At 58.8% G+C, this 56,583-nt stretch carries 54 protein-coding genes and 1 pseudogene; 31 read left to right on the forward strand and 24 right to left on the reverse strand.

Translation table 11 applies throughout. The features are described 5' to 3' along the window. The first annotated feature begins 199 nt into the window (after nucleotides 1–199). From JAO82_RS12680 to JAO82_RS14480, 11 genes and pseudogenes are all read left to right on the forward strand, one after another. Nucleotides 200–1,120 (forward strand): glycosyltransferase family 2 protein, encoded by a 921-nt coding sequence (locus JAO82_RS12680; RefSeq protein ID WP_198686764.1) that lies wholly within the window; start codon nucleotides 200–202, stop codon nucleotides 1,118–1,120. A 303-nt stretch (nucleotides 1,121–1,423) separates the two neighbouring features. Further along, the gene (locus JAO82_RS12685; protein WP_198686765.1) at nucleotides 1,424–2,185 is read left to right on the forward strand and encodes a glycosyltransferase family 2 protein; all 762 of its coding nucleotides are present in this window, start codon (nucleotides 1,424–1,426) and stop codon (nucleotides 2,183–2,185) included. Beyond that, nucleotides 2,182–3,300, forward strand: coding sequence for a GDP-mannose 4,6-dehydratase (gene gmd / locus JAO82_RS12690; RefSeq protein WP_198686766.1), 1,119 nt, complete (start codon nucleotides 2,182–2,184; stop codon nucleotides 3,298–3,300). The genes JAO82_RS12685 and gmd overlap by 4 nt, the downstream gene beginning before the upstream one ends. Nucleotides 3,301–3,304: 4 nt before the next feature. Then, nucleotides 3,305–4,273, forward strand: coding sequence for a GDP-L-fucose synthase (gene fcl, locus JAO82_RS12695; RefSeq protein WP_198686767.1), 969 nt, complete (start codon nucleotides 3,305–3,307; stop codon nucleotides 4,271–4,273). 677 nt (nucleotides 4,274–4,950) lie between these two features. Then, a pseudogene (locus JAO82_RS12700) lies at nucleotides 4,951–5,109 on the forward strand (addiction module antitoxin); the annotation flags it as partial. A gap of 4 nt (nucleotides 5,110–5,113) precedes the next feature. Then, the gene (locus tag JAO82_RS12705; RefSeq protein ID WP_232897389.1) at nucleotides 5,114–5,629 is read left to right on the forward strand and encodes an MbcA/ParS/Xre antitoxin family protein; all 516 of its coding nucleotides are present in this window, start codon (nucleotides 5,114–5,116) and stop codon (nucleotides 5,627–5,629) included. Beyond that, on the forward strand, nucleotides 5,626–6,312 hold the full coding sequence (locus JAO82_RS12710) for an RES family NAD+ phosphorylase (RefSeq protein WP_198686768.1): 687 nt from the start codon (nucleotides 5,626–5,628) through the stop codon (nucleotides 6,310–6,312). The genes JAO82_RS12705 and JAO82_RS12710 overlap by 4 nt, the downstream gene beginning before the upstream one ends. A gap of 146 nt (nucleotides 6,313–6,458) precedes the next feature. Continuing rightward, nucleotides 6,459–6,659 carry an addiction module antitoxin gene (locus JAO82_RS12715; RefSeq protein ID WP_332872529.1) on the forward strand — a complete coding sequence of 67 codons (201 nt, stop codon included), beginning with the start codon at nucleotides 6,459–6,461 and terminating at the stop codon, nucleotides 6,657–6,659. Nucleotides 6,660–7,127: 468 nt separating this feature from the next. Further along, nucleotides 7,128–8,234 (forward strand): Fic family protein, encoded by a 1,107-nt coding sequence (locus JAO82_RS12720; protein WP_198686769.1) that lies wholly within the window; start codon nucleotides 7,128–7,130, stop codon nucleotides 8,232–8,234. 472 nt (nucleotides 8,235–8,706) lie between these two features. Beyond that, a complete protein-coding gene (locus JAO82_RS12725; protein ID WP_198686770.1) occupies nucleotides 8,707–9,306 on the forward strand; it encodes an RNA polymerase sigma factor in 600 nt (199 codons plus the stop codon). 108 nt (nucleotides 9,307–9,414) lie between these two features. Further along, nucleotides 9,415–9,657: a zf-HC2 domain-containing protein gene (locus JAO82_RS14480; protein WP_198686771.1), complete on the forward strand. Its 243-nt coding sequence runs from the start codon at nucleotides 9,415–9,417 to the stop codon at nucleotides 9,655–9,657. Nucleotides 9,658–10,209: 552 nt separating this feature from the next. Here the strand turns inward: JAO82_RS14480 and JAO82_RS12735 are convergent. The 7 genes from JAO82_RS12735 to JAO82_RS12765 form a co-directional block, all read right to left on the reverse strand. After that, nucleotides 10,210–10,884 carry a hypothetical protein gene (locus tag JAO82_RS12735; RefSeq protein ID WP_198686772.1) on the reverse strand — a complete coding sequence of 225 codons (675 nt, stop codon included), beginning with the start codon at nucleotides 10,882–10,884 and terminating at the stop codon, nucleotides 10,210–10,212. A 141-nt stretch (nucleotides 10,885–11,025) separates the two neighbouring features. Next, complete coding sequence (locus tag JAO82_RS12740; RefSeq protein WP_198686773.1) at nucleotides 11,026–11,994, reverse strand: DUF3179 domain-containing protein; 969 nt, start codon at nucleotides 11,992–11,994, stop codon at nucleotides 11,026–11,028. Then, the gene (locus JAO82_RS12745; protein WP_198686774.1) at nucleotides 11,991–12,461 is read right to left on the reverse strand and encodes a DoxX family protein; all 471 of its coding nucleotides are present in this window, start codon (nucleotides 12,459–12,461) and stop codon (nucleotides 11,991–11,993) included. Before JAO82_RS12745 ends, JAO82_RS12740 begins: the two co-directional genes overlap by 4 nt. Then, complete coding sequence (locus JAO82_RS12750; RefSeq protein ID WP_198686775.1) at nucleotides 12,458–13,222, reverse strand: HvfC/BufC N-terminal domain-containing protein; 765 nt, start codon at nucleotides 13,220–13,222, stop codon at nucleotides 12,458–12,460. The genes JAO82_RS12745 and JAO82_RS12750 overlap by 4 nt, the downstream gene beginning before the upstream one ends. Continuing rightward, entirely contained in the window at nucleotides 13,206–14,057 is an 852-nt protein-coding gene (gene bufB, locus JAO82_RS12755; protein ID WP_198686776.1) for an MNIO family bufferin maturase, read from the reverse strand. The genes JAO82_RS12750 and bufB overlap by 17 nt, the downstream gene beginning before the upstream one ends. Nucleotides 14,058–14,133: 76 nt before the next feature. After that, nucleotides 14,134–14,433, reverse strand: a complete 300-nt coding sequence (locus JAO82_RS12760; RefSeq protein WP_456299549.1) for a BufA1 family periplasmic bufferin-type metallophore — start codon at nucleotides 14,431–14,433, stop codon at nucleotides 14,134–14,136. A gap of 227 nt (nucleotides 14,434–14,660) precedes the next feature. Further along, nucleotides 14,661–15,581, reverse strand: a complete 921-nt coding sequence (locus JAO82_RS12765) for a tyrosine-type recombinase/integrase (protein ID WP_198686778.1) — start codon at nucleotides 15,579–15,581, stop codon at nucleotides 14,661–14,663. Nucleotides 15,582–15,741: 160 nt separating this feature from the next. On the opposite strand from JAO82_RS12765, the gene JAO82_RS14385 reads away from it, so the two are divergent. The 4 genes from JAO82_RS14385 (at nucleotide 15,742) to JAO82_RS12780 (ending at nucleotide 17,580) form a co-directional block, all read left to right on the forward strand. After that, on the forward strand, nucleotides 15,742–15,864 hold the full coding sequence (locus tag JAO82_RS14385) for a hypothetical protein (RefSeq protein ID WP_269812835.1): 123 nt from the start codon (nucleotides 15,742–15,744) through the stop codon (nucleotides 15,862–15,864). Nucleotides 15,865–15,868: 4 nt separating this feature from the next. Continuing rightward, the gene (locus JAO82_RS12770) at nucleotides 15,869–16,267 is read left to right on the forward strand and encodes a VanZ family protein (RefSeq protein ID WP_198686779.1); all 399 of its coding nucleotides are present in this window, start codon (nucleotides 15,869–15,871) and stop codon (nucleotides 16,265–16,267) included. Between the two features lie 162 nt (nucleotides 16,268–16,429). After that, nucleotides 16,430–17,008, forward strand: a complete 579-nt coding sequence (locus JAO82_RS12775) for a hypothetical protein (protein ID WP_198686780.1) — start codon at nucleotides 16,430–16,432, stop codon at nucleotides 17,006–17,008. After that, on the forward strand, nucleotides 17,005–17,580 hold the full coding sequence (locus JAO82_RS12780) for a hypothetical protein (protein ID WP_198686781.1): 576 nt from the start codon (nucleotides 17,005–17,007) through the stop codon (nucleotides 17,578–17,580). Before JAO82_RS12775 ends, JAO82_RS12780 begins: the two co-directional genes overlap by 4 nt. Nucleotides 17,581–17,794: 214 nt before the next feature. Here the strand turns inward: JAO82_RS12780 and JAO82_RS12785 are convergent, their stop codons facing one another. Continuing rightward, entirely contained in the window at nucleotides 17,795–17,998 is a 204-nt protein-coding gene (locus tag JAO82_RS12785) for a hypothetical protein (RefSeq protein WP_198686782.1), read from the reverse strand. Nucleotides 17,999–18,171: 173 nt separating this feature from the next. Between JAO82_RS12785 and JAO82_RS12790 the strand changes: the two genes are divergently transcribed. Together JAO82_RS12790 and JAO82_RS12795 are read left to right on the forward strand one after the other, a co-directional pair. Continuing rightward, nucleotides 18,172–18,426: a ribbon-helix-helix domain-containing protein gene (locus tag JAO82_RS12790; protein ID WP_198686783.1), complete on the forward strand. Its 255-nt coding sequence runs from the start codon at nucleotides 18,172–18,174 to the stop codon at nucleotides 18,424–18,426. Between the two features lie 4 nt (nucleotides 18,427–18,430). Further along, nucleotides 18,431–18,748 (forward strand): type II toxin-antitoxin system RelE/ParE family toxin, encoded by a 318-nt coding sequence (locus tag JAO82_RS12795; RefSeq protein ID WP_198686784.1) that lies wholly within the window; start codon nucleotides 18,431–18,433, stop codon nucleotides 18,746–18,748. A gap of 356 nt (nucleotides 18,749–19,104) precedes the next feature. Here the strand turns inward: JAO82_RS12795 and JAO82_RS12800 are convergent, their stop codons facing one another. Next, nucleotides 19,105–20,559: an MFS transporter gene (locus JAO82_RS12800; RefSeq protein ID WP_198686785.1), complete on the reverse strand. Its 1,455-nt coding sequence runs from the start codon at nucleotides 20,557–20,559 to the stop codon at nucleotides 19,105–19,107. 396 nt (nucleotides 20,560–20,955) lie between these two features. Between JAO82_RS12800 and JAO82_RS12805 the strand changes: the two genes are divergently transcribed. The 5 genes from JAO82_RS12805 to JAO82_RS12825 all read left to right on the forward strand — a co-directional run bounded on the left by JAO82_RS12805 (nucleotide 20,956) and on the right by JAO82_RS12825 (nucleotide 31,371). Beyond that, nucleotides 20,956–21,321: a hypothetical protein gene (locus JAO82_RS12805; protein ID WP_198686822.1), complete on the forward strand. Its 366-nt coding sequence runs from the start codon at nucleotides 20,956–20,958 to the stop codon at nucleotides 21,319–21,321. Nucleotides 21,322–21,679: 358 nt separating this feature from the next. Beyond that, the gene (locus JAO82_RS12810; RefSeq protein WP_198686786.1) at nucleotides 21,680–22,225 is read left to right on the forward strand and encodes a hypothetical protein; all 546 of its coding nucleotides are present in this window, start codon (nucleotides 21,680–21,682) and stop codon (nucleotides 22,223–22,225) included. A gap of 95 nt (nucleotides 22,226–22,320) precedes the next feature. Next, the gene (locus JAO82_RS12815; protein WP_198686787.1) at nucleotides 22,321–26,046 is read left to right on the forward strand and encodes an Ig-like domain-containing protein; all 3,726 of its coding nucleotides are present in this window, start codon (nucleotides 22,321–22,323) and stop codon (nucleotides 26,044–26,046) included. A gap of 864 nt (nucleotides 26,047–26,910) precedes the next feature. Next, nucleotides 26,911–28,887 (forward strand): autotransporter domain-containing protein, encoded by a 1,977-nt coding sequence (locus tag JAO82_RS12820; protein ID WP_198686788.1) that lies wholly within the window; start codon nucleotides 26,911–26,913, stop codon nucleotides 28,885–28,887. Between the two features lie 444 nt (nucleotides 28,888–29,331). Then, complete coding sequence (locus JAO82_RS12825) at nucleotides 29,332–31,371, forward strand: hypothetical protein (RefSeq protein ID WP_198686789.1); 2,040 nt, start codon at nucleotides 29,332–29,334, stop codon at nucleotides 31,369–31,371. Between the two features lie 636 nt (nucleotides 31,372–32,007). Here the strand turns inward: JAO82_RS12825 and JAO82_RS12830 are convergent. From JAO82_RS12830 to JAO82_RS12845, 4 genes are all read right to left on the reverse strand, one after another. After that, the gene (locus JAO82_RS12830) at nucleotides 32,008–34,185 is read right to left on the reverse strand and encodes a polysaccharide biosynthesis tyrosine autokinase (RefSeq protein WP_198686790.1); all 2,178 of its coding nucleotides are present in this window, start codon (nucleotides 34,183–34,185) and stop codon (nucleotides 32,008–32,010) included. After that, entirely contained in the window at nucleotides 34,182–34,625 is a 444-nt protein-coding gene (locus tag JAO82_RS12835; protein WP_198686791.1) for an arsenate reductase/protein-tyrosine-phosphatase family protein, read from the reverse strand. Before JAO82_RS12835 ends, JAO82_RS12830 begins: the two co-directional genes overlap by 4 nt. Before the next feature lie 7 nt (nucleotides 34,626–34,632). Further along, nucleotides 34,633–35,694, reverse strand: coding sequence for a polysaccharide biosynthesis/export family protein (locus JAO82_RS12840; protein ID WP_198686792.1), 1,062 nt, complete (start codon nucleotides 35,692–35,694; stop codon nucleotides 34,633–34,635). Nucleotides 35,695–35,854: 160 nt separating this feature from the next. Continuing rightward, nucleotides 35,855–36,988, reverse strand: coding sequence for a glycosyltransferase family 4 protein (locus JAO82_RS12845; protein ID WP_198686793.1), 1,134 nt, complete (start codon nucleotides 36,986–36,988; stop codon nucleotides 35,855–35,857). 325 nt (nucleotides 36,989–37,313) lie between these two features. Here JAO82_RS12845 and JAO82_RS12855 point away from each other — a divergent pair, with 325 nt between their 5' ends. Next, nucleotides 37,314–37,568, forward strand: coding sequence for a type II toxin-antitoxin system CcdA family antitoxin (locus tag JAO82_RS12855; RefSeq protein ID WP_198686794.1), 255 nt, complete (start codon nucleotides 37,314–37,316; stop codon nucleotides 37,566–37,568). A 240-nt stretch (nucleotides 37,569–37,808) separates the two neighbouring features. Then, a complete protein-coding gene (locus JAO82_RS12860; RefSeq protein ID WP_232897391.1) occupies nucleotides 37,809–38,897 on the forward strand; it encodes an alpha-hydroxy acid oxidase in 1,089 nt (362 codons plus the stop codon). Here JAO82_RS12860 and JAO82_RS12865 read toward each other — a convergent pair. The 8 genes from JAO82_RS12865 to JAO82_RS12900 form a co-directional block, all read right to left on the reverse strand. Further along, nucleotides 38,882–39,727, reverse strand: coding sequence for an energy transducer TonB (locus tag JAO82_RS12865; RefSeq protein ID WP_198686795.1), 846 nt, complete (start codon nucleotides 39,725–39,727; stop codon nucleotides 38,882–38,884). The two genes, JAO82_RS12860 and JAO82_RS12865, sit on opposite strands and share 16 nt — an antisense overlap. Continuing rightward, on the reverse strand, nucleotides 39,727–40,191 hold the full coding sequence (locus JAO82_RS12870) for a biopolymer transporter ExbD (RefSeq protein WP_198686796.1): 465 nt from the start codon (nucleotides 40,189–40,191) through the stop codon (nucleotides 39,727–39,729). Before JAO82_RS12870 ends, JAO82_RS12865 begins: the two co-directional genes overlap by 1 nt. A 5-nt stretch (nucleotides 40,192–40,196) precedes the next feature. Beyond that, on the reverse strand, nucleotides 40,197–41,033 hold the full coding sequence (exbB, locus tag JAO82_RS12875) for a tonB-system energizer ExbB (protein ID WP_198686797.1): 837 nt from the start codon (nucleotides 41,031–41,033) through the stop codon (nucleotides 40,197–40,199). Nucleotides 41,034–41,036: 3 nt separating this feature from the next. Further along, complete coding sequence (locus tag JAO82_RS12880) at nucleotides 41,037–41,720, reverse strand: Fe2+-dependent dioxygenase (protein ID WP_198686798.1); 684 nt, start codon at nucleotides 41,718–41,720, stop codon at nucleotides 41,037–41,039. Nucleotides 41,721–41,778: 58 nt separating this feature from the next. After that, nucleotides 41,779–44,193 carry a TonB-dependent receptor gene (locus tag JAO82_RS12885; RefSeq protein WP_198686799.1) on the reverse strand — a complete coding sequence of 805 codons (2,415 nt, stop codon included), beginning with the start codon at nucleotides 44,191–44,193 and terminating at the stop codon, nucleotides 41,779–41,781. 510 nt (nucleotides 44,194–44,703) lie between these two features. Further along, nucleotides 44,704–45,201, reverse strand: coding sequence for a hypothetical protein (locus JAO82_RS12890; RefSeq protein ID WP_198686800.1), 498 nt, complete (start codon nucleotides 45,199–45,201; stop codon nucleotides 44,704–44,706). Further along, nucleotides 45,198–45,374, reverse strand: a complete 177-nt coding sequence (gene hemP / locus JAO82_RS12895) for a hemin uptake protein HemP (RefSeq protein WP_232897392.1) — start codon at nucleotides 45,372–45,374, stop codon at nucleotides 45,198–45,200. The genes JAO82_RS12890 and hemP overlap by 4 nt, the downstream gene beginning before the upstream one ends. Then, complete coding sequence (locus JAO82_RS12900; protein ID WP_198686801.1) at nucleotides 45,371–45,547, reverse strand: hypothetical protein; 177 nt, start codon at nucleotides 45,545–45,547, stop codon at nucleotides 45,371–45,373. The genes hemP and JAO82_RS12900 overlap by 4 nt, the downstream gene beginning before the upstream one ends. A 284-nt stretch (nucleotides 45,548–45,831) precedes the next feature. On the opposite strand from JAO82_RS12900, the gene JAO82_RS12905 reads away from it, so the two are divergent. After that, entirely contained in the window at nucleotides 45,832–45,945 is a 114-nt protein-coding gene (locus JAO82_RS12905) for a transposase domain-containing protein (protein WP_198686802.1), read from the forward strand. 112 nt (nucleotides 45,946–46,057) lie between these two features. On the opposite strand, the gene JAO82_RS12910 is transcribed toward JAO82_RS12905, so the two are convergent. Together JAO82_RS12910 and JAO82_RS12915 are read right to left on the reverse strand one after the other, a co-directional pair. Further along, nucleotides 46,058–47,443 carry an ATP-binding protein gene (locus JAO82_RS12910; RefSeq protein ID WP_198686803.1) on the reverse strand — a complete coding sequence of 462 codons (1,386 nt, stop codon included), beginning with the start codon at nucleotides 47,441–47,443 and terminating at the stop codon, nucleotides 46,058–46,060. Then, nucleotides 47,440–48,159 carry a response regulator gene (locus JAO82_RS12915; protein ID WP_198686804.1) on the reverse strand — a complete coding sequence of 240 codons (720 nt, stop codon included), beginning with the start codon at nucleotides 48,157–48,159 and terminating at the stop codon, nucleotides 47,440–47,442. The genes JAO82_RS12910 and JAO82_RS12915 overlap by 4 nt, the downstream gene beginning before the upstream one ends. Nucleotides 48,160–48,401: 242 nt before the next feature. On the opposite strand from JAO82_RS12915, the gene JAO82_RS12920 reads away from it, so the two are divergent. The 6 genes from JAO82_RS12920 to JAO82_RS12945 all read left to right on the forward strand — a co-directional run bounded on the left by JAO82_RS12920 (nucleotide 48,402) and on the right by JAO82_RS12945 (nucleotide 55,079). Then, the gene (locus JAO82_RS12920; protein ID WP_198686805.1) at nucleotides 48,402–48,956 is read left to right on the forward strand and encodes an EF-hand domain-containing protein; all 555 of its coding nucleotides are present in this window, start codon (nucleotides 48,402–48,404) and stop codon (nucleotides 48,954–48,956) included. Further along, nucleotides 48,925–49,221 (forward strand): hypothetical protein, encoded by a 297-nt coding sequence (locus JAO82_RS12925; RefSeq protein ID WP_198686806.1) that lies wholly within the window; start codon nucleotides 48,925–48,927, stop codon nucleotides 49,219–49,221. Before JAO82_RS12920 ends, JAO82_RS12925 begins: the two co-directional genes overlap by 32 nt. Then, complete coding sequence (locus JAO82_RS12930) at nucleotides 49,214–50,434, forward strand: efflux RND transporter periplasmic adaptor subunit (RefSeq protein ID WP_198686807.1); 1,221 nt, start codon at nucleotides 49,214–49,216, stop codon at nucleotides 50,432–50,434. Before JAO82_RS12925 ends, JAO82_RS12930 begins: the two co-directional genes overlap by 8 nt. After that, nucleotides 50,431–53,544 carry an efflux RND transporter permease subunit gene (locus JAO82_RS12935; protein ID WP_198686808.1) on the forward strand — a complete coding sequence of 1,038 codons (3,114 nt, stop codon included), beginning with the start codon at nucleotides 50,431–50,433 and terminating at the stop codon, nucleotides 53,542–53,544. The genes JAO82_RS12930 and JAO82_RS12935 overlap by 4 nt, the downstream gene beginning before the upstream one ends. Before the next feature lie 453 nt (nucleotides 53,545–53,997). After that, a complete protein-coding gene (locus tag JAO82_RS12940; protein ID WP_198686809.1) occupies nucleotides 53,998–54,498 on the forward strand; it encodes a twin-arginine translocation pathway signal in 501 nt (166 codons plus the stop codon). Further along, entirely contained in the window at nucleotides 54,498–55,079 is a 582-nt protein-coding gene (locus JAO82_RS12945; protein WP_198686810.1) for a ferric reductase-like transmembrane domain-containing protein, read from the forward strand. The genes JAO82_RS12940 and JAO82_RS12945 overlap by 1 nt, the downstream gene beginning before the upstream one ends. A gap of 697 nt (nucleotides 55,080–55,776) precedes the next feature. Here JAO82_RS12945 and JAO82_RS12950 read toward each other — a convergent pair. Next, nucleotides 55,777–56,118: a zinc ribbon domain-containing protein YjdM gene (locus JAO82_RS12950; protein ID WP_198686811.1), complete on the reverse strand. Its 342-nt coding sequence runs from the start codon at nucleotides 56,116–56,118 to the stop codon at nucleotides 55,777–55,779. Nucleotides 56,119–56,583: the final 465 nt, after the last annotated feature.

Raw genomic sequence — 56,583 nt, forward strand, 5'->3', positions numbered from 1 at the left:
AGCTGTGCTCTACTGGCAGCGAATTGAAACATCCAACCCCGATCAGCAGGTGCAAAGAGTAGCTTAAATTATGCCAAATACTGCCCAACAAATGGAGAGTAGCTCAACTTGGGTGAAATGGGTAGTAGAATGAGCTTCCTTCTAACACCGATAGCATCACTTCCCATTTCGATTTTTCTAATTGATCAAAGAGCATTCCTTGACCCTCACCGTCGTCATCCTCACCAAGAACGAAGAACGCCATATTGAGCGGGCGCTCGCCTGCGTGGCGCCCATCGCCGATCGCTGCGTGGTCGTGGACAGCGGATCGACGGATCGAACCGTGGAGATAGCTCTTTCTAAAGGCGCCCGCGTGCTTACGCACCCTTTCATCACGCAAGCCCAGCAGTTAAACTGGGCGCTTGACCAACTCCCACGCGACACCGAATGGGTGCTGCGCTTGGATGCAGATGAGTTTTTGACACAGGCTTTGGTAGCAGAAATTCGAGAGGGTATCACTGCCCTACCCGCTGAAACGCAGGGCGTCTTTGTATCTCGGCGCATGCACTTCCTGCGGCGTCGCATGCAATGGGGTGGGGTCTTTCCTGTGCGTGTGTTGCGGCTCTTCCGTCACGGTCGCGGGCACTGTGAAAACCGTTGGATGGATGAGCACATTATTGTGGACGGGCAGACTGCTGAGTTCTCTGGTGAGATTATCGATGACAATCTCAATTCACTGACATGGTGGACAGAAAAGCATAATTCCTACGCAAGCAGAGAGGTGGTCGATATACTCAATCAGGAATACAGATTTATGCCTCTGGAAACAGTCGCCAGCTTGCGCAGTGGTCAACAGGCAGGCATCAAGCGTTGGATCAAAGAGAATGTGTATGTGCGCCTTCCCGGCGGGTTCCGTGCTTTCGCGTATTTTTCTTATCGTTATTTTGTCCGACTGGGTTTTCTCGACGGAAAAGAGGGAACCGCGTTCCACGTCCTACAAGGCTTTTGGTATCGCTACCTCGTCGACATAAAATTACATGAGGTCAAGACGTACATGAAGCACAATCACGTGGATGCCGTTACCGCCATCCGAAAAGTTCTCGAAATCGATGTCCAGAGACAAAGATCGTTTGACGGCTGAGACTTGCCCGTTATCCACCCTTTGGCGGCGTGATCCGCGGCACCAAACGACACTCAGCACAATCCTTCAAAATCTCCGCCCGGGCCGACAGCGCGCTATGAGAGGGCGCCGAGGTGGGTCTCTGGCCGAACAAGCTCGCAGTTTGGCGCAGCGCGGGATCGGGGCGGCGTGAACCCCTGCCCTCTTGTTATCCGAGACAATATAGGCTTGATCGGCCAAAGGCCCGGCCCCTTTCGGTTTGGCTCGGCGCAGGCTATGGAACAGAAGATTTGCCAATTTAAGTTAGGGGTAGCGAGGCGGCGGATGCGGATTTCAGTGATCACCGCGGTGTTTAACCGCGCAGCGACCATCGGCGCCGCTATCCAGAGCGTGCAATCCCAGAGCTATGGGGACATCGAACATGTGATCCAGGACGGCGGCTCAGAGGATGGCACCGGCGAGATCGTCAAACGCCTGGCAAATGACAAAACCCGCCTCGTCAGTGCGCCAGATCGCGGCATCTATGACGCGATCAACCGTGGCATCGCGCGGGCCAGCGGCGAAGTCATCGGGTTGATGCATTCGGATGATGTCTATGCCTCGGATGAGGTTCTGCAAAAGGTCGCGCAAGCGCTCAAGCAGCCCGAGATTGACGGGGTTTATGGCGACCTGATCTATGTCTCGGCCTCCGAGCCGCAAAAGGTGATCCGGCGCTGGGTCTCTGGCACTTACCACCCGGCGCGGCTCAAACGCGGCTGGATGCCGCCCCATCCCACGCTTTATTTGCGCCGCGCGGTTTTTGAAAAATTTGGGCTCTATGACGCCTCTTTTGAGATCGCTGCCGATTATGACGCCATGTTGCGCTATCTCGGCACCGGGCAGATCAAGCTCGCCTATATCCCCGAAGTTCTTGTGAAGATGCGCGTGGGCGGTGAAAGCAATCGATCTTTGGGCCGGATTATTCAGAAAAGCCGGGAAGATTATCGTGCATTGCGGCGCAACAAGGTGGGTGGCGCCGGCACGCTGTTCATGAAAAACGCATCAAAGTTTACACAGTTTATTGATCGAAACGGAGCCATTAAATGAAAAAAGCCCTGATCACCGGCATCACTGGACAGGACGGGTCCTATCTTGCGGAGCTTTTGTTGCAGAAGGGCTATGAGGTCCACGGGATCAAGCGCCGGGCGTCGAGCTTCAATACCCAGCGCATCGACCATATCTATGAGGATCCCCATGAGCCCGATCCCAGCCTCAAGCTTCATTATGGCGATCTGACCGACAGCTCCAGCCTCAAACGCATCATGTCGGAGGTGCAGCCCGACGAAGTTTATAACCTCGGCGCCCAGTCCCATGTGGCGGTGAGCTTCCAGGCCCCCGAATATACCGCCGATGTCGATGCGATCGGCACCTTGCGGCTTCTGGAGGCAATCCGTTTTCTCGGGCTGGAAAAGTCGGTCCGGTTCTATCAGGCCTCGACCTCGGAGCTCTACGGCCAGGTTCAGGAGATCCCGCAAACCGAAACCACCCCGTTCCATCCGCGCAGCCCCTATGCCGTCGCGAAAATGTATGCTTACTGGATCACGGTGAATTACCGCGAAGCCTATGGGCTTTACGCCTGCAATGGCATTCTCTTTAATCATGAATCCCCGCGCCGAGGCGAGACCTTTGTGACCCGTAAAATCACCCGCGGTCTGGCCAATATTGCCCAAGGCCTGGAGACCTGTCTCTATATGGGCAATATCGACGCGCTGCGCGACTGGGGCCATGCCAAGGATTATGTGCGCATGCAGTGGATGATGCTGCAGCAGGAGGAACCGGAGGATTTCGTGATCGCCACCGGTGTGCAACATTCGGTCCGCGATTTCATCATCTGGTCCGCAGAAGAGCTTGGCATCAGCTTGCGCTTTGAGGGCAGCGGCTTGGACGAGCAGGCAATTGTGACCGGGATCACGGGCAAGAACGCCCCGGCGCTGAAGCTCGGGGATGTGATCATGCGGATCCACCCGCAATATTTCCGCCCCGCTGAAGTCGAAACCCTGCTTGGCTCACCCGCCAAGGCCAAGGCCAAGCTCGGCTGGGAGCCACAGATCACCGCACGGCAAATGTGCGCCGAGATGGTGGCGGAAGATCTCAAAACCGCGCGGCGCCACTCGCTGCTCAAAGACCACGGTCTGGAACTGCCGATGGCGCTGGAAGCATAAAGCGATGACACGAATCTATATCGCCGGGCACCGCGGCATGGTCGGCAGCGCCATCCTGCGCCAGCTGCAAGCGCGAAAAGACGCGGGCGCAGCGCTCGAGCTGATCACCCGCACCCACGCGGAACTCGATTTGACCGATCAAAGCGCGGTGCGCGCGTTCATGCAGGATCAAAAGCCTGACGTAGTGATCCTTGCAGCCGCAAAGGTCGGCGGCATCCATGCCAACGACACCTATCCGGCCGAGTTCATCTATGAAAACCTGATGATCGAATGCAATGTGATCCATCAGGCCTTCGCCGCCGGGGTCACGCGGCTGCTGCAATTGGGCTCCTCCTGCATTTATCCGCGAGACGCGACGCAGCCGATGCGCGAAGACGCGCTGCTGACCGGAACCTTGGAACCTACCAATGAGCCCTATGCAATCGCCAAGATCGCCGGGATCAAGCTCTGTGAGAGCTATAACCGTCAGCACGGTGTCGATTATCGCTCGGTGATGCCAACCAATCTTTATGGGCCGGGTGATAACTTCCACCCAGAAAACTCGCATGTTTTACCCGCTTTGATCCGGCGCTTCCACAAAGCCACCGAAAGCGGCGCAGAGGACGTGGTGATCTGGGGCAGTGGCACACCGCGCCGTGAATTCCTCCATGTTGACGATATGGCTGAGGCCTCGCTCTTCGTGCTGGATCTCGATCCGCAGAGCTATGCCGCCAACACCCAGCCAATGCTGAGCCATATCAATGTCGGCTCCGGCAGCGACATCTCGATTCTGGAACTGGCACAGATGGTGGCACGAATAACCGGCTTTAAAGGCAGGATCGTGACCGACCCGAGCAAGCCCGACGGCACACCGCGCAAGTTGATGGATGTCAGCCGGTTGCGTGATATGGGCTGGCAGGCGCGCATCTCCTTGGAGACTGGGCTGCGCGAGACCTACGCTTGGTTCATTAAGCAAGACAGCATCCGAGGCTAATCCGAACATTTAAGCAAGTCCAGTTTATATGACACCTCCCGTTCTCCTCTGCGCCGGATCAGAATACGCAATGGGCCATCTCAGCGAAACGCGATATCGTCGAGCGTGAGGCCGATCAACTCGGACCGACGGGTGAGAAGATCATAGCCCAGTAAGAGCATGGCTTTGTTTCTCACGCCCCAGGAAGGATCGGGTTGCTCGGCAAAGGCCCGATAACGCCCGTCACCGGACCCGGGCGCGCCTGCGAACCCAGTCGCCCCGTCGCGGGAAGGGTGCCATCGCGGGCCGACCCGCGCCCTTTACGCCCAAACGTGATCGTCGGCGTTTTCTAGATAGCGCAAGAGCACGCTGGTCGTCTTTTAGCCGCCGGCCCGCATTATGGCGAGGGTAATCGTGGCCAGCTTTTTGTAAGTTGCGGGGCGGGCCGACATAAATCGAAAAATTCGCGAGACTCCTCTAGCAGGCCACTTCTGTGCTTGCCGCCCGTAAAGCAAGAAATTTCCAACCCTGTTTACCTGTGATCGAGTGCGGTCTTCTGTCAGGCTCTGATATGCGGCACGTTCAGAAGCCGCGGGCCGGTTCTCTGATTGCGGCTCTGTCAAGCGGGAAAGCAGACCGTCCGTCCAAGGTCATGGTTCTCTCCGAGGTCGCAAGTGTTGCGCCTCATCAAGGTATTCACCGAATATATCCGCGACTTGATCCGGCGTGACAGGGAGCGGGTGGAGCAAGAGGCCTTAACCCGCCTGAAAGCCGAGTTGACTCATGCCCGCGCTGCCCCTGAGCAGAGGTACAAACCGCTGACGGCGGCAGAGGTGATCGCGCCGAACCAAGGTTAACCCGATGACCGCGGACCCGATCTTACCGTTCGGTGGCGAGCGAGTGCCGTGCCGGTGGGGTGAGTGTTTAATATCGGGACAAAACTTGACAGTTGCACAGTTTATAAACAGATTGGTGCTGGAGGTGCCGATCATGCCAGCAACGACGACTGTAAAGGCCACCAGCCGTAAGGATCTGACTGGGCCCGCCTTGCGCACATTCTTTAGGATTGCACAAGCTTGGAAACTGCAGGAGCAGGAGCAAATGCGGTTGCTCGGCCTGGAGAGCAGGTCAACATTTCAGTCTTGGAAGCGGGGTAGTGTGTCCACGATCCCTAAGGACGCGCTGGAGCGGATCTCGTATATTTTTGGAATCTATAAGGGCCTTCACATCTTACTTCCGAAATCGGCTGATGAATGGGTGCGCAAGCCTAATGCAGCCAAAACCTTCAATGGGCGTTCAGCATTGGACCGGATGATGTCTGGTAACGTCGCGGACCTCTTTGTCGTTCGGCAATATATTGACGCGCAACGCGGGTGACCGACGAAATTCAAACTATGGCGGTTGAGTGGCAGCCGTGCTTTCGCATTGTGCCAAGCCGCTTCCCTCCGATTAGCCTGTTTGAGGCTGTCGCAAATCCCGAAGACCTTGAGGCTGTTTTTGAAATCGAGGCGATGACCAATGATAGGCTTCGTGAAGAAGTAGGAGACATCGCATTGGTGGCACCGGAAGACCGGGTCTCTGGTCCGGGTACGTCGCCGATCATGGCCGCTTTCACCCATCTCAACCCCGAAGGTGATCGCTTCACAAACGGCACCTACGGAGTTTTTTATGCAGGCAAGTCGATCAAGACTGCGATTGCTGAAACAAAGCATCACCGCATCAAATTTCTGCAATCAACCAATGAGCCGGAGCAGGAGCTTGATATGCGCGTCTATGCCGTCGATCTGAAGGCCGATCTGCATGATATCCGAGGACTGCAGGCCAGCCATCCTGCGTACTATCACTCAACCAACTACGGAATGTCGCAAGAGTTGGCGTTGCAGCTTCGCGAAAGTGGATCCGACGGGATCGTCTACATGAGTGTAAGAGACGCAGGTGGCGAATGTGTTGCCGTGTTCCGAGCTCGCCTTTTGTCAAATTGCCGGCAGGACCGTCACCTCTGTTACGTTTGGGACGGGAAGACCATCTCGACCATCTACGAGAAAAGGGCGTTCACCTGACGTGCGAGCGTTTGGTTCGGAGCTCGCAGCTAGACTCACGCGAACCGAATGACTTTCAAACTGAATATGGTTTCAATGAATGCAGTTGCATAGGGGATGGAGGGGGCTGGCGGCCAGACCCTTTTCCCCCGGCCCTGCGTGACTTTGTGTCGGCCGTTGTCGGCGATGACGGATCCTGTGAAAACGTTAGCGAATACATCCGCGATTTGTTTCGGCGTGACAAGGAGATGGCGGAGCAGGTGGCCTTCAACCGGTCGAAGGCAGGGTGGACCCATGCTTTCGCGACCCCGGACGACACCTGTCAGCCGCTGACCGCAGCCGAGGTGATCGCCCGGAACCGGGCCTGATCCGGTGCCCGCCATCCGTACTCAGGAGGGCGCCTCCTACCGTCTTGATGCCATCTATCGTTACACCCGCGACAGATCCGGCGATGAGCAGGCCGAGACATGTATCAATGGCTTGTTTGCAGCCTTTGAGAGGATCGCTGCCCACGGCGTCGCATCAAACCCATCCCGGCCGAGTTCGGCCTCAACGGGTTCTTTCTTCGTTACAAGCGCCATTTTATATACGGGTGCCACCTCTCGAATGGCGACATCGGGATCGTGACCATGCTTCAATACGGTCTGACTGACGTAGTACCGGGAAAGCTTCGCCCAACATCCGGCGAGGCGTGAGATCAGGAGCTAAAAATTTCTGGGTCATTTCACACCAATTGCGGAGAATGACAGCTACTTTGTCCGCAGAATGTGCGGTGATAGTGCTTGCTTTTGCGGAGAATTCAATGCTAAACCGCCGCATATTGTGCGGAGAAAGATATGTACATCTGGGAGCAATCGCGCTGGCCTAGCCTGACGTGGGACGAGGGGGCACTTGCTGCGCCCTTGGTCGCGACCAGACATGAGCAAGGCAAGTTGCTCGGGAAGATGGAGGCCGTGGGCTTTGATCAACGAGAAGAGGCGATGCTCCAAACTCTCACCCAAGATATTGTCAAGACGAGCGAAATCGAAGGCGAAAATCTCGATACTCAGCAAGTTCGATCCTCCATCGCACGTCGTCTTGGGATCGACATCGGAGCGTTGCCTCCAGTAGACCGCAACGTCGAGGGGATTGTTGACGTCATGCTGGACGCAACGCGCAAGTACCAAGAGCCCGTGACGGCAGAGCGCTTGTTTGCCTGGCATGGCGCCTTGTTTCCAACAGGGCGGAGCGGTCTTTCCAAAATCCGTGTTGGGGATTGGCGAGATGATTCAAGTGGACCGTTGCAGGTGGTTTCAGGTTCCTACGGTCGCGAGCGTATTCACTTCAGCGCGCCGCCTGCCGATAGAGTGCCGGGGGAAATGACACGTTTTCTGGATTGGCTGAATGCGCCGAGTGAGATGGATCCAGTCATCAAGGCGGCAATCGCACATTTCTGGTTCGTGACGATCCACCCATTCGAGGACGGGAATGGGCGTATTGCGCGTGCAATTGCAGATCTAGCTTTGGCGCGATCCGAGAGTGTTCCGCACCGCTACTACTCGATGTCGACTCAGATTCAGAAAGAACGAAAAGCGTACTACGATTTGCTCGAGAAGACCCAGAAAGGCGATCTGGACATCACCTCGTGGATCCTGTGGTTTCTGGTTTCGCTACGGCATGCAATCCAGGAAGCCGAAACGACAGTGGCGAATGTTCTCGCCAAGGCACGCTTCTGGGGTCGGGCATCTCAGTTCCCTTTGAATGAACGCCAGATCAAAATTCTGAATCGCCTCTTTGATGGCTTCGAGGGAAAACTGACGTCATCAAAGTGGGCAAAGATTGCTGACTGCTCGCAAGACACGGCTGGGCGTGATATTGCCGCCCTCGTTGATCGTGGGCTGCTACGACGTGGTGAGGGTGGCGGACGCAATACGCACTATGAGATTTGCTTGGCAGTTGCTTGAACGCGCAGGTTCTGAAGATTTGGCTCGCTGCCTGAGCCGCTTGGGGCGAATAACTTTCGAACCCTGATCGGCTTCAGTTTTTACAATGACTTAAGGGGTGGAGAGGATTCGACACCAGTCCCGTTCCCTCCGCCAGAAAACAATCGCGAACCCACGACAGGGCCCCAGTGCGGGCCTTTTTATTTTTGTTTCATAGGGATTTAGTGTTCGCGAGCGCCCTTCAGAGACTGGCAAAAGTGTAAACGACAGCTGGCCCCCACCTATTCTTGATCCGCCTTTTTTGGGAAGCCATGCCTGTTTTGGAACAGGGGTGGAGTTTCTCCATGGAAGATACGTTGGAGTTTTTCCAGTCGGGCTGTCAATGAGCGTTCAAAACTGACCCGTATTCACGTTTCCTTGTCCGCAGGCACACATCTCTGGACTTTTGGAGGGTTTAATCTGCTTAGTGGATTAAACAATATGGGGACGTGCAATGCCGACTGCCCTAGTGGAGGAAGCGGCAATTGTTGACCTGCTCACCGCCGGTGACAGACCCGCCTTCGAGCAAGTTTACCGCAAGCACAACGCGGCAATGGTTCGCGTCGCAACAGGTATCGTGCGCAGCCGCGCGACAGCCGAAGAGGTGGCGCAGGAGACCTGGATAGCAGTTCTGAAAAGCGTTTCCGGCTTTGAAGGGCGCTCTTCATTGGCAAGCTGGATATTTTCGATCCTGATCAACAAATCCCGCAACCGAGCAAAGCGCGAAGGTCGCATAGTCTCGTTTGATGGTGCGGGCGAGGATGACAATCTTGCCGCCGCTTTTGACGGCCGGGGCCGCTGGAAAAACATGCCCGAGCTCTGGGAAACCCTGACCCCCGAGCGCATTCTGGCAGGTCGCAGCGTGATGGAACACGTCAATGCCGCGATTGAAGCCCTGCCACCCGGCCAGCGCGCCGTGATCATTCTACGCGCACAACAAGGGTTGGACGCTGACGAAGTCAGCACCATCCTTGGCATCACCGAGGGCAATATGCGGGTTTTGCTGCACCGCGCCCGCCTGAATGTCCGGGTCGCCCTTGATGGATTGATGTGAGAGAGGGGGTTGCAGCATCTTGGGACTGAATAATTTTCCGAAAACATGTAACAGGGCGGGGTTCTGTTTGTCCCTTTCATATGAGGCACGTGAAAGGAACACCGCCAGATGTTAAGCTGCAAGGAAGTTGCAGAGCGCGCCAGCGCCCTGATCGATGGGGAGCTGAGTACGTGGCAAGCGCTTCAGATGCGCTTGCATCTCGCGATGTGCAGAGGGTGCGAACGGTTCATCGGCCAGATACGGACAACCCGCGATCTCACCGAGGACCTGCCCGCAGCCGAGCCGCCCAATGAGGCCGATGACGACCGCATAAGCGAAATCCTTTCCCAGCTTCGCGAACAAGGGCAATAAGGCGGCTGTCGCCGCCAGGAAAGGAGCAATACCATGACCTACTCGCCCAAACACCGCACCGTGCTGATTCTGGCCAGCGGCCTGATCGCCGGATTTGCGGCCCTCGGCACGCCTGCGATAGCGCAGCCGAGCGATCTCTACCAACCCCCGTCCCTGATGACGAGCACCACAGATATAGCCGGCACGAGCACTGCCCCAGGGAAGCATTCGTGCCAATATTGTGGCTCACGGGGAGGTGAGCGCTGAGCGCTCGGGCCGGTGAGGGTTCAATTCTGTGACCAAAGATTTGTCCAAACTCTCACCGTCGCGCGAAGCCGGTAACAGCCGGCCGGATCCCAAAATGAGCATTACCATTGGTAACTCTCTGGTAATGCTCAATCACCATGTAGATCTCACACCAGCAGAACCAAGTGTTCGCTTTGGTCGCTTAAATGTCCGGGCATCGCGCCGTGCGCAGCGCGGATTTTGCCGGAGAAATCGCACCGTTCTGCCTATTGCGGGCAGCACGAGCGCCCAGCGCACCCCGATTCAATTCTGAAAGCACTGCTTCCGTCATGGAAGAATGTCGACCCCGAATGCCCAGACCGCCAGCGGCACCGGCATGACCGCCAGCGCAAGGGTCAGGGCCACGGCGGCCGGTTTGAACAATCGGCTCAGGCCCGCAAGAAACAGGATGCCGCCCCCGCCCCCGATCACCGCGTTGCCCGGCAGGTTGATGAGGATCGCCAAGAACAGATAGCGATAGCTGGATATGAACGGGGTCAGCCATTCCGGCGCCTGTTCGCACAGCAAAGCAAGGCGCTCCGAGCGGCTGAGCGGGTGAATATTCTCAAGCAAGACGCAAGCGCGGCGCAGGTGCAAATCAGCCAGCATCCGCTGCAGGCGCGCGTAAGGCACCCATTCGCCGGCCCCATAGGCAAGTAACAACCCGGCCAGTGTCGCAAGATAGATCCAAGGCGCAATGGATGCCCCATTCACGGCAAGCAGCATCAACCCGAGTTCAATCCCCGGCACGAATGGGAGCGCGATCAGCAACGCATAGATCGAGAGCAGTGCCACCACCATGCCGACCTGCGCACCGGGATGGATATCAGCCGTCCGCGCCGAGAACCAACCGATGACCAGATGGACCGCATAGGCCACCAGCAGCAAAGGTATCAGGCGCAGCACGATGCGGCAGATGCGGGCAGCCGCCGTCCCATGCGGCCCTTCTGGAAACTCAGCCATCTGGCCCCCATTGGCAAGGACGGCCCGCTGCATAGCGCAACGGCCGCCATAAACCCTTGGCACCCCTTTATCTCAGGTGGCGCGAACTTCCTATCTTTGAATATCTCGGCGCGGCGCGGAATATCTAAATTCCCAAACCGGTCAGTTTCCCAGCATCCACTTGCCGTCGGGAAAGAACGCATGAAACGCAAAGGCAAAGGGGATATCATGCACGACATCCCGGCCATCGGCGTCCTTAACCCGAATATTGCCGACCTCGCGCCCCGCGCCAATATTGCGGGCATCCAAGGCGGAAGCCTGCCCCTCGGCCCAGGTGATCGTCAGCCCGGCCTCGCGCACACTCCCAAGGCGGCGCAGCCGCTCAAGCGGCCAGGCCCGCTCGCCGACGCGCAGCACCCGCGCCAGCGGGCTTATGCCATGGGGCGGGTTTTCACCGCTGTAAAGGAAGGGCCGGATCGAACTGTCATAACTCACATAGGGGGTCTGCCCGTAATGGCGCTGCCAGTCCGGTTGGGCCATCACCAGCCCATCGGGATGCGCGGTGCGAAAGACGTCCCAACTTTCCATCCAACTGAGCAACTGGGTCAACTCGGTTCCGGCGTGGCGCCCGACGATGCCCTGCCCCACAGCCTGTTGCCACCAGCTTTCGCTTTGCCGGTCAAACATCACCATGTCGGAATTGCGCAACAGGCCCGAAACCCCGAAGGTCAGGATCTCTCCTGCAACCCGGCGGTCAAAGATCATGCCGGAATTGCACAGCGGGCAGAAAGTGACGGCGATGGGAATCTCCGCGACGGTATCATTCACGATCTCGTGCCACATCAAATAGCGGATCGGATAGGCGCGGGCCGCCTGCCCCTCTGGCACGTAAGTCAATACCGGTTCGCGCGGCTCAAGCCGGGTTTCTTGCGCTGCGGGCATGAAACCCGGATCCGACAGCGCGGGGATGCCGTCCTTCGGCGGTCCCCCCGATATGACTTCGTTCAAATCAACCAAGCTGCGGGCGAAATCGGTCTGCGGCCACGCAGCGGCAAACCGGCTGGCATCCGCGCTGGCCGGTCCGGCAACAAGCGCAAGGGTGATTGCTCCGATGGCGAGGGCGCGCCTCATTTGACTGACTCCGCTGCACTGTCCGGATGCACTGCTGTGCCGTCCAGCCCAAGCAATCTGTCCAGCGACAAACGCCCCGGTCCCAAGGCGATCAGCGCAAGAAAGGCGGCGGCCCAGAGGCCATGGGTCACCCAAGCGTCAGGATAGACAAAAATCTCGATCACTGCCGTCATTCCCAGAAGGCCAAGCGCCGCAAAACGGGTCAGCAACCCCAAGATCAGCAGGATCGGCAGCACATGTTCAGCGGTGGTTCCCAGGACCGCTGCCAGATCGGAAGGAATGATCGGCAAGGCATATTCATGTTCGAACAAGAACCAGGTCGAATCCTTGATCGTGAACAGGCCCTCTACCTTGGTGCGGCCGGATTGGAAAAACACCATCGCCGGGAAAATCCGCAAGGCCAATGTCACAATATCATGGGGGATCTGGTCGAACAGGCTGTTGAGGTGGCGGATGAGGGCGGTCATGGGGTCTCCTTCGGCAAGGTGAGGGCATCCGCCTGGATCAGGTAGAGCAGAATGGGCTGCGGGTCATGACCGGCTTCGGCAAAGGCGGCGAGTTCGGCCGCAATCAGTAGAGTTTGGCGCTCCTGCAAGGCCTCAATTAGCGCCGCATCTCCGGCCCCCACCGCAGTGACCGGCACCTGATACCGAGAATCGCGCAAGATCAGGGCGATTTCGGCCCCCGCCAGCGTCGGAATTTTCCCTGTCGCGCCGGGTTGGTTTGCGCGCCAGATCGTGACGGCGGGATGGGCCAGACGCAGGATCTGAACCGATGGGTGCAGAGCAAACCGCGCATGTTCGGGGTCTGACGCCGTTTTGGTCAGGGCCTCCACTGCAACAGGGTCGGTATCGGCAGCGTGATAGGCGCGACCGCGGGCCAGTTCGATCCGTGCCACATCCGCCATATAGGGGTATTGTGCCAAAGGGGGAAAACCCACCAGAAAATCGGGGAATGTGGCGCCCCAGTCCAGCAGAACCGGAGATCTGGGACGATGGGCGTCGAGATAGACCCTACCCATGGCACCAAAGAAATCATCGCCGACCAGCCGTTTGATCACCGGGAAGCGCTTGGCCAGCGCATTGGTCAGACTGGTGGCGACATTGTTGCGATAGACGGCAAAGCGTTGCGCCGTTTCGTCCGGCTCCCGCGCCGTCACGCCTTGCGGCACGTCGCCATCGATCAAACCGGTCGCGAAATCCGAAACCAGATCAGGAAACCCGCTCATGGCGCAGCTCCTTCCTCCGGTCCAGAACGGCTTGCGCACGGGTGGCTTCAGCCAGCAGCACTGGCCAGTCCGGCACATCATTGTCCCACTCGATCAAAGTGGGCAGCGGCCCGGTCTGGTCTAAAACAGCCCCATAAAGTTCCCAGACCGGATCGGCGACCGGGCTGCCATGGGCGTCGATCAGCAGCGGACCGGACGGAAGCTCTTCCTCGTCATGTCCGCCAAGATGTAATTCACCCACTGCCTCCATCGGAAAATCGGCAAGATAGGCCAGCGCGTCGGTCCGGTGATTGGTGGCTGATACAAAGACATTGTTAACGTCGAGCAAAAGCCCGCAGCCCGTGCGCCGCACCACCTCGGCCAGAAATTCGGTTTCGGGGATCGTCGATTGCTCGAACAGAACATAGGTCGACGGGTTTTCCAGCAGCATCTGCCGCCCCAATTCCTCCTGTACCTGCGCGACATGGCGGCAGACCTGCGCCAGCGTCTCCTCGGTATAAGGCAGCGGAAGCAGATCGTTCAGATAGGCGCCACCATGGCTGGACCAGGCCAGATGTTCAGAAAAGCTGTCGGGCTGATAGCGCTGGCACAATATCTTCAACCGGACCAAATGCGCGCTGTCTAAGCCCTCCGCGCCGCCGATCGACAGGCCAACTCCGTGCAGAGATAACGCATAATCTGCGCGCAACCGCTCCAGCTGGAGATGGGGCAAACCGCCCGCCCCCATATAGTTCTCCGCGTGGACCTCGAAAAAGCCCAGCGCCGGGGCAGCGGCACGGATCGCCTCAAAATGCTCGGGTTTGAACCCGACTCCGGCTGCAACAGGCAGGGCCATGGCAAATTTCTCCCAAAAACTCACGCAAAATGATGTGATCCGGGCGGCGGAGAACGATCCCCCGCCCGAACGAAACTCAGGCAGGGATGTCGCGATCCAGAGCCTCCAGCGACCCCGCTCGCTCGCTGCCATCGGCCGCCGCTGGTAGTTCCATGGTGGTGCAGGTGCCGGTCGGAACCAATGTCCAGGCATTGCCCTGATAGTCGACCTTCGAGGTGCCGGCACAGGTCGTACCCGGCCCAGCGGCGCAATCGTTCTGCCCCGCCAGCGCCACACCATAGCACTTTTCCATGTTTTCCTGAGCCTGTGCCGGCGTCATCGCAATCGTCGCAAAGGCGCAGGCCAGCGTGGCACCAAGCGTGAGGGTTGGTTTCATCATTGTCATCTCGTCCTCCTATCACACCAAGAAGACCCGCTTTTCGGGTCCACATCTGTGAGTGTGGCAAAAGGCCATATTTGTTACACTGGTCACGAAATGGTGATTTAGAGCGACGCGCGACAGTTGGTGATGTCCTGAGGTAGGCGGCAGCTTACAAACGCATTTCAGTCGAAAAGATCAACAAGCAAGTCCAGTTGGCCCTCGGCGTAGCCTTACTTAGAAATTCACGCCCAAACATTATGCTCGGCATTCTCCAGATAGCGCACCAGCACATTGGTGGTCTTCCAGCCCCCGGCCCGCATGATTGCCGCCGTGTCATGGCCCGCCCGCAACAAGTCCTGCGCGGCGCCAACGCGCATCGAATGCCCGCTGAAATCTGCCACGTCCTGCGGATCAAGGCCGGCATTCTTTGCTGTGGATTTGATCAGGCGCCTCAGCGTCGTATCGCTCAGGCTCCGGTCCAGCGGGCGACCCTGATAAATTGGACAAAACAGCGGCGCGTAACCAGCATTCCGCCATTTCAGCCAGTCCGATACAAGTCGCCCCGTCCGCTGTGACGTGAACGCCACGCGCCCCAACCCCGCCGGGTCGGCCTTGTTGCGCCGGATCAGCACCCGCAGCGTGCCATCGGCGCGAAACTCAATATCATCGACGGTCAGAGCGACCAACTCGGATCTGCGGGCAAGAAGATCATAGCCCAGCGAGAGCATCGCTTTGTTTCGCACACCCCAGGGCGTATCAGGTTGCACCGCAAGAAACTGGTCAAGATATTCTCGGGTCATGCCTTTCGCTTGCCGTGGCCGCGCCAGCTTGCCGCGGCGAATGCGCCGGAAGGTGAGATTGATCTCCTCGTCATAGGTCGGGTCCGGCAGCCGCAACAGACGATGGGCTTTTCGGATCGCATAGAGCCGGCGGCGCACCGTTGAGGGCGCAAATTTTGGCCCCTGCTCCATCAGATATTCACAGACGGTTTCAATACTGCCGGGCAACGGCGCGCGTCCCGCTGCGGCGCACCAGTGCAGGTAGCTCTCGATGTCCGTGTAATAGGCCCGGATGGTGGAGGGCGCATAGGCCCCCTCAAGACGCTTGAATTCAGCGCGCCAGTCATATTGAATACTAGGAAGTGATGCGTCTACATGGCTCATATGATACTTTTAGACCCACGGAGCCGAATTGTCAATAATCACTAGTGCTCAGTTCAGATCTGCAAGGCATGCACTCCGGTGGAGTGTAAACGATTTGTCGAATGCATGCGGCGTCAGCGTTAGCACCATTAAGCGCATAGAAGCTTTGGACGGTGTTCCTGTGAGCACTAAAGCAAACATCCAAGCAATAAAGTCATCCCTCGAAGCCGCTGGCATCGAATTCATCGGCACGCCCGAGGACGGCCCCGGCATCCGTATTCGCGCGCCCAAAACCACCGAGTAAGCGCGTGTTCGCCCTTCGCACCTTATTTCTCAGCGCCAGGTGCCGGCGGGCGCTCGCGCTCTGGCTGACCATCGCGCTGGCCGTCACCATCGCAGCCTTGACCCTTCTGCCCATCAGCGGCCCCAGCGGCGTGCCGGGCAGCGATAAAACCCACCATATGCTGGCCTTTGCCGCGCTCACCCTGCCCTGCGCCGCGTTATATCCCAAGGCCTTACCCAAAACCGTCTTTGCGGCGGTGCTCTATGGCGGCGCGATCGAGATCATCCAGCCCTCAGTCGGGCGCTCCGGCGAACTGGCAGATTTCATCGCTGATCTGGTTGGGATCGGCCTTGGCGTGGCGCTCGGCCTCCTGTTTCATCGCGCCGTCCTGAGAGCTCTGGCCCGGGCGTCGCAGCGCTCCTGACCGCAGTCGGGCAAAGATTTGCCGCGCAGTTTCAGGGCCGTCATTGACGACATATGGTATGACAAGAACGTGAGAGCACATCATGTAGTATTTATCGTTGAAAGCTTCGCAGATTTGGCGTAGATCTTGATCTGCCAGCCACAGATCACAGCGGAGACGCAAATGGCCAAAATCACCCGAGTCGTAGCCAAAAAATCCCGGCAAAATACCGAATTGCTCGACCTCATCCCCCGCCTGCGCCTGCTGCCCGGAGAGGACAGCATCGCCTTTGAGGATCTGCGCGCCGCGCTGCTGCTCGAATTCGCGCCAGCCACGCCCTATCAGACCGCCCTTGCGGAAAATCTCGTCGCACTGGAATGGGAAATCCATCGCTACCGGCGAATGCGCGATCACCTGATCCGCACCAAGTACCGAGCAGTTGCACGAAGCACAAGAATGCCCGGAGGATTTATAGGTTCAAAAGCGGAGGAATGGGAAGAAGCAAAAGAATTTGCGAATGCCCTGCTGGGTCCGGATACGGAGAAATCCGCGGCGGCCCTGGACTGGCTGGCAGAACAGAATATTGATCCGGCGGAACTTGCCGCAACCGCCTATAGTGATGCCCAGGACGCGCTCGCGCCGCTGGAACGCATGCTGACGGATCTGGAGACGCGCCGGCGCCTCTTGCGCAAGGATTATGACCAGTTGCGCGCGAGCAGCGCCGCGGTGATCGAAGATGCGACGCTTCTGGAAGACGAATGAGCACGCCGCGCCAATCCAAGGCGAACCGCGCCAATGCCCAGCACAGCACCGGCCCGAAATCTGCCGCCGGCAAGCGCAAGGTGGCGCAGAACGCAAGGCGCCACGGGCTCACCACGCCGCCGCCCTGGGATCAGGTGACAACGTGGTATCGGATCATCACCGGCAATCCGCAGGCTTTGCCGGATCTCACCAGTCAGGACCGCCGCGAGCAGGCCGCGCTGCGTCTGGCGGAAACCGAAGCGCAAGTCGAGCGCATCACCCAGGCCGAACGCGCCCATCTTATGGAGCTGCACCAGCGGCTGGGATTGGACGCGGATCTACCGCGCGCCGCGCGGGTGCTCCAGCGCCTGACCGATCGGGGTTTGGATTATGACGACCAGGATACGATGATCCTGCTGGCGCAAGATGCCGAGGATCCGGACATTGCCGAGGCCGCCCGTTTGCTGGCGCGCACCAGCCCGACCCGGCCCGCCGCCCTGCGCCAAAAAATGAGAACCTTGAGCCGCTATCGCCGCGATGCCGAAAGCGCGCGCCGCACCGCCCGGAAGGAATGGCTGCGCTTTGCAACATGACTTTCCGGGATCAAAGCTAAATGCCCGCATAGGCTGTTGATCGTGCTTACGTCACGATGTCAAAATTTGATTTTCCATCATTTTTAAAAACACCGCAAAGGCCCGTTAACACCCGATAGCAGATCAAACCGCGCGCAATCATCGCCTCCAAGGAACCGGGGGTCACAGAGGACCGGCAACGGCGGATTAATTACGCCCCGCAACGCCGGCGACATTACAGCCAGTCTGATACGAGTCCGCCCGCCCTCTGTGAAATGAACACCACACGCCCAAAACCTGCCGAGTCGGCCTTGTTGCGCCGGATCAGAACCCCCTGCGTGCCGTCGGCGCGAAACTCGATATCGTCGACGGTGAGAGCGACCAGCTCGGATCGGCGGGCGAGCGGGGCCGAGCGGCGATCATTTGATCGCTCACGCACAGCATTCAGATGCTGTGGTTTATGTTGTCCTCGCGCTTGCGGGCCGTCACATGGCCGAGACTGCAGATAATTTAGACGCTACCGATGCTCGGCATCCGGAAAGCGCCGCCTCTTGTTGTTTCGCGTTCGTTTTTGGTTATATTGAATATACGAGAGGTAAAAGGTGTTGCGCTATGTCCCGAACGACCACAATGACAGTCCGCCTTGGGGGAGCCCTGAGTGACTTTGTGTCGGCCAATGTCGGCGATGATGGGTCCTATGAGAATGTCAGTGAGTACATCCGAGATTTGATCCGGCGTGACAAAGAGAGGGCGGAACAGGTGGCCTTCAACCGCCTGAAGGCTGAGTTGACCCATGCCTTCGCGGCCCCGGAAGACACGTATCAGCCGCTGACCGCAGCCGAGGTGATCGCGCGGAACCGGGCCTGATCGGGTGGCCACCATCCGTATCCAGGACGGCGCGTCCTACCGTCTTGATGACATTTATCGCTATACCCGCGACAGATGGGGTGGCGAGCAGGCCGAGACATATATCACTGGCTTGTTCGCAGCCTTCGAGAAGATCACCACCCATGGCGTGGCATCAAAGCCGATCCCGGCCGAGTTCGGCGTCGAGGGGTTTTTCTTTCGCTTCGAGCGCCATTTCGTCTACTGGCGCCATCTCTCGAATGGCGACATCGGGATCGTGACCATCCTGCACGAGCGCATGCATCAGATCGACCGTTTTCGGGATGACTTCGGGCTCGGCTGATTTTCCAATGAGCGTCAGATTTGCGCAGGACTTCGCATCTGCCGCGCCGGGGGCAAACACTGACAGGGGAGCAGGTTGGCCAGCTGCGTCACTTCCAGCGCCAGAAAACAATCGCGGGCCATTTTTCTTTTTAGTTCAAAAGGGATTAAGCGAAGCCATCCGACGTCCGGAGACCAGCCGTTGGGACGGAATGGGTCTTTGGATATCCAGCGTCTCCTTTCACCCACCCTGCCCCAAATCGAAACCTATGCAAATCCTCTGGTTCTACAAATACGCGCCGAGAGCTGATTGCGCCGCAGTTGAAGCAGCTGTAAGCGTCCGCGCCTCGCAGATGGCCGCGATAAATTAGCTCCGCCTTACGCGCGGTCCCGCAGATCCTTGAGCGCAACGAAGAGCGCGAGAAGAACCACAAGTGCGATCAGGCCAAACCCGACAGCCATCGCCATTGCCCAGGACGCCACCGCAAGCACGTAAAAGGTCGCGGCGGTGATGATCGCAATTCCGACAGCGGTGCCGATCCGCTGGCCGGTCTGCATGATCGCCCCCGAACTGCCGGCATAGTCCAGAGGCACATCTGCCAGGGTCAGAGTCTGGTTCGGGCTGATCACCGTTCCTTGCGCCAGGCCGATGAATGACAGCGAAACCATCAGCCACCAGATGCTCAGATGGTCCGTTTCGTGCAGGATCACGACGATGATACTCAGAGCGAGGCCGAAAAGTGCCAGCAGCAAACCGCTTATGACCAGTTTGCGGCCAAGCCGTGCGACCCGCTTCCCGGCCCAATGGGCGGCATAGGCCGAGAGCAAGGCTGCGGGAATTCCGAAGGTCGCGGATTGCAGCGCGGTCTTGCCATCCCCCTCCTGCACATAGAGCGCGACCAGAACCCACACACTGGTTATCCCCAGGAAATAAAGCGCCATGATCGTGATACCATTGGTGTAGCTGCGCGTTGAAAAGATCTTGAGATCAACCATCGGGCTGAGACCCAGACGGCTATAGCGCCGCTCCCATCTGACCCAGAGCCAGACCAATAGGAGGCTGATCGGCAGCAGCAGCCAGACGCCCGCGCTGCCGCTTCCCTCAACGAAAGGAAACAGAAAGGCGAACACCGCCAATCCCAAAAGCCCCGCCCCAACCGGATCGAGCGAGCGCAAACCGCTGCCCGTGCGGGGGAGGCGGAGGATCAAAGGGCGCGGAAACCACAGCAGCCCCAATATGATGACGATGAGACCGATCGGAACATTCACGAGAAACGTTAGCCGCCACCCCAATTCGGGTCCGCCAAGTTCGATCAGCAAGCCGCCCAAGACCGGGCCGATGGCCACGGAAAAGCCGACAGTGGTGCCGAAATAGCCAAAAGCGCGGCCGCGCGCATCGCCCCGAAAATAGTGCTGGATCATCCCCAGGCCCTGCGGGTTGAGCAGCCCTGAGCCGATGCCCTGCACGAACCGCGCGGTGTTCAGCCATCTGGCATCAGGGGCCAGGCCCGCCGCGACCGAGGCCGCGGTAAAGAGGCTCACCCCGATAAGAAACAACCCGCCGCGGCCCATGATATCACCGGCCCGGCCCGCGGCCACGAGGACCACACCAAAGGTCAGCGCATAGCCTGACAACACCCATTGCAGATCAGATTGCGTCGCCCCAAGGCCTTGTCGGATCGACGGTAAGGCCACGTTGACGATGCTGACGCCGATCAGCGTCATGAAAATCGTGATCAGAAGCACGAAAAGGATGCGCCATCTTACCGGGTCTTTGGTCGGATCGGATTGAGACCCTGTGGCCGCGCTCCCGTCCATCACCGAGGAACTCATACGTATAACCTTCCAAGCGCGCAGCAAAGCACCTGATGTAAGCTATGCGCCCGTCGGTTTCAATTTGCCAAACTCGGAGACGGCCGCGCCCGTATGACCCGCGCTGGCCTGGTCGCAGATCTCGACGTGAATGGTCCGGCCTGCGAGGGCCATATCCAGCGCTCTCTCCCAACGCCTAAGATTGCCCTGGCTTGTCTTAAGCTGATCCCGGCTCTTGTGTGACAAGAGAGCCAGCGCGCGCCACGCCATTTATGGCGCGCGCTGGCGGCGGCTGGATCGTCACGGGCTTGGTCGTGAGGGACCGTTTTAGAGTGTGATCAGCCGTCGTCTTCGCCTGAGGCCTGAACGGATACAGAGCGGCGTGAAGCCCTCTACGACAAGCGTAGGACAGTGAAGATGAACAAGGATAGCCTGCTCGATAAGGGCCGGGTGATCCTGCCCGTGGAATATGTCGACGGCCTCGCCGATGGGGGCACGCTGGTGCACGAATATGTGCACACGCTTCAGGCCTCGCGCGACGACGAGGGCGCGCATTGGCTCAACGAGATGGTGGCGACCGCCATCGGCTCGGCCTGGGTGCGCAAGCGGACCGGGCAGGACGAGGTTTATGAGCCGAAATACTCAATGGTTCTCGACCGCGAGTTCTGGGCGGAGAACGACAATCCGGGCTACCTCAAAACAATGCTGGCGGCGATTGCCAACGGTCATCCCCAAAGCTGCAGCGACGACCTACTGCCGTGGAACTTTGTGCCGTCAAACTAAGCAGCCGGTGCCAGTCAGCGAACGCTTACGTTCGGGCTGACGATCCACAGAAAAAGAATGCAGGCATCATTATCGGCGCAGGCCTCTGCACGACCGATCCAAGTGATGGCACGATGGCTGCACCTCCCAGATGGTTCGCAATAAAGGCCGGCTGTCCCAACGGCCCTATTCTAACGTAGGGGGCGCTGCCGCGTTGTCATCGAAACGGGAATTTGACCCTGACCAGATCATATTTCGAGGCGGGGGATTGGGCGATGTTGATGTCGAAACTTCTGACGCGACACACCTCTGGCAATCTTGCACATCGGTTTTGGCGGCATATCATGGCCATGAGCACGCACGATCAAGGGATTGCTAAATGAAATTGTTTCAAACGCCTATCCTCACCGCAATCGGACTTACTCTCTGTGTGGGGCAAGCTGCACTGGCTCAAACCGATACAACGCCGGTGGGGGCAGTCGATGCCACGATCGATGGAATGTCTTATTCCGGCGAAACACTCGACGTGGCATCCGAGGGGACATCAACCGCCGAGCTCCGGTCTTTCGGCCCAATGACTTCGATTTCGATCCAGGCTCACGATCCAAAAGCCGAAAACATCATGCACAACGTACTGGGGATCGAAGTGTCCCTGATGGGAAGCGAGACTCCGGTATCTATCATGGATGCGTCGGTTTCATGGTGGCCAGAGGGAATGAGAAGTCCCTTCTATCTCAGCGAAGACAGCGGGACGGCTCCCGAGATAGTCTTTGACACTCTTTCTCTGGAAAACGAGAACCCCGCTGCCCGGGGGAGTTTCTCGGCTGTCGTTTGCCGCAAGGAGGGCATGTTTTCAGATTCTGACCTGAACGATTGTCTGGTGGTTGACGGAAGGTTCGACACCGCTTTGCGAAAAGCCGATTAAGGCGGAGAAGTATCTTTGGGCGCGACGTCATCGGTCCGCCGGACCAGAGACCACGCCGAGCGGCGTAATCTAGCCGACTGGAATGAGGGGAAGAAATGCCAAGAATCGGACAGATCTATGTGCTCATTTGCGCGTTTGTGTTGCAGAACTTTGCAGTCGTCCCGCAAGGCGAGGCGCAGATAACCGATTCCAACGCCCCCTACGAGGATGCCTACGACGTTCAGACCCGCGGCGAACTGGTCGGCGCATGGCATGGCACCATCAGTGGCAGTTCGATATCGCAGGGTGATGGGCAGATGGCCGGACAGGCGGTTTTCGTGCAGCGCGGCTATGAGGGACGCAACACTTTTGCCGTTGTCCTTCATGACCATCGTCATCGTAACGGGCTGGATTATTCCGAGATCGCTATTGGAAACATCCCCTGTGGCCCGGACGATGGGGACCTAAAAGCTGTTGATCCGGTCGAGCTGCAGAATGCACCGGAGGGATTTGCCTCGGTGCGTTTTATCAATCATCTGGCCGACACCCGCCGCAACGATTTCGAAGTCGGGGTCGGCGGGTGGTATGGAGCTGAACTGGACCGTCCGGTCAGCCTTCTGACCCGCTGGAGCGATGACGGCTTTACCTTGAAGCTGACCGGCCCGTTCGCTTCACTCGTCGCGCCCGTTCGCAGCCACACGTTCGACTATGAGCGCCAACGCGAAACCTATCTTGATCACATTCATCTGGACGTGGAATTCACGCTTGAGATCGGCCCGGAGACACAGGCCGCGTTCGACTCGACGCTCTGCAAGGAGCCGGAAGTCTTTGAGGTGATCGATACCACGCCGAGGCATGGGCGCGAAAACGTGATCCTTGAGGGGGCGGATTTCTTCATCGAATTCAGCGACGCGGTTGCACAGAGCAGTCTTGATTCCAGCACGGTCACCATGACCACGCGGGATCCGAAAGACGGGTTCATCTTTGTCGATCTCGAACTCGCACTCGAAGACGAACACGGCGTTGAAGACGGCAGGTCGCTACGTATCATGCCGCGCGAACCGCTTCGCTCGGGCACGATCTACGAAATTTCGGTTGCCGGCGGCGAGACCGGCCTGCGGGGAAGCCAGCGGCAGGTTCTGGAGGCGGATTATACCTTCTCAATCTCGACCATGGTTGCCCCGGACGATCTGCGTTTCGGGATTTATCAGGTTAGCCGCAATGCGCCGCTGGTCTATGGCAAGCCCGCCGCTGCGCGTATCGAGATCGAATGGGAAGAGCTTGAGGACATCCATCCCGAATGGCAGGTTCTCGACTATCCGGTTCAGGCGGCGGTGCTCGATGACCGGGACAAAACGGTATTCCCCGAGCTTCAGCGACGAATCGAACGGCCCGACCAGTTCACCGATGAGGACCGCCGGCTGGGAGAGCACACACTGAATCTGTTTGGCTGGACCCCGTCGGAGCAGAACAATCCGCGATATTTCAGGGCCGAGATCACCCCCGATAATCATTATCCCGCGGATTTCGAGATCGCTCCCGCAATCATTGAACAAACGCTGGATTACGCGACCCAATCTGTCGACCTGCTGACCTTCGATTATTACATCGCCGCGCATTCTGAATGGCGCGACAATATTGACATCGAACAATCCCGGCAGATTGTACAGGCGGCCCGACAAGATCAGGTGTTCGCCAACCAGATCTTGCCGGTTGCAAGAGTTAGAGGGCGTTTCAAGGGCACTTACAATCTGCAAGATACGATGTGCTCGATTCCCGGAGTAGAATGGGTCGCATGCGAAGACGGCTTCCATTTCTGGGATAATCCAGCAAGCCAAGCCGCCGATCTCAACAATTGGAACGCTCTGGTTCGCCTGTTTCACGAGCATGTCGCAGCCCATTCGGATGCGGATATCCTGGTTTCATATCACCCGCCGAGTCTTGGGGGTTCTGGCATTGCTCGCACACCGTTCGAGCAGCCCGAGTCCCTGCATCGCCGGGGTGACGAACCCTTTTGGTTTGGGAAGCCCGACCCGCATCCGATCGACAGTCTGCATGGTGACCGGGCAGGTCAGAACACGATCATCATGAGCACTGCGACTCCTGACGATCGGATGTTCCCCGGCATCCTGCTTTATCCGCTGGTTGCGCATGAATTCGGCCATGTTTTTGGCCTGCCACATACACCCTTTGCCGAGAGCGCCCAGCACAGGCACGAGATTTGCCAGTCTGGATACAAAACCGTTGCGCCGGGAATCGACGGGATGCGCATCGCACTTGACGGAGAAAACGGCTGGCAGAAGTCGAGCGAGCATGGCAATGCGCAGACTCGTAAACCGCTCTTGAACCTGATGTTCCCATGTATTCACGAGCCGCATGTTGACTACTGGATCGATCCGAACCAGTATAACTGGCTGATCGAACGCATGCCGGAAATGCTGCGCTACACGCGCGGGCGACGGGCCGAGGCCCCGCTGGTTTCTCGGGTTCGACTGGCACAAGTGTCGGAGCCATTGGAAGGGCCCGCCATTCGGAATGATGCCGACCCGGCTCTGCCGGCAGCCCGCTGGATCATGCTCTCGGGCATGATCGATGGAGATGAGGCAACGCTTATGCCCGCCATCGGCGTGCCACGATCGCGCCCGCCGCTATCGGGCGATGGCCCCTATGAATTGCAGGTTGAAGACGCCGCTGGTCGGATCATCGCCCGCACCTCATTGGGGCCGGGTTCGTCTGCAGAGCGCCCCTGGCCGTTCGCGGTAACGGTTCCGGTCTCGGGCGAGCCGGCGCGGATCGTTCTGCTTCGTGAAAGCGAGGTGCTGACCGAGCGCAGGGGCCATCCGGCTTTGGCACCACCGGCTGTGCGCTCCCATCTGCCGGATAAGACATATCGCGCCGGCGAAACTCTCAAGTGGGGTGACGCCTCATCCGGGGAACTGACCTATTCCGTGCGCTTCACCGCCAATGGGCGGGACTGGACCACGCTTGCTGTCCTGCTGAGCGAGCCATATTTCACGCCAGATCCAGCGACCCTGAGGCCGGGGGAAAACCCTGCTTTCGAGTTTATCGCTCATGATGGCGTTACCGAACGCGTCACCCAGCTTCCGGTGCAGATCGATGTGCCGCTGGTGCCGCTGGCGGTCTGGGCGGAGGCCGAGACAGCTGCCAGCGCCAACATCGCTTTCAATGTTCCACTGGATGACAGCACATTAGGCGCCATCGCACTCGAAGCCGATGGCGAGGCCGTGCCAGCGGAAATCGCTCTCGATCCGTCTGGCATGGTCTTGCTCATTGCCCCGCAAGCGCTTGCCGATGACGTCACCTATACGGTCACCGTGGCCGAAACGCTGCGTGCGGAAGATGGCAGATCTCTGGCAGATGCGCTTTCCTTTGCCTTTAGCCCACAGTCTTCTTCGGCTGTTGGATCGGAAGCAGCACGCCATTCGGCCCAGGCTGATTACTCTGAGGTTTCCGAGAACGATGACCACAATCCCGTATCCGCCGCCGTTGGGGTTGGCGAGATCACGTTGCAGCTGGGCGAGATGAGAACGGTCGCCGCACGCATCCTTCGATGCGAAACAGAAGACGACGGGAGTTTATTGCATCTGGAGATGGATTTCGAGACTATGCCGGGAGATCGGGTGGACGTTATCTTGTCACGGATAGATGAAACGATACTGTCTGCAGAGATGACCCTGAGTAATGGCAAGGTGATCAAGGCGGTGGGAACAGTCCAAGATGGCTGGCTTTACCAGGCATCAGGTGAACAGGTTACTGCCCGAGGCCATGTAGGTGTGGCGAGCAACCGCACGGAGTTTTCCCTGACAGGTGAATGCCCTTGATGCTCAAGGATCTTCCGCTCAAGAAACAGAGCCATTGGGCCTAGAGAAGGTTGGATATCAGCCCCATCCCCTCCGCCAGAAAACAATCGCGAACCCGAGACATGGCCCCTTTGCGGGCCTTTTTCTTTTTGTTTCAAAGGGGTTTAGTGCTTGCGAGCGCCCCTCAGAGACTGGTGAAGTGCCCGAAAGTGATCTCTGACCGGCCCGCGGCGCTTTCCGAGCGCCCTTGCTCTTAAAAGGCTGCTCACAAAAAAATGGCGCATTCGCAATGGCATGCTGATTTTCGGCAAGCGCCCTGTTCGAAACTGAAACCGGTGGCGCAGGTTACGAAACCGAAGGATGGTCGTGGGGCGGTCCGCGATATCATCCCGCAGGCTGTTCCCGGTGGCCGGTTGGAATACCACCGCGGCTTTTTGGTGTTCGACATCTTTCCGGTGTTTTTGAGCCTGTCGGCTAGCGGCGGATCGCCTCACACGACAACCCCTGATCGCCGCACACCAGCGCGTGCCCCACGGACCGCAGCAACAAGGCTGAACAAAGTCGATCCAGAAGCCTGACCAAGAAGACCACGACCATATCAGACTGGGAATCCTGTTCAGGCTTTCACACGGTCTGTGCCCTTTATGGATCGTTGCGCATTTGACACTCCAAACTCACCAAAATGATAAAAAGTTAATTAAATTCAAAATTTTATTGATTTTAAGTCCACCCCTTTTAGGCAGCTACGTGTCTCTGTCGTCCTAGGCCAGTGCATCGGAATGCAACTCGGTTTCACCTTCAGGTAGCCAGTTAGGAATGAGCATAGTGCCTATAAAACTTACACACCCTTTCTTTCGAACCACGTCGGCAATACTGCCTGTTGTCGTGCTGCTGGGCAGTCCAGGGTGGGCGCAAGACGCGTTTCAAGATCTCGGCACGCTGGGTGGCTCTAGCTATGCACAGGCTGTATCGGCTGACGGCGCTGTCGTGGTGGGATGGAGTAAACTCGAAAGCGGTTCCGCCCGTGCGTTCCGCTGGGCCGACGGCAAGATGACCGATCTCGGCACGCTGGGGGGCAGTTATAGCGCTGCATACGCTGTCTCGGCTGACGGCGCTGTCGTGGTGGGCGAGAGTAACCACGAAAGCGGTTTCACCCTTGCGTTCCGCTGGGCTGACGGCGAAATGACCGATCTCGGCACGCTGGGGGGCCGTAATAGCGCTGCATTCGCTGTCTCGGCTGACGGCACTGTCGTGGTGGGACACAGTGAATTCGAAAGAGGGAACTCCGATTACCGTGCGTTCCGCTGGGCTGACGGTAATTGGAGGAATCTCCAAACGCTGGGTGGCACTAATAGCACTGCAACCGCTGTCTCGGCTGACGGCGCTGTCGTGGTGGGATGGAGCCAGACAGCCAATTCAGGAACCCGTGCGTTCCGCTGGACCTTGGCTGACGGCAAGATGGCCAGTCTCGGCACGCTGGGCGGCACTTGGAGCAGGGCACGCGGTGTCTCGGCTGACGGCGCTGTCGTGGTAGGCGAGAGCCAGACAGCCAATTCAGGAACCCGTGCGTTCCGCTGGACCTTGGCTGACGACGAGATGACCAGTCTCGGCACGCTGGGGGGTACTTGGAGCATTGCAAACGCTGTCTCGGCTGACGGCGCTGTCGTGGTGGGCCAGAGCTACATAGTTAACAATTCAGGAATCCATGCGTTCCGCTGGACTGACGGCAGTGGTATGAAAAGTGTCGCTGACTGGGTGGTCGAACAGGGCGATACGGTTCCGCTAGACTATGTGTTGACTAAGGCTAGTGGCGTCAGTGCCGATGGCAAAGTGATTGTAGGCGACGGCAAGTTTGAGGGTAAAGATACCGTCTGGCTGGTGCGCGAAACCACCCCAACCACCCAAACCGGGTTCTTGCCCGACACGGCCGCGTTCAACCGTAGCATCATCCAGACCGGAAGTGCTGCCGTGAGTTCTGCGTTGGAGGCCACTGGCCTGGTACTCAACGGCGCGCACCACCGTACACTGCTGGATATCGGGGTTCAAACCACCCCCACCGGCTGGTTCGGCTGGAGCACGGCAGATGGCGCCAAAAACGACTACATTGATGCGACCACGACCCTGGCCGAAATCGGGGTTGGGCGTGACATCGGCAATTACCGCGTTGGTATTGCCATGGGCGCCACCAAAACCCGCCAGAATTTGGATCTGGGGGGCAATGCCACGTTCGATGGCAATTATATCCTCGCCGAGGTTGATCACGCCTTTGAGCTTGCAGGCGGCAGCGCGATCCACGCCAGCCTGCTGGGCTATTATGCGGCGTTTGACTCAAGGCTGAACCGTGCCTACGCCAGCGGGGCAGGAACCGATATTTCCAGCGGCAGCCCAGATTTGAGCACAGCTGCGCTCAGGGCAAGAGTTGACTGGATCAACGCAACGATGATCGGAAGCGTTTCGATGTCTCCCTATGCTGCTTTGACGCTGACTAAGACGAGGGTAGACGCCTATACTGAAACCGGCGGAGCGTTTCCAGTACGCTACGATGCAGCCACAGCGACCACGCGCGATCTGCGCATTGGCTCGGCCTTTACACTCAAGCCATCAGACTTGCTAAACTTGCGCATTGGTATCGAAGGGGTTCATCAATTCGAGAACGGGCTGGGCGCAGTCAATGGTGGGGTGATTGACCTCTACGCATTCAATCTTGCCGGAGAGAAACGGAAATCTACCTGGGCGCGGACCACCATCGACGTAGATTATGCGCTCTCCTCCACCTCAATGGTGACAGGGGGGCTAAGCTTGGCGACCCAAGGCAGTCAACCAACAATTGGTGCGACGCTTGGTCTGCAGGCTTCATTTTAAGCTCTCGGCGCATTCAAGCAAAAGTCGCGACGCCAGCAGCACGCACGCTGGCGTCGCCTGTGATCTGAGTGGATGCGGTGGACACTATCTAGACGCGCAAGACAGCTTGACGGACGCAACCATCACCACCGAGGGAAGAGCCGATCGCCGATAATGCAGCCGAGCAAGGCAAAGCTAAAAATCGCCGGGTCGAGATTATTGGGCAGTGAAAATACTCGTTACGGGTTGAGGACATGCGCGATATCCGTCGCATGCTCATCGAGCACATTGCGCGCCTCGCCCCGAGGGCGGCACGCCGATCTTGACCGCCGATATGGGCGACGCGGTGGTGGGCGCGCTCGACGCGAGCCTCTGAGCGGACCCGAACGGCACCCGGCCCTTGACGAACCATGCGCATATTTGCTTTGACCGGCGGAGAAGTGTTTTTGTTCCGGGGGTTACGTCATGCGCGCTTTGTCTTTTGTTCTCGGTTGCCTGATCGGCATTGGCGGCCTGTCCCTTCCTGTCGCGGCGCAGCGGGCCAACATCGCCGATGCGATCGTGGCGGAGACCACCGATTTCCAGATCATCTGCTTTACCAACCAGCCGTGCAACGCAAACGAAAAGGTCACGAAACCGCAGCGCGCCGCCGCCCAGCGTGGTCTGGAGGAACTGCAGAAGGCGCGCAACTGGCTCGAGGGCATGGGCTTTGACGTGGCGAACGCGAACCTGGATCCGGGCACAGATGGCAAGAAGGCACTGCGCCTGCAATTCGACACCGCCACGCACGAGCGCCGCTGCGCCGGGATGGCGTACGCCTGCCGTGCGCTTAGCCTGCTCGACAAGGGCCGGGTGATCCTGCCCGTGGAATATGTCGACGGCCTCGCCGATGGCGGCACGCTGGTGCACGAATATGTGCACACGCTTCAAGCCTCGCGCGACGACGAGGGCGCGCATTGGCTCAACGAGATGGTGGCGACCGCCATCGGCTCGGCCTGGGTGCGCAAGCGGACCGGGCAGAACCGGGTTTACGAGCCGAAATACTCGATGGTTCTCGACCGCGAGTTCTGGGACGGGAACGACGATCCGGGCTATGGCAAGTGGGACTATGCGATCTCATTGGGAGAGAAGATCGGCAGCCAGGACGGCGTGGCCTATCTGGCGCAGGACAGGTTCATCAAGGCTGCCAACCATGCCGACCTGCGCAACGGAAACGGCATGACACTCTTTTACGACACGGCACTGGTGGGCGACGCCACCTTTGACAAGGTCTTTCCGGACTATGTCGCGCGCTTTAATAACGTCGAGGACGACACCGCGCAACAGGACCGCACCGGCAAGTATTTTTACTACGGTGATATCGCGAAACACGCGGTCGAGGTGACCTCGACGACCTTCACCCACGAGGACCGATTTGACGGCAAGGCGACCGCATTCGCCGCGCATCCGATGCTGCTGTCGCTCAAGGTGACGCCGACCCCGGACACGCCCCCGTCCGAGAACATCCTGCTGGCAACGCTCGAGGTCACCGAGGCCGACGATCCGGGCAGCCTGACGCTGATCCGCGAACACCGGCTGGCGCAGGAGAAGCTGCGCGATTCCTTCCTGCTCGACGGCAACGATCCGCCCGAGGAACTGGGTTTTTTCCGCGTGGCGAATACGCCCGCGCCTGACAGCACTGCGGATAACGGTTTCGTTCTGAAGGTGGAGACGCGCCCGGTGAGCTTCGATCCGCCCACCTGTTTCCAGGCTGGAAAGCCGTCCGAGATGACGATCACCGGCCTGCCCGAGGGCGGCGCCGACAACTGGCGGCTCAAGGTCGACAACGGCAGCGCGGAGGGCCGCACGATCACCCCCGCCAGGCCCGGCAAGATCGACGTGAAGGTCGAGATCGACAGTCCTGTTACCCGGCGCGAAACCGGGCTTGCCCCGAAGGCGCCGTCGAAAACGCGGGTGGATATCGGAACCTTCGACGTCGCTGCCAACGATTGCATGGTGCGCCTGACGATGGGGCCGGCGGTCATGACCTATGTCGCCGACGGCAGCTACACGGAGTTCAACACCCCCACTGGCGAAGCGATGTATATCAGCGCTTCGAACCTCGCCATGTGGCAGGGCGGTGGCTGGATGAACGTGCCGCCGCAGGCCAAGGCGATGATCCTCGGCGGCATGAAGCAGAACAATGCCGCGCTGCGCATGGAATTCCCGGGCGCGCATGACGACGAAGGCGATTTCATGTCGCAGATGCCAAAGATATTCGCCAAGCGGTTCGGCTGGGCGAACCTCAAGGGCACGCTTGCTCCCGGCGGCGGCACGCCCGAGCGCAAGCGCGCGCCCTGCCCAGACGGCGCCAGCGGGTGCAGCTCGATCGTCTTCTCGATGGAGGGCCACCCGGTGCCGGTCACCTTCGACGCGCAGAAGCGCCCGAAAGTGGTCACCTTCGAGGGGCAGGACATGGTCTTCCAGTACGGCACGTGGTCTGTGCGCCGCCCGCCAGGCTGGTGACGGGTTTCGGTTTGAAACAGCTGGCATTCGGGGCTGTTAGCCGCCCAAAACCTGCCGGGTCGGCCTTGTTGCGCCGGATCAGAACTCGCAGCGTGCCATCGGTGCGAAACTCGATATGGTCGACGGTAAGGCCGAACGCACCCATCTTTCGAAGTTACACAAGCGGCTGGGTCTGAACGCAGATCTGCCGCGCGCCGCACCGCCCGAAAAGCCTGGCTGCGCTTTAGAAGCTAACCTTTCCGGAAACAAAGCCAAATGCCCGTATTGGCTGAAGCCTCGTATAAGGAGTGACGCAAGCGATTGTTATTACCACTATTATGACTTACGCTCCATCAAGCCTCGTGCGCAAAGGCCCGATAACGTGTCATCGCGCCCTACCCTTGCCTTTGAACAATATCCGCCCATTCACGCCCTGCGACGGGCTTGTCATTGCTTGTTGCGTATCGTCATGGGGTCGATTTTTGGTTAGTCGCCGGAGCTAAGCACTGCTCCGAAATCCCGCTGCCACCTCTGGTCGTTGGGCTGGGTCTGCTCGTGGCAGGGCTTGTGCAATCCGCAGTCGCTTCTGGAATGCGATATCACCGCAAGAGGGCTGACAAGCCGTAAGTTCCCTTGGCTTGCTGATGCCCTATTTCGTCAGTCCTCCCGCGCGGCATAGCTATATCGGTAGTTATAGGCATAATGCGCATCGCGACTGCCCACCACAGACGGGTCATAGCCGTTCAGCACCGCACCGCTGATTTTGCTGCCAGCGGTCTCGAACATGCGGCGCACCGCCTCGACCTCGCCAATCGCAGTTTCCATATGGCGCACCACGATGATCGACGCGCCAGCGACACGGCTCATCACCACCGGGTCAGTGACCGCAAGGGCTGGCGGGCTATCAATGATGATCAGATCAAAATCGGCATCCAATCGCTCGATAAGCTCCGCAAAATCAGACCGCATCAAAAGCTCTGACGGGTTCGGCGGGAACCGGCCAGACGCAATAAACGAAAGGTTTTCCACTGGGCCGGGAACAAGCACATCCGCAAGGTTGCGCGCGCCTGACAACAATTCTGCAAGGCCCGCCCGGTTCTTTTCAACCCCGAAATACCGGCGCAAATATCCCCGGCGCAGATCCGCATCAATAACGCAAACCTTCTGGCCGGCCTGCGCCGCAACCACCCCGAGGTTGACCGCCGTGAAACTCTTGCCGGTGCCGGGTGCGCTGGAGGTGAGCAAAACGGATTTGGTCTTGGCATCAAGCATGCCGAAATGCAGCGACGTGCGCAGCGAGCGCAACGCCTCGATCACCAGATCATCGGGCCGCTCCAGCGCCATGATCGCCAGATCGCCCCGGGTCTTTCTGTGATTGACGGCTTCTTCAGAAAAATTGACCGTCGCGAAAACCGGAAGTCCGATTTGCTCAAGCTCCTCTCCACCGCGCACGCCCCGGCGCAAAAGATGTCGCCCAAGGACAAGTCCGGTGCCCAGCATCAAACCCAGAAGCGCGCTGAGCGCCAGAATACGTCCGCGTCGCGGCGAGACTGGCTGCGGGCTAACCTGCGCCGTATCGATGATCCGGACCGAGCCGATGCTGGACGCCCGCAGCACCTGAAGCTCCTGCACGCGATTCAGCAATTGCACATAAACCTGCTGGGCGACCTCGAGATTGCGGGTAAGGTTGAAAATTTCCTTTTGGGTTTCCGGAAGGCCGCCCGCTTCGACGCGTAAGTCGTCAAGCTGCTCCTCCAGTTTCGCGCGATTGGTCAAAAGCGCCTGATAAGTCGGATGGTTAACGGTGTACCGCTCTTTCAGCTGCTCTTCTTCGATAACCAGCGCGTTCAGCTTCTGCTCAATTTGTGTCACGCGCTCCAGCAACGCGCCCGTCTCATAGGTCAAATCCACGGATCGCTGCTGTTGACGGTAGCTGTTCAATTCATCCTGAGCTTCCACAACCGCCTGTTCAGCCTTGGGCATCTGGTCGGTGATGAACTCCAGACTGCGCTGTGCCTCGGCCGAGCTGCGCGACACGTTCTGCGCGACATAGCTTTGGGCAATCGCATCAAGCACACGGACCGCATGCGAACGGTCGGTATCGTTCAGCTCGATCCGCAGAATCGAAGAATCGCGCGCGGTCTCGGTCACGGAAAACCGCTCGCGCAGGTTTCTAATGACGGAAAGTTTCGGCTTCTTGATCACTTCGAACTGCCGCCCCGGTGCGCCACTCAGAGCATCTATTCGCAGCGCCAGACCAAGCGCATGGTCCACAAGACGCTGGCGGATCTCGCCGCGCAGGCGGCGCCCATCCGGCAGTTCAATCTGATAGGTGTCGCCCTCTTGCATCGTGACAATCAGCGGCAGATCAATCCAATAATCGGGAACGACCAGTTCGCCGATCTGAATTTCCTCACCGCCCCAAGCATAGGGTGCCAGACTATCCCAGCCCGGTTCCGGGATACCCAGACGGTGGAGCGCATCGCCCAAAATCGGCATCCGCCGGGGGCTCGCGATGACATCCAGCGCCAAATCGTCGACCACCTGCCCCAGAACCAGCCGCGATCGAAGAATTTCGATCTCCGTGGTGCTTGGCGAGACCGTCGACAATTGACCCAGCATTTCTGAAGGCAGCCCAAGACCGCTGCTCTTTTCTTCCAGTTGCAACAGACCGTCCGCCTTGTAGACCGGTGTTGCAATCAGGATGGCGAAAGCGCCCAGCGCGAGGGCAAACGCCGTGACAAGCCCAATCCAAAGCTTGCCATTCCAGACAACTTCCAACAGCGCCATGAGGTCGATTTCGTCGTCATTGGCGATATGTGTTTCTGTGCTCATTGTGCGTTTCCGTTCAGTCTCTCGGCCCAAGCCTCTGCAGCGCGGATGATTTGCTCAAAAACCTCTTGATGGAAACCTGGCGCCTTGCGAAACGGGTCGGCTATTCCCGCGCCGCCGCTCCAATGGTCAAATAGCATGATCTTGCCGGACAAATGCGGGGCCTTGCGGACTATCTCGTTACGATGACCTGTCTCCATCACCAGGATCAGATCATGCGCATTGGCCATTTCCACAGTAAATTGCTGTGCCACATGCCCAACCAATGAGACACCGCCCTGTGCAGCAATACCGGCGGCAACCTCGTCCGCAGGGTGACCAACGAGCGCGCCAATACCGGCTGACTGCAGTTTCATATCAGGCAGACGCGATTTCAAGCTGCGTTCGCCAACCGGCGAACGGCAGATATTTCCCACACAGACCACAAGAATTGACTTTATCATGAAACGCTTAATTTCCGACGCTCGCGGCGTTCTTTACCCCGATGATCGACGGCAACAGGTTGGTGATCACGCGGTTCCAGCGCGTCAGCGGTGCCGTCGTCACGTAAACCACATCCCTTGGTTGCAAGGTGAAACGTGTACCCAGAAGGAAGGCCACGGGATTGGAGGCATCAAGCTGATGAACAACAATCCGATCGGGCGTTTCCCGGAACACAAAGATGCCCCGAGCATCGGATTTATTTTTGTCCAGTCCCCCCACACGGGTCAGGGCCTGCGTCAATGTTACATCGTCTTTACTCAGATCAACGGTCGCAGGCGTTACAAGTTGTCCGAGCAGATAGGCCTCGGCAACCTCCCGTTCGGGAACGTTTACGACATCGCCATGCACCATAAGTGGATTGTTGCCACTTGATCCGTGCTCCAAAAAGGCCTCAAGATCGACAGCATACATGGTTCCGCCACGGCGCACGGTCACGGCACCCGGATCTGCTTCCTCTGTCAGCCCCCCTGCGGCATCGATCGCTTCCAGCAATGTCATCGGGATATCGCTCAGCGGCAAGCGGCTTGGCGCATTCACCTTGCCCGTGACCGATACCGATTGTGAATTATACCCGACCACGCGGACTTCGATTTGCGGATCGGGGATGAATTCTGAAAGGGCGCGCGTCAGGTTCTTCCGGATCGCATCCGGTGTCAGGCCTTTCGCGGGCATCTGGCCGACGAAGGGATAGAAGAAAGTTCCATCCGCTTTCACCTTGAGGCCGGATTCCTCTGGTGTGCGCCGGTCCCCGGCCGGCATCGTCAGCTCGGGATGGTCCCAAACGACAATGTCGAGCACATCGCCCGTGCCCACTCGGTAGGTCCAGCCCCCTTGCGACTTGAGCGTCGTATGCCCGCCGCGGGGGTGCCGGGGCCGGTCATAAGTTGCAATGTTTTGCGCTGTCAGCCGGACGACCTCCACCGAGGTTTCCAGTTCTTCGATCTCTGCAGCAGCCTCGTTAGCGCGCACCGGGAAAACACTTTGGGCCACATCGCAGGCCGAAAGTCCGATCACCATACCCAGAGCCATGGCCACAGAACGGAGGGTTCTCAGGCCACGAAAGGCTCCGCAGCTTCGCTCCGCCCGATTATCTGTCATATGCTCTGCAATCCCATCGGTGTTCGTCCGGGTCCGAATAAAGGTACAGTTCGCTCCAAACAAGGAATCCCTTTGAATTGCCTGTCCGGCCCTACACATTTCTTCCTGCCTCGATCACTTGCCGCCTCTCCCGGCGCCTTTCCATGCGCGGTAGCAATTTCCGCAGCGCCGGAAACGCCATAAAATAGCTGGAGACGAACAAGGCAGAGAACAGAACCATCGCGATGAAAGCATATAGCGGCTGGTTCCAAAGCAGCACACCAACGGCAGCTGGTGCCACTATTTTCGGAGCCAGAGCAAGGGTGGTCAACGGATTCGAGATATTTCGCCGCTCGCGCCCCAGCCAAAGTAGCTCCAGGGCACGCATCATCAACTGGTGTACATGAAGCCGATCCGGTTGCATCTTGGCCTGCTTGCGACTGCGGCGCCGATAGATGGCAAGCACTGTATCTGCAACCGGCCAAAACACTGTTAGCAATAGGGCCCAAGGCGTCGCTGCCGGCGCCTGGACCAAGATGACAATGCCCAACCAACCCAACAAGAAGCCGAGTATATAGGCGCCAGCATCGCCCAAAAAGATAACGCCAGATGGGTAGTTAACGATCCAGAAACCGAATATTCCTGCCGCGAACATCAAGGCAAGATCAGCAAGATTTCCAAGCCCTGCGGACCGCGCGATAAAGCTCATCGACACGACTGCGGTTATGGCAGTGAAGCCAGCTAAACCATTCACGCCGTCAATCAGGTTAAACCCATTCGCAAGCCCCGCAGTCACCAGCAAGGTCAACGGGACACCAACCAGCCATAAAGATGCCAGGTGATCGAGTGGCGGAATACCCAGCTGAGGCAACCAAATTTTTCCAACACCGATGACTGCAAGACTGGAGAAGATGGCTGCCAGCAGCCGATTGCGAGGACTGACGCCAAATCCTAAATCTTCAAGCAAGCCGGCGACGAAGACGAAACAGGACGAAAACAAGATGCAGGCGTAGGTTGTTTTCACCTCTCTCGGAGCGAAGTAAAGCACCGCAAGAAGGGCCGCCAGAATGCTTACGCCGCCGGTTCGCGGTGTCATTCGGGTGTGGGCCGACTGGACTGCTGACATGTCGGCCGGCCGGCCCGCCAAACGGGGCCAGTGGCGGGCCGCAATGACCATTGCAAAGCAAACCAGAAACGAGGCATTGGTTATCACAAGCTCATGCCACATAAAATTCGGCTGTTCCAACGGGATGCACCCAAATCAATAGTTAACTGAACGATCTCGCTACCGACCACCTGCACCAAGGTCAAGCTGATGCCAAATGTTTGGCCCTAAATGTGGCGATAGACCCGCTATCGGGGGCTTGCTAAGAACCGGGCCCATCTCTTCACGCTGCTTGCCCTTGGCAATCTTTTTCTGTCGCGAGGGCGGCTGGCGGCGGGTAGTGCCCCCCGGGGCGTGGTATAATTCGCTCTCCGGCTGGGTGCCGATCCGTGACTCCTGCGCGATGAGATTTGCACCTCTCCGATAGGCCGTATATTTTTACGGCACTATAGTGGCGGGTGATCATATGATGCTCGCGACCAAGCGAAAGAACGCCTTGGCGCTTGATGCCGCGGCGCTTGGCGGTGCAAAAGCTCTTGGGGTCGACGTCTCCGCTGTGGCCGAAGCGGCGCTGATCAAAGCCGTCGCCGAAGCTCAGCACGAGAAATGGCTCGCAGTGAACGCAGATGCATTCGCGTCCCAAGCGCACTGGTACACGCGCCATGGGCATCCGCTGGCCGCCATCATGACAGCGCCTGGAGGGTCTTCTTGGAAGATCTAACCGACTTTAAGGTCGCAGAATGCAATGGCGTTATCATGGTCGTTGGCAAAGCCCCTCGGTGCGCCGCAGGCCTTGGACACCACCAAGTCGATATTGGCTGAATATATTACGTACGCCTCATGCGGCTGCAAGCGCGACGCGCGCGGAGAAATGGTTGAAAATCAAGGTGCACTTGAGCCGTCATGGATTTAGATTGATCCATGCATAGCCTACCATCCCTGCCGAAAAGTAACATACAGAATGCCCGAAATGCCTCAGCTTCCGAAAACCCTGAACACCTATTATGAAACTGCTCGGGAAACCACGAGCATGGAAATGCGGGCGTATTTTCTTGGCGGAGCGGGGGACGAGCGAACCTTGCGCAGAAATGAAGAGGCATTCCGAGAGGCGCAGATCATACCACGCGTGTTGCAGGCCTTGACCGGCGGATCAACTGCAACCTCGCTCTTGGGGCAAAAGCTGGCGTGTCCGGTCCTGGTCGCACCCTTTGCCTATCATTGTCTGCTGGACAGTTCAGGAGAGATTGCAACCGCCCAAGGTGCCGAGGCTCAGTCGGTCAAGATGATCCTGAGCGCGCAAAGTAGCGTCGATATGAAGGCGGTTCGCTCTGCATCTGACAGCTGCGATTGGTTTCAACTGGTCTGGATGGGAAGCAGAGAGGCCACGCTTGCCCTTGCCCAGACCGCCTTGGCGGCAGGGTTTCGCACGTTTGTGTTAACGATCGATGCGCCTGTGCAAGGGGTGCGGGATCGAGAGATCGAGGCCGAGTTCAAATTGCCGCCGGACATAGGAGCAATCAATTTGGCACCGTTTGGTCAACCGCGATTTGCAGCCCTGAAGGAAGGCGAATCCCTTATTTTCGACCGGATCGCGCACTCCCTGCCAAGCTGGGACGATATCGCGTGGCTGATCGGGACCATATCAGCGCCTGTTCTGCTGAAAGGCATCCTGCACCCCGATGACGCGGCGCGGGCTGTGGGCATAGGTGCCGCGGGGATTATTGTGTCCAACCATGGCGGGCGCGTGCTGGATGGGGCACCGGCGACACTTGAGATGTTGCCCGCCATCGTGAAAAAGGTCGGGCCGGACTATCCTGTATTAATGGATGGAGGCATTCGGCGCGGGGTTGATATTCTGGTTGCACTGGCCCTAGGTGCCAAGGCTGTACTTGTCGGGCGACCAATTGTCTGCGGCCTTGCGATAGCAGGATCATTGGGGGTCAGCCATGTGCTGCGACTTTTGCGCGATGAACTGGAAGTCGCCATGCTGTTGTCCGGTTGCGCCACAATCGGTGACATCACCCAAGATGTGGTTCACCTGAAGCGGTAACGCAGCGGGATCAGCAACGTGAACTCATCCCCCTCGAGGTAATTTGGCGGAGTGGGCATCTTGTCGATGCTTGCGACCGTCTCCAGGGCCGCGCGGTCAAGCACGGGCCAACCAGATGAATCGGCGATTTCTGCAGAAATGACGGCCCCATAGCGATCAAGGGTGAACCGGACCTGCACCTCGCCTTCGATCCGGTCACGACGGGCTTGGCTTGGATAGGTCTTGGCCCGACTGATCATCAGCACGATGCTCTTTTGCCATTCACGTATTTCGGCGGTCTGTTCCGCTGTCAGGCCCTCGCTGGAGGCTTCCGCAGTGTCGGCTTCGGTTTCAGCGTGAACGCCAGCGACCGACTGCTCGGACGCGGCGCTGTCTTCCGCGCCAACCTGACTATCCGCCTCGATCTGCTCCGGATCGTGCTCGGTCGCGATTTCCGTTGCGATCTCTTCGGTTTGGGCCTCTGGCTCTGGGGCCGCGACACCAAATTTGAGACTGTCATCGTCGACATCATAAGGGATCTGACTCAGGATCGGCTGCTCGGATTCCTGTGCCGCTTTGACGGCTTCCGGGCTTTCCGTGACTGTCGGTGTTTGCTCGCTTTCTTCCTGCGCGACGCTTTCTTCTGCCAGCGCCGAGGGGGCGGCGATCACATCGGACAGATCGAACATTATTGCGCCGGTAATCCCCTCTGTTCTGGGCTCTTCATCCTCTGGGTGTGGCGCTTGGCTCATGATCTGCGCTGGAAATCCGAGATGCAGACCGGCACTGAACATGATTGCGACCAACCAGAACCCAAAGCCGGATCTGCGCGCATTATATGTCAAGCTCATCAGTGATCCACCGCCGGCGGGCTGCCGCCTTCTGCTTGCTCAATTACGGCTTCATCCAATCCGACCAAACCGACCTTGAGAAATCCATCGGCTCTAAGGATATTCATCACCCGGATGAATTCACCGTAAGGTACGGATTTATCGGCGCGAATATAAATGCGGGTGTCACGCTTCTGACGCGTGGCAATACCAACGTCGATATATAGCCTGTCGAAATCCGTTTCGGTTTCACCGACAGAAAGGCTCAGATCGTCAGCGATGGTGATAAATACCGGATCATCCGCGCGCTGCGGCGCATCGGCGACGGCCACCGGCAGTTCGACCGGGATATCCACAGTCGAAAGTGGAGCCGCGATCATGAAAATGATCAGCAACACCAGCATAACGTCGATGAACGGCGTGACATTGATTTCGCTGTTTTCAATCAGATCGTTATCGTCATCTCTGCGTAACCGAGAGGCCATTGCCTTTACTCCGCAGCCGGGGCGTGGAACATTTCATAAGCATGTGGCTCATGTGCGGCGTGCTCAGACTGTGCGGCTAGGTCGAGGTCACGGGACAGCATGCGTTCCACCAGCGCGCCTGCGTCGGACAGCATGATTTTATAACCGCCGATGCCGCGCACCAAAGTGTTATAAAAGATCACCGCTGGAATCGCTGCAACCAGACCGATGGCGGTTGCCAACAGGGCTTCGGCAATACCCGGTGCCACGACTGCCAGATTGGTCGTATTGCTATCCGCGATCGCGATAAAGCTGTTCATGATACCCCAGACAGTGCCGAACAGCCCGACAAAAGGCGCTGTAGACCCGACAATCGCCAGCACCCCTGCCCCAAGGCTCATGCGCCTTGCAGCCCCTGCCTCTAATCGAAAGATTTCAGAGCCGACCCGTTCCTTGATGCCTGATTTCATCCCTGCTCCGGCTCCGGATCTGGCACGTTCGCGCTGTGCGGCACGAACCATCTGTCCGAGAATCCCACCACGGGTGGCAAAACGCGATTCTGCGGCCTTCAATGCGCCCAGCTTGTTCAGCTCACGATAGCGGCGCCGCAGTGTTGTACGCTCCCAGCGCAGGATCATCAGCTTGGCCGCAAAAATGACCCAGACCAGTGCAGAGGCGAACATCAATGACAGCATGACAGACTTGACGACCCAATCGGCCGCCATGAACATGCCCAAGGGCGACATCTGATTCTGCGCCGCCGCGTCAAACAAGGTCATCAGCGGGTCAAGGTCCAGCGCAGTTGCCGGGCTCGCGGTAACAATGCTCGCAAATGCTGCCGCAAAAAATAATGTATATCTCATATCTCAGGTCTCTGCCCATGTCCGGATCAGGTTGTGGTAAATTCCTGTCAGTCTGACAGTCTCGGCTGCGTTCGCACCGATTGTGGCACCGAGCGACTGGATGGTCTGATCCAGATCGAACAGGATGCTGCGATGTGCATCTGACCTGATCATGCTCTGCAGCCAGAAAAACGACGAGACCCGCGCACCGTTCATGACCGGCGTAACCTCGTGCAGGCTGGTCGCGGGATAGAGGATCATATCCCCCGCCGGCAGCTTGACGGTCTGGGTGCCGTAGTGATCCTCAACCAGCAGTTCGCCACCGTCATATTCCTCGGGCTCGCTTAGAAACAGCGTCATCGACAGATCGGTGCGCAGACGTTCTTGGGTCAGCGGATTGACCCGGATCGCGTTGTCGATATGGGTCCCGAAGGTTTGCGCCGTTTCATATTTGTTGAACATCGGCGGCAAGATCCGGCTGGGCAGAGCAGCCGAGATGAACAGCGGTTCTGCGGTCAGTTTTTGCAAGATGAACTGACCCAGTTTCTGGGCGAGATCGGATGTTGGCGGCAATTGTTGGTTCTGCTTGACCTCTGCGGATTGCACGCCAGCCGTCTTTGATCCGTCTTCCCAGTCTGCCGCATCCAGATGCGTGCGAAACTGTCGAACCTCATCTTTGCTCAGGACGGCGGGAATAGTGATAAGCATAACAACGCCTTGGTTATGGCATGAGCGCCCCGAAGGAAGCCCATGCCAGGTGAAAAAATCAGAACTTTACATCCAGCGCGACGGAAACCTCGCGACCGGGCGCCACATATGTGAATGGCGTATCCGAGCGATAGCCAGCATCATAAACGATCTTGTCCGCCACATTCGTGATGCCCACTTTGAGCAAAGTGTTCTCGGCAACTTCATATTCGCCCAGCAGATCAACGGTCCATGCCGATGGCAATGTCTTGCCGTTCGCATAGGTGCTGCCCAGATCCATCCCGCTCTGATAGTTGATCCGCCCGCCCAACATCAGCTTATCGGTGACCTGATATGTGGCGAGAATATTGAACTGTTCATGGGCGATGTTCGCCAGTGAAAGGCCGATCGCCTCGCTATCCTGGCTTTCCAGAATTTTACTGTTCATAAAGTTGGCGCCACCAAACAGGCTGAGCCGGTCAGTCACGTTGCCCGCAACACCCAGTTCCAGACCACGGATGCGATATTTCAAACTGTCATAAGTGACCGCGTCTGAACCTCGTCCAATGTCTTCCCGCGCATTGTCCTTGGTGGTCTGATACAAGGCTGCGGTCAGCAGAAGATGGGGGTTCAGCTCGTATTTCAGACCAGCCTCGACCGAGGTGTTCTTTTCCGGTTTCAGGTTCACCCCATTGGTATCCAGACCGCCATAGAACCCACCGCCCGCTTCGATCTCCTGCCCCATCGGGTTGGACGAAGTGGCCACCGCCGCATAGAGGTTGAGTTGATCATTGACGGCATAGGTCGTGCCGAGGTTCCAGTTGAACAGCAGATCGTCGCGGGACAATGAATAGGCGTCATCCCCGCTCCCCCCCGAGCGAGCGATGTCATAGAAATCGAGACGGACGCCGCCATTCACGGTCCATGTCGGCGAGAGTTCGACCGTATCCAGCAAGTAAAGCGACGTGGTTTTGACTTCGGTGGTTGTGGCGACGTCACCGCGCACCGGAGCCTCGCCGCTCCAGCACCCTGCCCCAATAGGATCAGGATTGATCGCAGAAACCGTACATCCCCTTTGACCGGCTGGCGGCAGATAATCTTCGCTGATCAAATTGGAATAGTTGTATTTTTCGATCTTCTCTCGCGACGCGGCAAGTCCGACGACGAACTGATGCGTCAGGCCGCCAAATTCGGCATCACCCGAAAGTTCCAGAACGTCCGCAATAACATCGGTCTTTTGACTCCAACTCTTGAAGCTGAGGCCAACTTGCCAATCTGCCGGATCGCTGGAATCGTTGTCGATCAACCTGCTCGGCGCGGTCAGCACATAATCGTTCTCGGATCGCCCCGCCCGAAACGTATTGGTCAGTGTCATACCATTGTCGAATTCGTAGATCCCTCGCAAGGTACCAACGGTTTCTTTGGCAGTCTGGAAATCCCGGCCCGGCACCCCGTAGAACGTTTTGCGATCTATGCCATATTCAGTCACCGGGCCTTTCACGCCAAGATCCGGGTTATCAAGGTTAACATAGGGCACGCCCCAGTCCGGGGTCTGGTCGATCTTGGTATAGTTGATATCGGCCTCAAGAGTCAGCGCGTCCGTTGCCTTGAACCGTGCCGCCAAAGCCGCACCTTGACGGTCGTCCTTAATATGGTCGCGACCCGCCACTTCGCCGTCCTGAAGCAGGGCGTTAAAGCGCAGCTGAACGCGGTCGCTCATCACCCTGTTCATGTCGATGGTTTGGCGCAGCGTCGCGGCGTCCGAAAACGTCGTTATCGATCGCGTAAAATCCACATCTTGCGGGCTTTTGGTGACGATATCCAAAGCACCACCTGTCGTGCCACGCCCGCCTACAGTGCCGGCTGGCCCTTTCGCGATTTCAACCTGTTCGGTGTTGAACGTATCGGAAATACCGGTGCCGGGTGTGCGGATTCCATCGACATAGACATCGTTATTGGCCTTGAAACCACGGATATAAATATTGTCGCCGAAGGAATTGCCGCCTTCCCCGAAGCCAAGCGAAATGCCGGGCGTTGTGCGGGCAATCTCGCGCACGCTGGTGGTGCCGGTGGTCTCGATCACATCCTGAGTGATCGCCGTGACCGTGCGCGGGTTATCCTTTAACGGTCCCGGCATTCTGCTATTGGCGAGGTTGTTCGCCTTGAACGGGGCATCCGGATCCGCATAGCTGTCGCCGCCCGCCGCAGCTAAGGCCGCTGCCCGCGCGTCTGCTTCAGCGCGCGCCTGCGCTTGGCGCTGCTCCTGCTCGGCGGCCTCCTGCGCGGCACAGACCGGGGTCCCGGCCAAGGCTGGCGTGCAAATGGACGGCTTTGCGGCGCGTTGCTGTGCAGGCTTGGCTGGCTTGCGAGCCGGCGCTGGTGCCTCGGTTGTTTCGACATCCACGGTCGGCAGAATGATCAAGTCCTTGTCTTGAGCAGCAGCGCCGGTCGTTAGACAGGCGAGCGCCAAAGACGTCCCGAAACCTCGTACCATAAATGTGGAGTTTTTACTGCTATTGGTCGCGCAAACGCGGCCCCTAAGTGAATGGCGCATCAGTCCCTCGCTGAGTTTTTCCAAGCTATTGTGCTGGCTGCTCTTGACGAGGTTGGCTGGCTTTATCTGGCCCTCCCTATCCCGACTATTTTACTAAGTAAATACCTCTTTAGCCTTTTAGTGGGCATTAGGTCCGCGCGAGACAGGGGTCAGCAGGCATCAATTGTGCCGTCCCTTCGGGAGGGTTCGATGATTGTACCGTTCGCCGCAATCAGCCCTTGCTAGGCTGAGTGTGTCGCGCCGCGTGAATCGGGCCAAAACGCGCCCGTCCGTTTCGACTGGCCAAAGCGCAGATGGCTGACCTTGATCCATGCTTCAAAGCCATGCCACGCCGGCAAAGCGCGCCTCGATCGCAGCTTTGCGCAACCACCGATAGAGCAGCGGTATCCTCGAAAAAACGCATAACCGGGCAGGATGTGATCGCCGATCAAACGGTTCCTACGGGTTTTCTTAATGTCGGGTTTGCGTCGTAAGATTCGGGTGGGTCGGTCGCGGTTGGTCTGGGGTGTGCTGCGCACTGCGAAGGAAACATTGCCCCAGACCCTCAGCAATCTGCACCGCCTGCCATGCCGCCTCGCCGGTCAGGAAGGTGGCGGCAAACATCATTGCATCCTCGCGGTCCTGCCCGGCAGCGGCGGCAATCATCTGGGCAAAAACGCTTTCATGCCCGCCAAAACAGCGGCAAGTAAGACCGTGGCGCATTAAAGGACAGCGCGCGGTCGACAGGCACAGCCGCATCAGCGCATCGAAATCCTCAAACTGCTGCTGGCCGATCTCGTCCCCCATCAACAGACGGAAATCCTGCAAGACGCCATAGCGATGCGCCCCGCCCTCGCACCAGGCCCGCAGATACAGAACCGCACTCAATTCGACCGGCGGGAGTTCCTGCAACTGCCCCACGGCGGCACCGCCACGGTTTGGGGGTGATTTGCGCGCAGGGATAGTCATTTGGTCAAGATCAGCTTCCCCGCGCGGGTAATGCGCAGGGTATAAATTTGATCGTTTAGCACAATTTGGGCCGTGTCGCCGCCGTCGGTCAATATCCGGGCATTATGGCAGGGCACGCGCGAGGCCGGGGCAGGATTGTCGGCGTGCAATCTACGGTCAGTGGCGGCCATCATGTCACGCTCCGGTCCAGCAGATGTTCCGCAATGGCACTGTCTTGCGCGGTCAAGCTCTCGCTCAGATGGCACAGCTCGCGGCAGGAGAATGCCACAGACGGGCGCAGGGATTCGGGCAATTGATGGCGCGGACGCGGCATGGCGGCGCGGGGCAAGGCGGAAGGGTCAGGCATTGGGGTTCCTCTAAACATGTTCGGGTCCGGGCTGCCTGAAATAAATAGGTGGCTAGGTGTGGCCCTATCCTGACCAAATCAATCGACTATGTCAAACCTGATTTAATCAGTCAATTTTTTCTGCCAGCCAATTTAGAGCTTCGTGCTAGCATTTCGATAAGCCTCTCTATCCGCAACGCCATGTCAGCAAAGCTGCAACGAAAAGCCCGCCAATCAGTTCCATCACCTCGCCGATCAACGCAGAAGTTGGCCGCCAGCGTCCACGCTCTTTATAGACATGCCGCATGAACAGTATCGATCCCGAAGCCTGGCTGCGCTGGGTTCTCGCCCGCGCTGCAGACCACAAGATGGCCCGTCTCAAAAACCTCATGCCGTGGAACTGGGCGGCTGGGGAGTAACACCGATCTGCAAACCCGCTGCCTCGCAGCAGGCGGCCCCGGTTCCCATAAGCGGGACGCGGCCAGTCGCGCGGATGGGAGCCGGTGTTGCCGCGCGGATGGGAGCCGACATTCAGGTGACGCCGGAGCCGTGCGTTACTCTGCGCAGTGGCAACATCAACCTCGCGCGCAATCCGCCTTCCAGCCGATTCTCAAGCGTGATTTGACCACCATGTGCGATAATGATCGCCCGGGCGATGGATAGGCCAAGACCCGCGCCGCCGGTTTCAAGACTGCGGCTGTCGTCGCCGCGGGTGAACGGCTGGAACATGGTATCTAGGCGGTCCGGCGGAATTCCGGGTCCGTTATCGTCGATGGTGATGATGGCATGCCGCTTGTCCTGCGCCAGCGTGGCGGTCGCTTCATCACCATACCGCAGCGCGTTGTCGATAAGGTTGCCAATGGCGCGGCCCAGTCCGACACGGCGGCCCGTCACGTGAACCGTGAGGTCGGCATTGCAGGTTGCGCCTCTATCCTCGCAAAGCCGGGTCAGCAGAGAGCCGACGTTGATCAACTCGGTCTTCTCGGAATCCTGCCCCTCTTTGGCATAACTGATCAGGCCGTCCGCCATCACGGTCATCTCGTCGAGGGTGCGGACCATCGCGTCGCGCTGCTCTTCATTATCGACCATTTCAGCGCGGATGCGCAGGCTTGTCATGGGCGTGCGCAGATCATGCCCCACAGCAGCAAGCATCCGCAAGCGCTCTGCGTCGAACTGCGAGATTTCGGCTTGCATCGCATTGAATGCCTGCGCGGCCTTGCGCATCTCACGCGCCCCACGTTCCGGGATACGCGCCGTGTGATCGCCGCGCCCGGCTGCCTCAGCTGCACGGGAAAGCTGTTCAAGCGGTTGCGTCAGGTGGCGCGCAAGTGCAATGGAGACCCCAAGCACGCAGAAAAGCGACAGGGCGAGCACCGTGAGAAACGGCTTGCCATCGACGCGGCCGGGGCGTGGGGATGCACCGCTGGTCACGACGTTGAGCCATTCTGCCTGGTCGTCTCTTGCGCTCAGCGGTATTGTGATGGCAATCACCTGATCCGTGCGAAAGCGGCCCCGACGCTCGGGCGCATCAGGGGGGATCGGGCGGTCGATGATGGCAACATTCACATCCGCGCGTTCCAACGTCTCCATCAGGCCCTGCGCGATATATCTCGACCGGCTGTCAGCGGCGCTTTCCGTCAGCAACGGGGCATCGTCCACCCTCACACGGGCGAAACGGGTGGAGGCGTCTCGGGCAATCACCCGTCGGACCTGCGCGTTGACAGCTTCCATCGCCGGAATGAGGGCCGCGATCCGCTCGATCTCGCGGTCTTCGCTGGCTTGTTTGTCAAACCGTTGCTGCTGAAAATTAAGGACGGCCAGCGCGATGAGGTTGGCGACAAGGATTGTGATCGCCAACAAAAGAACGATACGACCTGCCAATCCATCGGGGTAAAGACGTTTGAGGCGCTGCATCATGGGGCCTCAGTCACATCCGCGACCAGCCTATAGCCGCCGCCCCATTCGGTAACAAGGATTTGCGGGTTTTTCGGGTCGGATTCGATTTTACGGCGCAGACGGCTGATCTGGTTGTCTATGGCACGGTCATAGGCTTTCGGTTCGCGCCCCGCAGTCCGGTCGAGCAAGGTTGAGCGGCTGAGCACCGTGCGCGGCTGATCGAGGAATATGCCCAGAAGGCGGTTTTCGGCGCTGGTCAGATCGACGGTGAGTCCACCTTCGTGGATCAGGGTCAGGCGATCGGGGTCATGCACCCATGAGGCAAATGCCCGTCGTCCACTTGGCGGTGCGGAAATCTCCGGCGGTGCGCGGCGCAGGATCGCACGGACCCGCGCCAGCAACTCGCGCGGGTTGAAAGGTTTGACAAGATAGTCATCGGCCCCAAGCTCCAGCCCGACGATGCGGTCGGTCTCGTCCGCCATCGCGGTCAGCAACAGCACCGGCGGACCGTCATGCGCGACGAGCCAGCGGCACAGGCTGAGCCCATCCTCCCCCGGCATCATGATGTCGAGAACGACAATATGAATTGCCGCCTCGGCCAAAATTTCGCGCGCTTCGGCCGCATGGGCGGCGAGCCGCGTCCGAAAGCCCTGCTTGCGCAGATATTGGCCCAGCGGCTCGCGAATGTCGCGGGCATCGTCAACGATAAGGATCTGGGGCGCAATTGGGTCGGTCATGGCGTCTCTCCTTGGACCCTTTCTTGGTGTCCATCGCAGTCAATAGCATCCTTCTCCCTTTGGAAATCAACCAGCAGACAGACCATTTCCTGTCTCAATTGTCGCAAGATGTATCAGGCCGCCACCTTGCGACACATGGCGACAAAGTGGCGTTCGCGCTGACACACCTTTTTGCACAATATCCCCTAAGTGAGGATCACCGAGGCACTCCTTGCCTCATCAGAACCCCGAAAGGAAACGACATGACAAACTCGAAAATCCTCCCCGGCACATTTGTCGCCGTTACCGCTCTGCTGTCAGGCTTGACGGTTGCCACGGCGCAAACCTCTCCGACCGCCGCGCCAGCTCAGGTCGAAACAAGCGCCGATGCGCCCGAAGCCACCCGCGCCGACTTTCGCAAGGGCCACGGCCATCGCGGCGGACACGGAATGATGCGCCATATCATGAAAAAGGTCGATGCCAACGGGGATGGTGCCGTGACGCAGGAGGAAATCGACACGTTTCGCGCGGCGATCGTGACCGAAGCCGACGTATCCGGCGAGGGTGACATCTCGCTTGATGAGTTCGAGACGATCTACCTCGAAATGACGCGCGAGCGGATGGTGGACGCTTTCCAGAGCCTCGACGCGGATGGCGATGGCGTGGTGACACAGGCCGAAATGGATGCGCGGTTTGGCAACGTGGTCGAGCGGATGGACCGCAACGATGACGGCAAACTGGACCGCGATGATCGCGGCGGCCGTGATCAAAAGGGCCATCAGCGCGATGGCAAACGTCACGGTGACCGTCGCGGGTGACAAGGATGCGGCGGAGGTAAATCAGCCTCCGCCGCAACTACTGCAAATTGAACAGAGACTGGCGTACGCGCAGTTCAGACCTGCACCCATGCCGCGCTGGCGGGCAAATCTGGTCGGTTTTCTGATCCTTCCTGTCGGAGCCGCGCTCAAGCAACAGCTCGTCGCCCGTGACGCACACCTTGCGCCGCATGGTCGGGGAAGCAACCGGACACTTCGGGCCGGTCAGGATTCGGCTAGTAAATCAGAGAAGTTATCAAATGCGTAAGTTCGTCACTTTGGTCACCGCAGCATTGATCCTTGCCGGATCATATCTCATCGCTTTTGGTGTTCCAGCTTCTCTTGGACCCGTTGCCGGCGTTGTGGGCGAGAGTGGCGATCAAACCAACACTCCCGCTCGCGCGGCGCAGGGGGGCCGCCCCGCCGGCGCACCAAAGGGCGCAAACGCGACGACGGTGGTTTTGACCCCGCTGGAAATGCAACCCTACGAAGATATCCTGCGCGCCATAGGAAGTGCGAAAGCACTGCGCAGTGCGGATGTGGTCGCGAATGCATCGGGTGAAGTGACCGAGATTAACCTCGCCGCCAATCGGCAGGTTTCGGCTGGCGATGTTCTGGTGCAGCTTGATGCCCGGACCGAGGTGTTCAACCTTGAGATCGCACAGACCGAACTTGACCAGACCCGTGACATTATCCAGCGGTATGAACAGTTGCAGGCGACTGGAAACTCCACCGTAACCGACGTCACGTTGTCCGAGGCAAGGGTGGCCCAACGGCTTGCCGAAGCAAAGGTCGGGCTGGCACAGTCTGCACTGGACGACCGGACCATACGGGCGCCGATCGCGGGCAAGCTGAGTCTGAGCGATCTGGAAATCGGCGACATCCTGACCGCGGGCAGTACCATCGTGACCATCGACGATTCCGAAGCCTTGCTGGTGGAATTCGAGCTGCCGGAACGCTCCATCGGCTTGCTGGCCAAGGATCAGACCGTTCTGGCCAGCACCCCGACCTTCACAGGGCACGTTTTCGAGGGCGAGATCGTGTCCTTTGACAGCCGCATCGACAGCGTGACGCGCAGTGTCACGGTCAAGGCGCGGATCGAGAACCCCGATGCCCTGCTCTGGCCGGGCATGACATTTGCCGTGCGCATGATCCATGAAGGCGATCCACTGGCGGTTTTGCCTGCCACCGCAATCAGCTGGTCGCGCAGCGGATCAGGCGTGTGGATCGCCGACGGCGGCGTTGCCAAGCGCGTGCCGGCAACCATCCTGTTTCGGCGCAATGGCCGGGTGTGGATCGACGCCGATATTGCCACTGGTACGCTGGTCGTCTCCGAAGGCGCGCAGAAACTACGCGCTGGATCGCGCATCACGGCCAAGAACGCCCCGGTCGAGGCGCCTGCGATGGTGCCGCACCAGGCGACACCGGAAATCGGACAGGCCGAACCAGAACAGCCAACCGAGTCCGAGGAACCGACATGAGCACCGCTAGACCTCAAGCTCGCAAGTCCGGCCTCGCAAACCTCTTTGTCGCCCGCCCCTTGTTCGGCATCGTCATCAACCTACTGATCCTGATCGCGGGGCTTGCCGCGCTGGTATCGGTGGACGTGCGCGAAATGCCGGATGTGGACCAGCCCGTGCTATCGGTTCGGACCACTTACGAAGGGGCCGTCGCTGCTACCGTCGACCAGCATGTCACGCAGGTGCTGGAGGATGCGCTGAGCGCGCTGGAGGGGCTGTCTTATATCGAGTCGAGCTCCTCGAGCGGCTCAAGCCGCATCACCATCGATCTTTCGACGGGCACCGACGTCAACATTGCCGCGAACGAGGCGCGTGAAATCGTGTCGGCAACGCTGCGCCAGCTTCCCGATGATATCGACGACCCGACGGTCACGAAAAGCGACAGCAACGCCGATGCCATCATCCGGCTGGCCATCCTGGGCAATGCCACCTTTGACGAGATGACACAGCTGGCCGAGGGCGTGGTCTATGACCGCCTGTCACTGATCGACGGCATCGCTGAGGTCACCGTGCGTGGCAACCGGGCCAATGAATTTCGCGTGACGCTCGACATGCCCTCGCTGCTCAGCCGCGGGCTGACGGTGTTCGATGTCTCGGACGCATTGACGGCTCTGCGCGATGACACGCCGCTGGGCGATCTGGAATCATCGTCGCAGACCCTGGCCCTGCGCGTCGGCAACGCCGAAGTGACCGCCGACAGTGTTGGCCAGATCCCCGTCAACGCGACAACCCGCGTATCCGACGTCGCCTATGTTCAGGTGGTCCCCGAGGACAGCGATGTCTTTGCCCGCGTCAACGGCCAGCCTGCGATCGGGCTGGACATCAGCCGCCAGTCTGTCGGCAACACGCTTGATATCTCGAAGGCGGTGCGCGCGGCGGTCGAAGAGCTGCGCACCGATTTGCCCGATAACGTGGATATCATCATCACCTCGGATGACGGTGTGTTTATCGAAGGGTCAATCGACGAGGTGGTCAAGTCCATCGGTCTGGCCACCATAATCGTGATCGCGGTCATCTTTGCCTTTCTGCGCTCGCTCCGCGCCACAGTGATCCCCGCGGTCACCATCCCGGTGGCGCTGGTCGGCACTGTTGCGGCGATCTGGCTAACCGGGTTTTCCGTCAACACCATCAGCCTTCTGGCACTGGTGCTGGCCACCGGCATGGTCGTCGACGACGCCATCGTCGTGATCGAGAACATCGTGCGCAAGCGCAAACAGGGCATGGGAGCTTTTGCGGCAGCGGCCGCCGGCACAAACGAGGTGTTTTTCGCCGTCATCTCGACCACGGCAACACTGGCCGCCGTGTTTATCCCGATCTCTTTCCTGCCGGGTCAGGCGGGGGGCGTATTCAGCGAGTTCGGCTTCGTTCTGGCCTTTGCTGTCACTCTGTCGTCGATCACAGCGCTGACCTTGGTGCCTGTGCTGGCGGCATTCCTTGATCCGGGCAAACCTGATCCAAAGCGCGCCAAGGTGCCAGACACGCCCGGGGTATTCGCACGCGGCTTCGATATGGTCATGGATCGGGCAATTCGCGCGCCAGTAATCGTACTGGCCGTCGCCATCGGGTTTGCGCTTATCGCAGCCGGTGGGGCAAGCTCGCTATCATCCAGCATCACGCCTGACGAAGATCGGGGTTTCTTCCTGATCCAGGCGCGCGGGGCGTCCGATACCACCGTCGAATACCTTGAAACCCAAATCACACGAGTCGAGGATATCCTGACACCCTACCGAATGCGCGGAGACATCGACGCCGTCCAAAGCATCATCGGCGTGGGTGGCGGCACCAACGCTTTTATCATCGTGCGGCTTCCGGACTGGGCTGAGCGCGACCGCAGCCAGCAGGAAATCATCGCAGAGGTCAGCCGCCAGCTGACCGAGGTGCCGGGCGTTCAGGTCAATGCCCGCTCGACCAACAGCCTGAACATCCGTGGCGCGGGGCGTGGCTTGCAATTCGCGGTCACGGGCACCGATGTCGCGGCGATGACGGACGCTGCCGATTCCCTCGTAGCCGCGATGGCTGACGACGACACGTTCCTCAATGCTCAGCTTTCCAGCGACAGCGTACAAGCGCAATACGAGCTGCGGGTGGACCCCGACATGGCGCGCGTCTTCGGCCTGACCGAAGCCGAGATCGCGCGAACGGTGAGTGCCATGGTGCAGGGCAACATCGCTGTCACGGTATTTGACGACGATACCGAAACCGACGTGAACGTCGTGCCGGGCGGGCCGCCGATCGACGATCCAACGGATCTGGAAACAATTTTTCTGCGCTTACCTGAAGGGGGCTACATCCCGCTCTCGGCCGCAGCGACCCTGGAGCCGGTGGTCAGCCAGTCCGTAATTGAGCGTCAGAACGGATCGCTGGCGGTGGCGGTTCAGGCCAATCTGGACCAGGGCGTTGATCTGGGCACCGCAATGACCCAACTGACCGAGATTGCCGCAGCCAGCCTACCGGATGGCATGGGTATCATCTTCACCGGCGAAGCAGCGACCCTGACGGACAGCCAGTCGGGCATGTATATGGTATTCGGAGTCGCGATCATTGTTGTTTTGCTGGTGCTGGCCGCCCAGTTCGAAAGCGTGGCCAGCGCGGTTGTCATTATGCTCACGGTCCCCTTCGGCCTTGCCGCCGCACTTCTGGCAATCTCACTCACGGGCGGTTCCCTGAACTACTACAGCCAAATCGGACTGGTGATGCTGATCGGCGTCATGGCCAAAAATGGCATCCTCATCGTTGAGTTCGCCAACCAGCTGCGTGCGGCGGGGCAAGATATCGACAGTGCCATCCGCGACGCCCTGCGCCTGCGCATCCGACCGGTGATGATGACAATGGTGTCAACGGTGTTTGGCGGTTTACCGCTGATCCTGACATCCGGTGCCGGCGCCGAGGCGCGCATCGCTGTCGGTTGGGTGATCGTCGGCGGGCTTGGCTTCGCCACTCTGTTCACCCTGTTCCTGACGCCTGTGTTCTACCGCTGGATCGCGATTTGGGGGGCTGCCCCCGGCATGGCAGCCGAGCGATTGAGCCGCGAAAATGCTGCAGCTTTGCCTCTGCCTGCCTCACCTCCATGAAGGCAAAACCATCGTTTACATCGAATTAGAGTGGTTAAACGGGACTCACCACAGACGGCTACAGAGTTTGCGCGCATAATCCGACAGACGGATCGCGCCGCCGCTCAGCTTGCTGGCTGCACCGGGAGTGTCTCCAAAGCTCTGCCTTGGAGTGCAGCCCTCTGGCGTTTGCGCGCGGCATATGGCCAAGTTTTGGGAGACCTCGGCGCGAGCGGCGATGCAACTCTCGTAACTCCACGACTTCAGATCACTCCAGCGTCAAAGGAAAGAATGCCATGTTTACCAGAGCAATACTCACCGCTGCGCTGTCCCTGTCAGGTGCCACCTTTGCTCATGCGCCAGACCCGATATGCGTTCAATTCCCTGTGTGCTGTGGTTGATTGGTCCCTGCAGCAGTATTATTTCACGTCTTTGACAATACCCTTCTCGAAACAGCAGACGGGAGAATTCGTCATGCCGACGCCAGACCCGACCCGGCGAGCCGTCGTTTCCACCGCAGGGGCAGCGCTGTTCATTGGTGCCTGCGGCCTGACTATACCGGCCCGCGCGCAATCCCTTGCACCCACCCCGACAATGCGGGGCGGAGCCAACAATTACCGTCCGGGCGCCCCGATCGTGAAAAGGATCGGCGGTGGCGGTTTCTGGACGACCGGCACCGTACGACGCGCGGGCGACGGGGCACCCCTCGCCGGTCGCCGCATTCAGGTCTGGGCCCATACGACGGAAGGCCACGAACGGGACGCGCGCTCGCATGGCGCGACGCTCACGGACGCGGATGGCGTGTTCCGCATCGAGATGCCGCAGATTGTGCCCGCCTTCGGGCAGCCGCATGGGCATCTGGCCTATGATGCCGATTACGATAATGGCGGTTTCGAGACGGTTTTCTTGCGGCCTGTGATGGCGCGGGCATCGGACACCAGCCTGCACGTCGAGTTCGTTCTGCGCCCCACCTGATGACGTCGCGCGGCGCGCTTGTATGGACGGCACTGGCTCTGGCAATCGCAGTGCCAGTGATCGCCGCCGCGCACAGTCCGCTTCTGCAATGGCGGCAACCGGTCTACATTATCGCCGGATTTTCCGGGATCATCGGACTGGGGCTGCTGCTTGTTCAGCCCCTGCTTATCACTGGCGTGCTTCCCGGGATTCCCGCGCGGCGCATCCATATCTGGACCGGAGCAGGGCTGGTTCTCGCAGTGGTTGTCCATGTGGCGGGCCTGTGGATCACGAGCCCGCCGGACGTAATAGATGTTCTGCTGTTCCGCTCACCGACACCGTTTTCGGTCTGGGGTGCGGTTGCGATGTGGGCCGTATTCGCAACCGCCATTCTTGCCGCCGTGAGAAAACGACTGGGACTGCGCATCTGGCGTCTTGGACATAGCGTAGCGGCGATCGTAATCGTCACAGGGACAGTCGTACACGCCTGGCTTATCCAAGGGGCGATGGAGGACGTGACGAAAGGGGCACTCTGCCTGCTGGTTCTGGGGGCAGGAACATGGGCCTTGCGACGCCGCCAAGTATGGCGAATGCTCCGCTAACTGCTGAGATACACGATCCAGCGTAGCGGCCTGTTCATCATGAACCTTCCGGAAATCCGGGGCACGCCACATTTATGCAGCTGGGCAATTCTAGGAGTTGCTTGGTTGAAACGAACACTTATACGAGGCGCAGCGAAAACGCTCTTCGTTCGCAGGCAGACATATGAACCTCCAAAAATGCTGCGTTTCAGATAGCCTTTCCGCCACCTCCCCTGCTGCGTATGGCTCTGCGGCCGCAGCTATTGCTGATCAAGAAGCCCAGATCAGCGAGCACGGCCAATAACTCCGACCTGTGGTCTTCGGATCTGTCGCCAGCCAGCTTCGGGCGTGAGGCCGTCCACCATCCAGCGCTCTTTTCTCATCCGAAACGGTGCCGCAGCGCCGCAGCGCGTCTGGCCGGCGGGTGTTTTGTTGAGTCAGTGTTTAGTCGTTTGTGAAATGCAAAAAGCCTCCGGTTAGGGAGGCTTGTAAAACTTTAATTTTTAGGCATTTTTTTGCTTGCGGGAGGCGCATTGATCTTGACCGAACCTCAGGATGGCTCCGAATAAAATTAGGAAATGCGCAGCTGGGGTGGCTTCGTCGCCCGCAAAATTCAGGAAAGACCTGTGGCGGCTATATTAATGTTCTATCGCTCTATTGGCTTGAGTTGCTGACGACGTATTTGAAGTTCCTGAGCGGCAGGACATTTGGCTATGCTTTACTCCGAAACCTTCTTCACGAACTGAGACTTCAGGCCCATTTGACCAAACCCCGGCACCCTGCAATCAATGTCGTGATCACCTTCGACCAACCGGATACCGCGAACCTTTGTCCCGACCTTGACAGAAGAAGACGCGCCTTTGATCTTCAAATCCTTGATTACCGTCACAGTATCGCCATCCGCCAATACATTTCCCACGCTATCGCGCACAACGGCAATATCGTCAGAGTCCGCGACTGGCGACCATTCATGTCCGCATTCCGGACAGGACAGTAAGGCGTCCACCTGATAGGTATAAGTCGAGGAACATTCGGGGCACGACGGCAGGGTATCACTCATATCACTGCCCTTAGCGCGAGCGATACGTCAGGGCCAGAGCTTTCTGATCAACCCTGTACGGGGAACCTCCCTTGCCGGGCAAGAGTTGGGGGGGCCGGCGGCGGTTCATCCCCGCGTGTCCGGAGAGCGCGTATCGCAGGTTCGCGCGTCAGTCAATTACGGCTCAGCCCCGCGTGTGGGAAACCCATCAGCAGGGCCTTTCAGGCGTCAATTGCCTTGCTGGCAGCCGGTCCGGAAGGATATCGCGCACTGGAGTTCACGGTGCTCAATCTGGTGGTCGGCCCGCTCGTGAGGGGGCAGACCGGATCGTCGCCGCTTTTGATGGGGCATTTTCGACCTTAAAAGCGACCTGGGGCGCGTTGCCGAGGGTGATCGGTGATTTCGCGTTCCAGGCGGCGAAGGAGTTGATCGCCGGGATCGCGGCAATACTGAACGGCTTTGCCTCCCGTATAAATCGGTTCATTG

Origin of the sequence: Pontibaca salina (genome assembly GCF_016307205.1) — a bacterium.
Taxonomy (GTDB): domain Bacteria; phylum Pseudomonadota; class Alphaproteobacteria; order Rhodobacterales; family Rhodobacteraceae; genus Pontibaca; species Pontibaca salina.

What these genes read in the sequence shown, in the direction of transcription:
- JAO82_RS12685 (WP_198686765.1), top strand. Translation starts at nt 1,424, where the DNA reads ATGCGGATTTCAGTGATCACCGCGGTGTTTAACCGCGCAGCGACCATC.
- gmd (WP_198686766.1), top strand. Translation starts at nt 2,182, where the DNA reads ATGAAAAAAGCCCTGATCACCGGCATCACTGGACAGGACGGGTCCTAT.
- fcl (WP_198686767.1), top strand. Translation starts at nt 3,305, where the DNA reads ATGACACGAATCTATATCGCCGGGCACCGCGGCATGGTCGGCAGCGCC.
- JAO82_RS12705 (WP_232897389.1), top strand. Translation starts at nt 5,114, where the DNA reads ATGACCGCGGACCCGATCTTACCGTTCGGTGGCGAGCGAGTGCCGTGC.
- JAO82_RS12720 (WP_198686769.1), top strand. Translation starts at nt 7,128, where the DNA reads ATGTACATCTGGGAGCAATCGCGCTGGCCTAGCCTGACGTGGGACGAG.
- JAO82_RS12725 (WP_198686770.1), top strand. Translation starts at nt 8,707, where the DNA reads ATGCCGACTGCCCTAGTGGAGGAAGCGGCAATTGTTGACCTGCTCACC.
- JAO82_RS14480 (WP_198686771.1), top strand. Translation starts at nt 9,415, where the DNA reads ATGTTAAGCTGCAAGGAAGTTGCAGAGCGCGCCAGCGCCCTGATCGAT.
- JAO82_RS12735 (WP_198686772.1), bottom strand. Translation starts at nt 10,884, where the DNA reads ATGGCTGAGTTTCCAGAAGGGCCGCATGGGACGGCGGCTGCCCGCATC.
- JAO82_RS12740 (WP_198686773.1), bottom strand. Translation starts at nt 11,994, where the DNA reads ATGAGGCGCGCCCTCGCCATCGGAGCAATCACCCTTGCGCTTGTTGCC.
- JAO82_RS12745 (WP_198686774.1), bottom strand. Translation starts at nt 12,461, where the DNA reads ATGACCGCCCTCATCCGCCACCTCAACAGCCTGTTCGACCAGATCCCC.
- JAO82_RS12750 (WP_198686775.1), bottom strand. Translation starts at nt 13,222, where the DNA reads ATGAGCGGGTTTCCTGATCTGGTTTCGGATTTCGCGACCGGTTTGATC.
- bufB (WP_198686776.1), bottom strand. Translation starts at nt 14,057, where the DNA reads ATGGCCCTGCCTGTTGCAGCCGGAGTCGGGTTCAAACCCGAGCATTTT.
- JAO82_RS12760 (WP_456299549.1), bottom strand. Translation starts at nt 14,433, where the DNA reads ATGAAACCAACCCTCACGCTTGGTGCCACGCTGGCCTGCGCCTTTGCG.
- JAO82_RS12765 (WP_198686778.1), bottom strand. Translation starts at nt 15,581, where the DNA reads ATGAGCCATGTAGACGCATCACTTCCTAGTATTCAATATGACTGGCGC.
- JAO82_RS12775 (WP_198686780.1), top strand. Translation starts at nt 16,430, where the DNA reads ATGGCCAAAATCACCCGAGTCGTAGCCAAAAAATCCCGGCAAAATACC.
- JAO82_RS12780 (WP_198686781.1), top strand. Translation starts at nt 17,005, where the DNA reads ATGAGCACGCCGCGCCAATCCAAGGCGAACCGCGCCAATGCCCAGCAC.
- JAO82_RS12790 (WP_198686783.1), top strand. Translation starts at nt 18,172, where the DNA reads ATGTCCCGAACGACCACAATGACAGTCCGCCTTGGGGGAGCCCTGAGT.
- JAO82_RS12800 (WP_198686785.1), bottom strand. Translation starts at nt 20,559, where the DNA reads ATGAGTTCCTCGGTGATGGACGGGAGCGCGGCCACAGGGTCTCAATCC.
- JAO82_RS12805 (WP_198686822.1), top strand. Translation starts at nt 20,956, where the DNA reads ATGAACAAGGATAGCCTGCTCGATAAGGGCCGGGTGATCCTGCCCGTG.
- JAO82_RS12810 (WP_198686786.1), top strand. Translation starts at nt 21,680, where the DNA reads ATGAAATTGTTTCAAACGCCTATCCTCACCGCAATCGGACTTACTCTC.
- JAO82_RS12815 (WP_198686787.1), top strand. Translation starts at nt 22,321, where the DNA reads ATGCCAAGAATCGGACAGATCTATGTGCTCATTTGCGCGTTTGTGTTG.
- JAO82_RS12825 (WP_198686789.1), top strand. Translation starts at nt 29,332, where the DNA reads ATGCGCGCTTTGTCTTTTGTTCTCGGTTGCCTGATCGGCATTGGCGGC.
- JAO82_RS12830 (WP_198686790.1), bottom strand. Translation starts at nt 34,185, where the DNA reads ATGAGCACAGAAACACATATCGCCAATGACGACGAAATCGACCTCATG.
- JAO82_RS12835 (WP_198686791.1), bottom strand. Translation starts at nt 34,625, where the DNA reads ATGATAAAGTCAATTCTTGTGGTCTGTGTGGGAAATATCTGCCGTTCG.
- JAO82_RS12840 (WP_198686792.1), bottom strand. Translation starts at nt 35,694, where the DNA reads ATGGCTCTGGGTATGGTGATCGGACTTTCGGCCTGCGATGTGGCCCAA.
- JAO82_RS12855 (WP_198686794.1), top strand. Translation starts at nt 37,314, where the DNA reads ATGATGCTCGCGACCAAGCGAAAGAACGCCTTGGCGCTTGATGCCGCG.
- JAO82_RS12860 (WP_232897391.1), top strand. Translation starts at nt 37,809, where the DNA reads ATGCCCGAAATGCCTCAGCTTCCGAAAACCCTGAACACCTATTATGAA.
- JAO82_RS12865 (WP_198686795.1), bottom strand. Translation starts at nt 39,727, where the DNA reads ATGAGCTTGACATATAATGCGCGCAGATCCGGCTTTGGGTTCTGGTTG.
- JAO82_RS12870 (WP_198686796.1), bottom strand. Translation starts at nt 40,191, where the DNA reads ATGGCCTCTCGGTTACGCAGAGATGACGATAACGATCTGATTGAAAAC.
- exbB (WP_198686797.1), bottom strand. Translation starts at nt 41,033, where the DNA reads ATGAGATATACATTATTTTTTGCGGCAGCATTTGCGAGCATTGTTACC.
- JAO82_RS12880 (WP_198686798.1), bottom strand. Translation starts at nt 41,720, where the DNA reads ATGCTTATCACTATTCCCGCCGTCCTGAGCAAAGATGAGGTTCGACAG.
- JAO82_RS12885 (WP_198686799.1), bottom strand. Translation starts at nt 44,193, where the DNA reads ATGGTACGAGGTTTCGGGACGTCTTTGGCGCTCGCCTGTCTAACGACC.
- JAO82_RS12890 (WP_198686800.1), bottom strand. Translation starts at nt 45,201, where the DNA reads ATGACTATCCCTGCGCGCAAATCACCCCCAAACCGTGGCGGTGCCGCC.
- hemP (WP_232897392.1), bottom strand. Translation starts at nt 45,374, where the DNA reads ATGATGGCCGCCACTGACCGTAGATTGCACGCCGACAATCCTGCCCCG.
- JAO82_RS12900 (WP_198686801.1), bottom strand. Translation starts at nt 45,547, where the DNA reads ATGCCTGACCCTTCCGCCTTGCCCCGCGCCGCCATGCCGCGTCCGCGC.
- JAO82_RS12905 (WP_198686802.1), top strand. Translation starts at nt 45,832, where the DNA reads ATGAACAGTATCGATCCCGAAGCCTGGCTGCGCTGGGTTCTCGCCCGC.
- JAO82_RS12910 (WP_198686803.1), bottom strand. Translation starts at nt 47,443, where the DNA reads ATGATGCAGCGCCTCAAACGTCTTTACCCCGATGGATTGGCAGGTCGT.
- JAO82_RS12915 (WP_198686804.1), bottom strand. Translation starts at nt 48,159, where the DNA reads ATGACCGACCCAATTGCGCCCCAGATCCTTATCGTTGACGATGCCCGC.
- JAO82_RS12920 (WP_198686805.1), top strand. Translation starts at nt 48,402, where the DNA reads ATGACAAACTCGAAAATCCTCCCCGGCACATTTGTCGCCGTTACCGCT.
- JAO82_RS12925 (WP_198686806.1), top strand. Translation starts at nt 48,925, where the DNA reads ATGGCAAACGTCACGGTGACCGTCGCGGGTGACAAGGATGCGGCGGAG.
- JAO82_RS12930 (WP_198686807.1), top strand. Translation starts at nt 49,214, where the DNA reads ATGCGTAAGTTCGTCACTTTGGTCACCGCAGCATTGATCCTTGCCGGA.
- JAO82_RS12935 (WP_198686808.1), top strand. Translation starts at nt 50,431, where the DNA reads ATGAGCACCGCTAGACCTCAAGCTCGCAAGTCCGGCCTCGCAAACCTC.
- JAO82_RS12940 (WP_198686809.1), top strand. Translation starts at nt 53,998, where the DNA reads ATGCCGACGCCAGACCCGACCCGGCGAGCCGTCGTTTCCACCGCAGGG.
- JAO82_RS12945 (WP_198686810.1), top strand. Translation starts at nt 54,498, where the DNA reads ATGACGTCGCGCGGCGCGCTTGTATGGACGGCACTGGCTCTGGCAATC.
- JAO82_RS12950 (WP_198686811.1), bottom strand. Translation starts at nt 56,118, where the DNA reads ATGAGTGATACCCTGCCGTCGTGCCCCGAATGTTCCTCGACTTATACC.